Source organism: Bremerella sp. JC817, from assembly GCF_040718835.1.
In the GTDB taxonomy this organism is placed as follows: Bacteria; Planctomycetota; Planctomycetia; order Pirellulales; family Pirellulaceae; genus Bremerella.
Genome location: NZ_JBFEFG010000281.1, coordinates 749,731 through 807,153 on the forward strand (window position 1 = coordinate 749,731; position 57,423 = coordinate 807,153).

The following is a 57,423-nucleotide window of genomic DNA, read 5'->3' on the forward strand; positions in this document are numbered from 1 at the left end:
AAAGAAGGCCAGCTTTACCTGACCCTGGTCGAAATGCAGACCATTCAGAACTACTTCCAGGAACTGGGCCGCGATCCCACCGACATCGAGTTGGAAACGGTCGCTCAGACCTGGAGCGAACACTGCAGCCACAAAACACTGGCTGGCAAGATCGCCTATAAAGACGAAAAGCAAGAGCTTCGTTTCGACAACATGTTGAAGGAAACGATCTTCGCCGCCACGCAGCAGATCCGCAAAACGCTGGGCGAAGAAGACTGGTGCGTCAGCGTCTTCAAAGACAACGCCGGTATCGTCAAGTTTAACGACGAATACAACATCTGCTTCAAGGTCGAAACGCACAACCATCCAAGTGCCCTCGAACCTTACGGTGGTGCCAACACCGGCATCGGCGGCGTGATCCGCGACCCGATGGGCACCGGCATGGGTGCCAAGCCGATCTGCAATACTGACGTCTTCTGCTTCGCACCACCAGAAACCGACCCCGGTAGCCTGCCGCAAGGCGTCCTGCATCCGCGTCGCGTGATGAAGGGTGTTGTGAGCGGCGTCCGCGATTACGGCAACCGTATGGGGATCCCCACGGTTAATGGTGCCGTTTACTTCGATCAACGTTACCTGGGTAACCCGCTGGTTTACTGCGGCAACGTCGGTCTGATTCCGGTCGATATGTCGTTCAAAGAAGTTAAAGCGAACGACCTGATCGTCGCTGTTGGTGGACGTACCGGTCGCGATGGTATCCATGGTGCCACGTTCAGTTCGGCCGAGCTGACCAGCGAAAGCGAATCGCTCAGCGGTGGTGCCGTCCAGATCGGTAACGCGATCACTGAAAAGATGGTTCTCGACGTCCTGCTCGAAGCTCGCGACCGCAAGCTGTACAACGCGGTCACCGACTGCGGTGCCGGTGGTTTCTCGAGTGCCGTCGGCGAAATGGGTGAAGAACTGGGTGCGGAAGTGTGGCTCGAAAAGGCTCCGCTGAAGTACGAAGGTTTGTCCTATACGGAAATCTGGATCAGCGAAGCTCAGGAACGTATGGTCCTGGCCGTGCCAGAAGACAAATGGCCAGAGTTGGAAGCCCTCTTCGCGTCGGAAGGTAGCGAGGCGGTCGTGCTCGGCAAGTTCGTCCCGACTGGCAACCTGACGCTGACTTACAATGGCAATAAGGTTGGTGAGATCGACATGCGATTCCTGCATGACGGTCGCCCACCGATCGTTCGCGACGCCGTTTACACTCCGCCGACCCTGGCTCCCCTGGAAATCAATTCCGAAGCGGTCGACTCGGTGGGTGACGATCTGCGAAAGATCCTCAGTTCGCTCAATGTCGCCAGCAAGGAATGGATCATCCGCCAATACGACCACGAGGTCCAAGGTGGCAGCGTAATCAAGCCACTGGTCGGCGTGAAGAACGATGGCCCGAGCGACGCCGCCGTCGTTCGCCCAGTGCTCAACAGCCGTAAGGGTATCGTCCTGTCGTGCGGCATGAACCCGCATTTCGGTGACTTTGATACTTACGACATGGCTGCCAGCGCCATCGACGAAGCGATCCGCAACTGCGTGGCCGTGGGTGCCGATCCATCGCGGGTCGCCATTCTCGACAACTTCTGCTGGGGCTATACCGATCGTCCAGAAACGCTGGGCAGCCTGGTGCGTGCCGCCCTGGCCTGTCGCGATCTGGCGGTTGCTCTCGGAACGCCATTCATCAGCGGTAAAGACAGCCTCAACAACGAATTCAGCTACTTCGACGACCATGGCGATAAGAAAACGATCGCCATTCCGCCGACCTTGCTGATCAGTGCCATGGGGCAAGTCGACGACGTTTCGACCTGCGTGACGATGGACCTCAAGTCGCCGGGCAACCGGTTGTACATGGTCGGTCTGACCAAGGATGAAATGGGGGGATCGCACTGGTCGCTGGTCAACTGCAAGTCGGGTGGCCAGGTTCCGCAGGTCGACACCGATCTGGCGAAGACGGTCTTCAACGGTATTCACGCCGCGATCCAGGCCGGTACCGTTCGGGCATGTCACGACTTGTCGGAAGGTGGCCTGGCGATCGCTCTGGCGGAAATGGCTTTTGCTGGTGGCGTCGGTGCGAGCGTGTCGATCGATAAGATCCCACACCAACTCGACAATCCAACGGCGATCACGCTGCTTTACAGCGAATCGAATACCCGCTTCGTCTGTGAAGTACCGGAATCGTCGGCCGCTGAGTTTGAAGCCGCCCTGGCCGGTGCTCCATTCGCCCACATCGGTCAAGTCGCCGAGCACAAGGAACTGGTCGTCCAACAAGGCGAACTGACGTTGCTCGACGAGCCGATCGAATTGTTGAAACAGGCTTGGCAAGCTCCCCTGAATTGGTAAGTGACAAGGAAAGAATTCACCCGATGGCTCAGCCTAAAGCCTTGTTGATTCGCTCTCCCGGTACCAACTGCGACCTCGAAACGGCCTACGCCTTCGAGCAGTCGGGAGCCGTGGCCGATCGTATTCACCTCAATCGCATCCTCGAAAAGCCTGAGATCCTGAACGACTACCAGATCCTGGCGTTGTCAGGCGGGTTCAGCTATGGCGACGACATCTCGGCCGGCCGGATTGTCGGCAGCCTGTTTCGTCACCACTTGATGGATGCCGTCAAGCAATTCCACGACGACGGCAAGCTGATTCTGGGGATCTGCAACGGTTTCCAGATCCTGATCAAAACCGGTTTGCTTCTAGCCGACGACGAACGTGGCTTGCCTGCCAGTACGTTGGCCTGGAACGACTGCCAGATGTTCCAGGATCGCTGGGTGAACCTGAAGACCTCCGGCAGCAAGTGTGTCTTCCTGAAGGACATCGATCAGATGTACCTCCCGGTGGCTCACGCCGAAGGACGCTTCATGGCTCGCGACGAAGCGACCTTGGACGCCCTGGAAGCTGGTCAGCAGCTTTGCTTGACTTATACCGCAGATCGCGATGGGGAAGATTCGGTCTCGTTCCCCGACAATCCGAACGGTGCCCAGCGTCATGTTGCTGGCGTCTGCGACGAGACGGGTCGAATCTTCGGTCTGATGCCGCATCCTGAACGCTACATCGATCGCACGCATCATCCGCGTTGGACTCGCGGTGAAGGCAACAGCCCTGGCGACGGATTGAAGTTGTTTCAGAATGCGGTCGAGTACTTCGCCTAGAAGTTCATCTGCCAAGCTTTGCGGCTGGTTGAACCTGAACGTCAACTAGCCGCTGGCCGCTATCTCACTCGAAGCATTCGCTTCGCGTTTCCGCCGCCGGGCATCGACCACGCGGCGGATGATCTCGTCGGCGATCACCCCGACCAGGATCACCACGCCGATCACGGTACCTTCCAGTTCCGAGAACTCCAACGTTTCGATCGCCTGGTAAAGCTCTCGCAAGATCGCGGTTCCCAGCACCACGCCGAGAATCGATCCAGTACCGCCACGCAGACTACAACCACCCAGCACTGCCGCGGCGATGGCATACAGTTCGTAGAACGTCCCAGCTTCGTTCGGGCCGACACTGTTGAGGTCGATCGCGAACAAGATCGCCGAGATCCCTGCCATCAACGCACAGATCATGTAGGCCGAGATCGTGATCCAGTCGGTGTTGATCCCGCTGAACCGGGCCGCTTGTTCGTTGTTCCCCAGGGCTTTCAAATAGCGGCCGAACGTCGTCTTGTTCAGCACCAAAGACGACACAATCGCGATCACCGCCAGCATCACCAGGGGCAAAGGAATGCCGAGGTAAGGAATGTGCCAGTTGGTGAGATACGCGATGTCGGTTCCTCCTTCTGGCCGGACGAAGTTCGAGATCTTGTTGTCCTGGGCGAGAAAGCGAGCGAGGCTCCGCAAGACCAGCAAACCGCAAAGCGTGACCACGAACGGCTGCAGTTTCAGCTTGGTGATCAGTAGCCCGTAGCCTAAACCGATCAACATGGCACCGACCAAAACGATCACCATGGCCAGGTACGGATCCATGTTTTGATCGTTGATCAGAATGCCGAACTGCACGCCAACCAGGGCGACCATCGAGCCCATCGACAGGTCGATGCCGCCGGCAATGATCACGAATGCAGCGCCGATCGCCATGATGCCATACAGACCGGTCCACCGCGCCATGATGTCGAGGTTGTAGCCGCTGGCGAAGGTCGGAGCGTTGGCGGCCGTCACGCCGAAGATGGCGAAGATCAACAGGAAAAGAACGATATTCTTGAGCATTCAGTGCTTCTCTTTCAAACCGCCGTCAGCTTCTGTCCAGTTGCCAAATTCATGACCGACTCTTCACTGAGTTGGTCGCGGGTCAGTTCGCCGGCCAAGGCCCCTTCGTGCATCACCAGCACGCGATCGGCCATGCCCAGGATCTCTTCCATCTCGCTCGAAACAAACAGAATCGCCACCCCGTTCCGGGCCAACTCTTCCATCAGTTCATAGATCTCGTGCTTCGCCCCAACGTCGATCCCGCGGGTCGGTTCGTCCAGCAGAAGCACCTTGGGATGCATCGCCAGCCATTTGGCGATGACCACTTTCTGCTGATTGCCCCCGCTCAGATATTGAATGATCTGTCGCGAGCTGGGCGTCTTCACATGCATCCGCTTGATCATGTCGTCGATCAGGCGCTGTTCTTTGCCATGATCGATCCACGAGAGAAACGACAAGCGATGCAGCCCCGGCAGCGACGTGTTCTGGCCGACATCCATCGGCAAGACCAGCCCTTGGGCCTTGCGGTCTTCCGGGACGAGAAACACCTCGTGCCGAATCGCATCGCGTGGCGATCGAATCGCGACCGACTTGCCGGCGACCTCCACCGTTCCGCCAACGGGCGGGTGAACGCCAAACAGGGTCTCGAACAGTTCGGTCCGCCCTGCCCCGACCAAACCGGCCAGGCCAACGATCTCGCCAGCCTTCAACTGAAAACTGATCTCGTGAGCAGGATGGGCATGCGTTCGGAGCGACTTTGCTTGCAAAACGACATCGCCCGGCGTTTGTGATTGATGGGCATAGAACTGATCGAGCTCGCGCCCGACCATCAGTCGCACCATGTTGTCGTGCGAGATCTCTTCGCGGCTGAGCCCGCCGCTGTTCTGACCGTCACGCAGGGCGACGACACGATCGCAGACGCGATGCACTTCGCTCAAGCGGTGCGAGATGTAAACGATGCTGACGCCATCGGCCCGCAGCGACTGAATCACCTCAAACAAGCGCTCGACTTCCCGAGCCGAAAGGCTGGAGGTTGGTTCGTCCATAATCAGCAGGCGAGCGTTGCAAGACAACGCCTTGGCGATCTCCACCAGTTGCTGCTGTCCGATCGAAAGCTCGGCGAGCGGTTTGCGAGGATCGATATCGAGCCCCACTTGGTGCAGATACTTCCGCGAATTGGCATTTACCGCTGCCTGGTCGATCCAGCCGAACTTGCGTGGTTCGCGGCCGAGGTAAATGTTCGCCCCGACCGAAAGGTTATCGCAAAGGTTCAGCTCTTGATGGATCAAGGCGATCCCCAGCCGCTGGGCATCGGTAACGCCGCGGATCTCGACCGGTTTGCCATCGATCCGAATCGTGCCGCTATCGGGCTGCTGGATCCCCGCCAGGATCTTCATCAGCGTGCTCTTGCCGGCGCCGTTCTCGCCGATGACGGCAATCGATTCCCCGACGCCGACCTGAAGCGAGACCTCGGACAAGGCCTTCACCCCAGGGAATCGCTTCGAGACCTGGTCGACTTCCAGGAACGGAACCGGCGCGGCATTCATAGAACGAGACCTTAGCTTCCCGCTTCCGTTGCGGTGGCTTCGTCCGACTTCATCGGCGCTTCTTCCACGGCAGGCGCTTCGGCAGGTGTCTCTTCGGCTGGTTCTTCCTTGGGCATGTACTTGGCGATCTCAGGCGGGATCGGCTTGTCCATCAATTCGTCGATGACGCCCGCGCTGCGTTCCTGGGCGTTCAACTGCTCCATCATGCCAACGAAAATCATGACATCGCCACCATCGGGAATCGCTTCCTTCACCAGGCGTCCCACTTCGCGGCCAGCCAGGTAATTGTGCGTGCCAATGTAGAACTTGCGTTCGCTTTGCGGTGCGTCCGAGTCGTGACAGATCACGTTCCCCTCGAACGCATCGACGGCTTTATTGATCAGGCTGGTTTGACTGGCAGGCGAGCTAGGGCTCATCGCGAGACCAACGCAGCCATCCCCAATCTTGCGTTCGATGAAACGCTTCTGTTCTTCCTGGGTACCGTTTGGCGGATGATAGACTTCGCATTCCGCATTGAAGATCGGTTCGGCCACGCGAACGCCCTCTTCGGCATAGTTCCAGAATGGATCGACCGTGTTGGTAAGAAACGCGATCTTCACCTTCTTGCTGGTGTCGTAGTTGGGCTGATTGTTGGGTGGTGGCGTGCCGTTGCCTGCCTTGATGCGGTTGAGTTCAGCCTGAAGTTCGTCGACGTTGTCTTTTCGGATCGACTTAAACGGCACGAAGATCAAATTGCTTTCTGGGATGTCGAGATCTTGCCCGCGAGCCATTGCCGAAAGGAACTCGACCGACTTGTAGCCAAACACGAACGGCTGCTGCACGACCGTGCCGTAAACCTTGCCTTCTTGAATTCCTTTGAGCGTGACCGGATCTTCGTCGAAGCCAATGATCTCGATCTCACCAACCTTGCCGGCACCTTCAACGGCACTCAGGATCATGGGAGGATTGTAAGCCCACAGCCCCACCATCGCCTTCAAGTTCGGGTTATTGCCGATCGCGGACTCTGCGTTCTGCTTCGCTCGGGCATGGTCGGTGTTGTCGGTACGGATGCCGAGGATCCGGTACTTGCCTGCCTCGATGGGAAAGTCATAACCACCGCTGCCCGTCGTGGGGCTTTCGGTCTTGGCCCGACAACCGACCATGGCGGTCGCTACCAGCAAGACCAGCAACAAACTGGGAAGTCGTTTCACGGGTCGAATCCTTCGAGGAGATAACGCGAGGGGAAAACAACGAAAATAGACGAGAAAAACGCTATCTTAAGCCGCAAACAACCTCAAGGCAACTATCTCCGGCATTAATGAGCAACAGGGCGCAAGCTGTTTCCCATCGTTTCCTTACAGCCGACAGACTCAACGAAAGCGGTAGCCAGAAACCATTCCTGCCATCGGCGCAAAAAAAAGGACCAGCGATACCGAAGTCTCGCTGGTCCCGGGTTTCCTAGCAGGGGCAATCGATCTACCGTTGCCCCTTGATTCGACATCAATAGTGTCGTTAGTTGCCAGTCGGCAGCGGAATCGCGATGCCACCCTTCTGCAGAATCTCACGCACGTCCTGGTAACGCTCGTAGTCCGAGATGGTCACTGGGCCGGTGTAGATTTCGCTTTGCAGCTTGCGAGGTGGATGCTTCGCATAGGTCTTCATCAACTCGGCGACCGCCATGTTGAACCCGACCAGGGTCCACGTGCGTTCGGTGTAGTTGTTCATGAAGATGTCGTAGCGTTCCTGAGGATCTTGATACAGGTCGAAGATCTGCGGCACGCCGGCGACGTACTTCTCGGCCCCCTTCCAACCCAGGTTCGAGTCGACCGCCAGACCACCGGTAGCTTGACCATCGTCACCACGCAGATTGAAAACCGCCTTATAGTTGGCGACACGAATCGCACCTGGCGAGAGTTCATTCTCGGTGAAATAGAACCAAGCCTTGCGGGGCGATTCGCCGGTCCCGGTCAAGACCGGAATCATGTCGTGGCTATCGAACATCATTGGCTTATCTTCACGATCGTTCTTTGGCAGTTCGACGCCGGCAGCCGAAGCGAACGTCGCCATCAGGTCGAGACCACCAATGATGTCGTGATTACGCACGCCTGGCTTGATTTTTCCTGGCCAGATCGCGATGGCTGGCACTCGGTTACCACCTTCACGCACGGTACCCTTGGTACCACGGAACGGAGTGTAACCAGAGTCCGGATAAACGTCTTGCCAGGCACCATTGTCGGTGGTGTAGAAGACCAGCGTGTCTTCGGCCAGCCCCAGTTCTTCCAGCTTCTTCATCACGTTGCCGATACGCGTATCGAGTTCCACGACCGAGTCGGCATACTTCGTTTTCGAGAGCGACTTGTGCTTGAATTCTGGTGCTGGCAGGTTTGGCTGATGCACCTTCATGAAGTTGATATTGATGAAGAATGGCTGATCAGGATTCTTTGCGGCTTCTTCCAGGAATGCGATGCCTGACTGTTCGACATACTTGTCGAGGAAAGGAATCCCGACGATGCCTTCTTCCGGCTTATCAACGTATTCGCCATTCACCTTAAAATCTTCTTTAGGTGCTTCGCCAGCTTTGCCCGAGAGCGAACCCTTGGTCACCTTCTGGAACAACTCGCGCATCTTTTCTGGCATGTCCGGGAACCACTCTGGGTCGCCGTAGGTATACGCGTTGCAGTGATAGAGGAAGCAATGCTCCATCACGTCGTAGCCGTGTGCGTTCGGCAAAGCATAGTCCGATTCGCCCAAGTGCCATTTGCCGGTGAAGTAGGTGCGATATCCGCCGGTCTTCAGCACCGATGCCAACGTCCATTCGGCCTGGGGCAGACCGCCCCCTTGGCCTTGGAAGGCAACCGTCGTCATACCACTACGGTTGGGAATACGTCCGGTCTGCATGGCAGCGCGACCAGGCGTGCAGCTTGGCTGGGCATAGAACGAGAAAAAGGTCATCCCCTCGGCAGCCATCTTGTCGATATTCGGCGTTGGCATGCCACGTCCGACACCACCACCATAGGGACCAAGGTCGCCATAGCCGGTATCGTCCGAGACGATGAACAAGATGTTGGGCTTTTTAGCTTCAGCTTCCTTTGGCTGAGCCATGCCGAGCACGCCTACCAACAACAAAAAACATACGGATACTCCGTGGAATCGAAACGTACGCATCGCAACCTCACCTCGTGGGGCAATTTCAAAAATTCGATTTTAGGACGAAAACTGGCCAGTCATCGGGCGGTCCAAAGAACCGCGGCCTGGCTTCGGAATCGCCACTCCCAGCGGGAGTGCGAATCGGCGGCTTCGGGTTCATGGAACATTGTCCGCTTCAACATACCTCATACCTAACGGGGGTGCCGAAACATTTCCTGAGGACTAGGGGAAATAAGTAAAGGTGTCACATTCGCTTCACAGAAACTCGTTGCAACTTGTAGCTCAGGGGAGTTGGTACGGTTTATAATGCATCCCCTCTTAAGGACCGTCCCCGCCAACTTCAGGAAAGCCATCCATGTCCAGCCCCTCGATCCGCCCGCTGGCGATCTTTCTGCTGCTTTTCGCGCTCGCTCCCCTTCCCCTTCACGCCCAGGAATCGGACTCCCAGTTTTCGATTCCCCAAACCGATGACGGCTTGCCAGGCGAAGGTCCGATCCGCCGATACGACTGGTTTCGCAACTTGTGGCAAAACAAACGCAGCCAATGGTCAAAGCAAGTCGACGCAGACCAGGGTGCCGTTGTCTTCCTTGGTGATTCGATCACCCAGGGCTGGGGCGATAACCTCGGTGGCAGCTTCGGTGATTTGAAAGTTGCCAATCGCGGAATCAGTGGCGACACAACCCGCGGCATGCTGATTCGTCTCGAAGAAGACGTCCTGGCGTTGAACCCGAAAGCGGTCGTCATGTTGATGGGCACCAACGATCTAGAAGAAAAGGCCGAGCCAGAAACGATCGCCGCCAATATGAAGCTCATCGTGGCGAAGTTGAAAGAACACAATCCCGAGATGCCCATCATCTTGTGCAAGGTCTTCCCCAGTTCGGCCTCGAAGAGCCGCTCGGCTGAAAAGATCCAACGCGTCAACGAGTTGTATGCCGAAGGCGTGCAGGGCGATCCTCAGGTCATCGTGCTGGAAACCTGGTTGCCATTCGCTGATGAAAATGGCGATGCCAAGTCGGAAGAGTTCCCCGACCTGCTGCACCCGAATCAAAAGGGTTACGCCAAATGGGCCGCGGCGCTGCGCCCCGTGTTCGCGACGCTTGGTTTTCTGGAAACCGAGCCCGATGATTTTCAAGTCGAGCCAGGCTTCACCAGTCTTTTCAATGGCAAAGATCTGACTGGCTGGCAGTTCAAGGCGAACCCGGAACGTAAAGGAAAGAAGGTCGGCATTGCCTGGCCGATCATCGAAGAAGACATCGCTTTCGACGGCAAGACCGAAAGCAACGACGGTCGCTACGTCGCGATCAACGACCGGTTGGTGGTCACTACGCCTGCCGAGGGCCGACGTATTCAACAGCTTTGGACCACCCAAGAGTTCCCCGGCAACTTCGTTCTAAAGCTTGAGTTCCGCGCGACCCCGAATGCCGATAGTGGCGTGTTCATTCGAGCTCCTCAGCTTCAGTGCCGCGACTATCCTTTGGCTGGGCCTTATAAAGAGCTGAAGAACTACAAGCCTCAAGACTGGAACGAATTGGTCGTGACCGTCAAAGATGGCGTCGCCTATTGCACCTGCAACGGTGAAGTCCTGGAGGAAGCATTCCAGGTGCCAGAAACCGGCCCAATTGGCCTGGAAGGGGATCGCGGCCAAATGGAATATCGCCGCATCCGCATTCAAGAGCTGGACTAGTTACTGAAACCTGCGCAAACTTTTGCTGCAGGATCTGTCGCTAAGTCCAATATGCTCGCCATGAGATAACGAAAGGCGGCTGGTAGTTTACCAGCGGCCTTTCTTCGTACGTCGCCGTTTTCGATCAGGTTGGACAGTTTAGTCTTCCAACGTGACCGAGAGCGTGATGTTGGTATTGAGCACCTTCGAGACAGGGCAGCCTGCTTTGGCTTTGCCGGCCAGTTCTTCGAACTGTTCTTTGCTGCAGCCTGGTACTTTGCCGGATAGTGCCAAATCGATGCCGGTGATGGCGAAACCATCGTCCACTTTTTCAAGCGTACAGACAGCCGACGTTTCCATCTTTTCGGCAGTGAAGCCAGCTTCGCCCAAGATCTTCGATAGAGCCATCGTGAAACATCCGGCGTGAGCGGCAGCGATCAATTCTTCTGGGTTGCTGCCCTTCTGGCCTTCAAATCGACTGGCGAACCCGTATGGGTAGCTGCTGAGCGCACCACTCTCGGTGCTCAGTTCGCCTTTGCCATCTTTGATGCCACCTTGCCAGACAACCGAGCCGCTACGTTTGATCTTCATGGAATGCTCCGGGGGAGGTTTGATTTCGAGTAACGCCTTAATCATTTCCCGAAAGCAACCGTCATTCAATCACCGAGTTCAATCAGGTGCGCATAAAGAATGACCACCGGTAAGGACACGGTGGCCATTCTTCAAATTCAACTTGCGTATGGGGTATCCCCCACGTGCGAGACTCTTAGTGAGTCGTGTTCGACGTGGCGGTGCTGTTGTTGTTGGGGTTCGCAGTCGATGGGTTACCCTTTGGGGCACAACCCACGATAACGGTCGTCAGGGCCACCAGAACCAACAAGGATCCGAGCTTCTTCATTGCGAAAATCTACCTTTGTGAAGTGTTCAAAAACGTCTGGTTATGTAGCTATCTTACCGGATTTGAGCCAAATTTCCAAAGGGGGTGAGGTTCCCTGCCTATCATACCCAGGCGGTAAAACCGCTCTCGTCCCCATAACGTGAGAACTCGGCCCGCTATCGGAGTTTTCGGATGCGATGTCCGAATATTGAGTTTATTGAGGAGTCTTTTTGCCAAGGATTGGCGTAGAAAGTCACGTTTTGACCACCATCGGCACATCACCGCAGTTTGCTCAGCAGGTACGCCGTCGCTCGCCACGTTGCCTTTATGGCAGTTGGCAGGTTGGTCCCCAATTGGGTGAAGGAACGTACTATCGCGTCTTCCGTGCTCGGCCTAGTGAAGGATCGTTTCAGGGTTGGGACTTTGCCCTGAAAACCATTCGGCCCGAGTACAAGGGTGATCGGCTCCTCATCGAGCGACTGGTTCGCGAAGCCGAGGCAGGCAGCGAGATCACGTGTGCTCACGTCGTTCCGGTGATCGATTCTCGTAGCGGGTCGTTTGTCGTCATGCCGCGTGTCTGGGGTAAGACGCTGGCAGAAATCTTGGCGACCGGCCAACGCTTTCCTTTGGGAGTTGCCGTTTGGACAGCACGGCAACTGGCCCAAGGCCTGACGAACGTTCACCAGTCGAAGTGGATCCACGGTGATGTGAAGCCTGATAACGTCATGATTTCGACCAGCGGTCACGCCACGCTGATCGATCTCGGCTTCGCGCAGCGGATCGACTTGAGCCTGCCATGCAGCAGTCGCAAATGCGATCGTCAAGGAACGCTTCGCTATCTACCGCCTGAGATGCTGACAACCAGCATCCCAATCCTGCCTCAGGCCGACACCTACAGCCTAGGTGTCATCTTGTTCGAGCTGATTACAGGCCGTCAGCTGTACGATCAAACTTCGACGGAAGAGATCGTCAAAGCCCAACTGTCGCAGCGAGCCCCCAACGTACGGTCCCTGGTTCCGAACGTTCCGGGCTCGCTCGATCGGTTGGTCGCCCAGATGCTGGCCAAAGATCCGCTTCGTCGTCCTTCGCCAGACACCGAATTGGTGAAAGCGTTAGCCGCGGTCGAGGTCGAATTGCTCTCCCCCAACCCGAAGATGCATTTCGTCGCTTGATTCGGACGAAGCACGTGATTCGACGAGCGATTTGAACATCACCAGCGCGTCGACGAAGCCTTTCTGCGGATGCTGAAACGCCTGAGGCAACTCGATCCAGACGCGGTGAATTTCTTCGACCGACATGTCTCGCGGCAACGCATAGGTTTCCCCAGCACGAATCACCGGTACTAAGATCTGCAGGACCACTTCCCAGTCCGATGGTTGAACGGGACGCATCTGCACGTCAGGGTTGGCCTCGATACGGCTCTCTGCCTCTCGCTTGGCCACAATCGCAGAAGAAAGGGGACGCCCGTAGAGATCGACATTGCCGGCCGCCTTTTCGACGGAATCGACGTCGGCCGCTGGATGAACTCGGGGAAAGAAGTAATCCCTCAGCCTCCCACCATTCCAAATACCCGGGAAGTCGTAGTCGGCGTAGCTTCCGTCGCGGCGGCGAAGTCGATCCACCCGGTTCGGGTTATCCATAAGGCTATGCCGCATTTGCATGACTCCCCCAACGATCGCCACGACTGCCACAAAGATCAGCGCCAGAATTTCCATCACACGGGGTCGCCTCGTTGCAGGATCTAGTCTCCTCCATCGCCATCGAAGCCATCCAATCCATCGTCAGAGGAATCGATCACGATGTCGTTTTCGTCCGTTTCGACGTAGCCCAGACCGACTCGATAACTGGCGGACTCCGCTTTCGGGGGAGCCGATCCGACATCGAGATCGCGATGACTGTTGCTGCGGCTCTTACCCCAGCCAAATCGCGCACCGGCCTTCTGCTTGTCGTCAGACGACCGCCGGTTCAGCAATGCGATCAGCAGAAAGGCAATCACTACCCCGCCAAACAGTGCGAGCAATATCGGAAGCATTCGTTGTGCAACTAACCTACCTGCGTTGAAAGGCTGGATTGTCTTTCGCCACAGTCCTACTTTGGTATTGGCAAGAAAAAGCAAAGGGACGCAGCCTCAGATTAACGGAAGCGGCGTCCCCTGTTAAGTTAAATCGCGGCGATCGGCATTAAGTCACCGTCGCCGATTCGACGGAACTACTACCGATGGCCGACTTGCCGAACGTATAGCCAGTTCCGTCATAGCCAACCGTGATTCGGTCGCCATCCTTGAAGTCTCCCTTCAACAACAGCGTCGCCAACTGGTTTTGCAGGCGATTCTGAATCACTCGCTTCAGCGGTCGGGCACCATACAGCGGATCGAAACCTTCGTCCGCCAAGGCATCCTTGGCCGAATCGCTGACCACCAGTTCGATCCCCTGCTCTTCCAGTTGATGCGCCAGCCCACGCGTCTGGAAGTCGACAATCGATCGAATCTGTTCCTTCAACAGCGGCTTGAAGACAATGATGTCGTCAATTCGGTTGAGAAACTCTGGCAGGAACTTCGTTCGCAGGTTGGCCTGGGCGGCTTCGCGAATTTCTTCGTCGCTTCCACCTTCCTGGGCAATCTGCTGAATGGCCTGGCTACCGATGTTGCTCGTCATCACCACAATCGTGTTGGTGAAATCGACCGTGTGACCATGGTTGTCGGTCAGTCGGCCATCATCCAGCACCTGTAGCAAGATGTTGAACACATCGTGATGCGCCTTTTCGACTTCGTCGAGCAAGATCACGCTGTAAGGCCGCCGGCGAACTGCTTCGGTCAGCTTGCCACCTTCTTCGTAGCCGACATATCCGGGAGGAGCCCCGATCAGTCGACTCACCGCGTGACGTTCCATGTACTCGCTCATGTCGATACGCACCATGGCGTTCTCGTCGTCGAACAAAGCTTCGGCCAACGCCTTGCACAGTTCGGTCTTACCTACGCCTGTTGGGCCCAGGAAGATAAACGAACCGACCGGACGATTGGCAGCCTGAAGTCCGCTACGACTTCGACGCACCGCATTGGCCACGGCAACGACCGCTTCTTCCTGACCGACCACACGTTGATGCAATCGTTCTTCAAGGACCAGCAGCTTGGCTCGTTCCGTTTCCAACATCTTGGCAATCGGAACGCCTGTCCATTGGCTGACCACTTCGGCGATTTCATCCTCTGTGACCTGTTCTCGCAGGAGACGTCGTTCGTTCTTGGCGTCGTCCTTTTCGGCTTCTTGCTCGCTCTCAGCTTCCATTCGCGATACCAACGCGTCGTGCTTCTTTTGCAGCTCGAACAGCTTTTGGTAATCGCTTTCGGGAACGAGTTGCCCCATCGATTGAATCTCTTGAATCGATGCGTGCAGACGAGAATATTCCAGATCGGTCGCGGCCAGTTCCTCGCGGATTTGAGCGACGTCTCCCATTCCCATCTTCTCCGCTTCCCATTGTTCGCGAAGGCTGGCAAGTTGCCGTTTGACCTGTTCCATCTCGTCTTGAATTTCTTCACGACGCTGGATGGCGGTCTCTTCCGTTTCTTCGGCCAGTTGGCGATCGGCCAACTGCAGCTGCGTTAGACGTCGCTGCACCTGATCGATCTCAGCCGGAACGCTTTCCAGTTCGATCGCCAGACGACTCGAGGCTTCGTCCACCAGGTCGATGGCCTTGTCTGGCAGGAAACGATCGGTGATGTATCGATCCGATAGCTTCGCCGCCGCGACCAGGGCCGAGTCCTTGATCTTGATCCCATGATGCGCTTCGTACCGCGGCTTCAGACCACGCAGAATCGCGATGGTATCTTCGATCGAAGGTTCCCCAACGTAGACCGGTTGGAATCGACGTTCCAGCGCCGCGTCCTTCTCGATATACTGTCGGTACTCGTCGAGGGTCGTGGCACCGATACAACGCAGTTCGCCACGGGCCAACGCAGGCTTCAACAGGTTGGCCGCATCGGCCCCACCTTCTGCCTTGCCGGCACCGACGACCGTATGCAACTCGTCGATGAACAGCACGACGCTTCCCTGGGAATCTTGAACTTCCTTCAGCACCGCTTTCAGGCGTTCCTCGAATTCACCACGGAACTTCGCCCCCGCGACCAATGCCCCCATGTCGAGAGCGATCACGCGTTTGTTCTTCAAGCTTTGCGGTACGTCCCCTTGGACGATTCGCAATGCCAGACCTTCGGCGATGGCGGTCTTACCGACGCCTGGCTCGCCGATCAAAACGGGATTGTTCTTCGTACGACGTGACAACACTTGAACCGTTCGGCGAATTTCTTCGTCGCGTCCGATCACCGGATCGAGCTTCCCTTTTTCAGCTCGCTCGACGAGGTCGATGCCGTACTTCTTCAAGGCCTGGAAGGTGTCTTCCGGGCTTTGCGATGTCACGCGAGAACTTCCTCGCACTTCGCGGAGTGCCGACAGAATATCTTTCTCGGTGACCGCGTTGACCTGCAGGATATCCTTGGCCTTCGAGGGGACCTGGGCCAAGGCAAACATCAGATGCTCGGTCGAGACAAACTCGTCCTTCATGGTGTCGGCTTGCTTTTGCGCGGCCTGAAACACCTGGTCAAGTTCGCCCGACATCCGAAGTTGACCGTCGCCACCGGTCACGGTCGAAAGGCGACCGATTTCCGACTTCAACATCGACTCAAGCTGCCCACGATTCGCTCCGATCTTGTCGAGCAAAGGGCGAACAACGCCCCCGTTCTCGTTCAAAAGCGCAGCGAGCAAATGCAACGGAGTCAGCGAAGTATTGCGAGACTCAGTCGCCATCTGCTGAGCCAACTGAACGGCCTCTTGAGCTTTGATCGTGTACTTATCGAATCGTGGTGTCATAATGCGTTCCTTTTGAGTTTATATGAGTACAGGCGTGGCTTAATTCACTCCTGGTTATTTGAAATTGAGATTTTGGAATTGCCTCCTTGCTCGATTTAAACATGCGTGATCTCGTCATTCCATAAAAAGGGCCGGGCGCCTTGCGGCCCCAGCCCTTTGGGTTCACTCATGGTTCTGCATGATGCCCGGGCTTGTTGCCGGGCATCGTGGGTGCGAAGAACGTTAGTCCTTCTTCACCTCGAACTCGGCGTCGATGGCGTCGTCGTCACCACCATCCTTCGCTTCGCCAGCAGGGGATTCCCCAGCGGCGGCTTCCGGATTGTTGGCGGCGGCAGCTTCGTACAGGATCTTGCTGACCGCGTGCGAAGCAGCTTCCAGTTCGCTGATCGCGGACTTGATCGCTTCGACGTCTTCTCCCTTGGCAGCTTCGCGAGTCTTGTTGATCGCTGCTTCCAGAGGAGCCTTGTCGCTGTCCGAGATCTTTTCGCCAGCTTCCTTGATCAGCTTTTCAAGCTGGAAGCAACGCGATTCGGCTTCGTTGCGGGCTTCGGCCAGTTCACGCTTTCGCTTGTCTTCGGCGGCGTGTTCTTCGGCGTCCTTCTGCATCCGATCGATCTCTTCCTTCGACAAACCCGAGCTCTGCTTGATCTCGACCTTCATTTCCTTGCCGGTACCGAGGTCCTTGGCCGACACGTTGAGGATACCGTTCTGGTCGATGTCGAATTTGACTTCGATCTGTGGCATACCACGTGGAGCCGGTGCGATCCCGTCGAGGTTGAACTCGTCGAGCAAGCGGTTGTCGGCAGCCATTGGGCGTTCCCCTTGGAACACGCGAACGGTCACCGCACCCTGGTTGTCTTCGGCCGTGCTGAAGGTCTGCTTCTTTTCGGTCGGAATCGTCGTGTTGCGTTCGACCAGCTTGGTGAACACACCACCGAGAGTTTCGATACCGAGCGACAGCGGAGTCACGTCCAACAGCAGAACGTCTTTACGACCACCTTCGGCGAGCACGCTACCCTGGATCGCAGCACCAGCGGCGACCACTTCGTCTGGGTTCACGCCCTTGTGAGGATCTTTGCCGAAGATCTTCTTGACCATCTCCTGAACCTTCGGGATACGGGTCGAACCACCGACCAGCACGACTTCGTCGATATCGCTGGACGACAGACCGGCATCCTTCAGAGCCTTTTCGACCGGGATGCGGCAACGCTCGATGAGGTCGTCGGTCATCTGCTCGAACTGGCTACGGCTGATGGTCAGCTGCAAGTGCTTCGGACCGGAAGCATCCGCCGTGATGAACGGCAGATTGATGTCGGTCGAGGCCTGGCCGCTGAGTTCCTTCTTGGCCTTTTCACAGGCTTCCTGCAGACGCTGCAGAGCCATCTGATCTTTCCGCAAATCGATGCCGTGATCCTTCTGGAACTGTTCGGCAACGTAGTTGATCAGCTTTTCGTCGAAGTCGTCACCACCGAGGTGCGTGTCACCGTTGGTGCTGATCACTTCAAACACGGTTCGACCACCTTCGTCGCCATCTTCCGGTGGCGAGACTTCCAGAATCGAGATGTCGAAGGTACCACCACCCAAGTCGAACACGGCGATCTTCTCGGCCTTGTTCTTACCCAGACCGTAAGCCAAAGCGGCTGCGGTTGGTTCGTTGATGATACGAGCGACTTCCAGACCGGCGATTTGGCCGGCGTCTTTGGTAGCCTGACGCTGGGCGTCGTTGAAGTAGGCTGGAACCGTGATCACAGCCTTGCTGACCTTGTGCCCCAGGTAGCTTTCCGCGGCAGCCTTCAATTTTTGAAGGACCTTGGCGGAAATCTCCGGAGGCGTGAATTCGTTGTCGCCGATCTGAACTTTGACGTATTCGTCGGCGCTTCCGATCACTTTGTACGGAACCATCTTCTCTTCCGAGCCGACTTCGCTGTGACGACGACCCATGAAGCGTTTGATGGAGTAAACAGTTTTCGTCGGGTTGGTAACGGCCTGACGACGAGCTGGCTCGCCAACCAGGACTTCACCCTTATCGGTATAACCGACGACACTCGGGGTGAGTCGGCTACCTTCGGCGTTCGGAATCACCTTGGCTTCCGAACCTTCCATGACCGCGACCACCGAGTTCGTGGTACCGAGGTCGATCCCAATAATCACTTCGCCTTGTGCCATGATGGTTACCTCTTTCTTTCGTTAAATCCGCGCCGCCAGGGCGTCAGGGTGTTTTATAAAAGGAAGGCCGAGCTTGCACTCGACTTTGCTTGTCATGCTTGAATGGAACCTGCCGAGCCGGTTGCAGCTCGTGCAGTTGCTGTCGATGAATTGCAAGAGCTATGCCAAAACAAATTCCCAAGTGACCACTAGCACCACAAGTCTTGTAGCCATAAAGACTTAAAACAAAGGCGTTTTTTCCATCGCTAAATCACGGGCTTCTATCTCTGGATTTCTCTGCCAAAATGGCAGCGATCTCACCCAAACTATGGTGGGTCCTAGGTTTAAGGCGGCTGGGAATGAAGTATGATTCTGAAAATACCGATCGCATTCACCTTGGATGACGGTCGCAGCCACGCTGGTCGCTTTATGGCATCCTGCGAGACTGCCGCTGCTGCCCGTGATCCTTCAAGCAAAACATCCCACCATGGCCAAAGCTCCCCGCAAGACTTCCGCGACCGACCTGAAGAAGACGTTGGCCAAGATCGACCAGCAAATCCTTGACTTGCTCTCGAAACGGGTCGATGCCTGTCAGAAAATGGTCCAAGCCGACCCGGGCAAAACGATCGAACAGCAGCTCAGCTCGGAAGAAACCGAGCTGCAAAAGCTGCTTTCCAGCAACAAGACAACGCTGAAGAACGACTCGGTCTCGCCCGTGTTGCAGGAAGTGTTGAGCCTCTGCCGTGGTGCCTCGCGACGCCTTCGCGTGGCTTATCTCGGTCCGCAGTACAGCTATTCGCACCAGGCCGCCGTCGAAAAGTTCGGTTCCAATGCCGACTATTCACCCGTTGCGACGATCGCGGCTGTCTTCGAAGAAATCCAACGCAATCAGGCCGATTTTGGGCTCGTCCCGGTCGAGAACTCCAACGATGGACGCGTAACCGACACGCTCGAGATGTTCGCCAAGTTGCCGACCAAAATCTGCGGCGAAGTGAAACTCCACATCCATCATCAGCTTTTGGCGAAGTGCAACCGCGAGTCGATCAAAGAAGTCTTCAGTAAGCCTCAAGCCTTGTCGCAATGTCGCAATTGGCTGGCTAAGCATCTGCCGGCAGCTCGGCCGATTGAAATGGCCAGCACGGCAGCCGCCGCCCAATTGGCAGCCCAGAAAGAAGGTGCCGCTGCGATCGCAAGTCGTGCTGCTGGAATGAATTACAACCTGGAGACAATCGCCTCGAACATCGAGGACAACCCGAACAACATCACTCGGTTCGCGGTCATCTCGCACGACATGGGTCCCAAAACCGGGAACGACAAGACGGCCCTGCTCTTCCAAACCGAGCACAAGCCAGGGGCCTTGGCAGACGCGATGAACATCTTCAAGAAGAACCGGCTGAACCTGACCTGGATCGAGTCGTTCCCGGTTGCCAACTCCCCAGAAGAGTACCTTTTCTTCGTTGAGATGGAGGGGCACTGCTCGGAACTGAAGATCCGCCGGGCGGTCTCGGCCCTGGAAAAGAAATCGCTCCGCCTGGAAATTCTCGGCTCGTACCAGAAGACCGAACCGGTCAACTAGAGCGTGCGTTATCGGTGCCAGACCGTGAAAAACACGGCAAAAATTATGCCCCATTCTGGTGACAGGTGACCTCGACGACGATGCCAGCACTCTGCTATATTTACGGGTTTCATTCCAAAACCATGGCACGACTTAGGTTAAGCTGAGTCCCAATTTTTCAACGACCACTGGCGGTCCGAAGGAGAACGACGGGTGAGACGTCCTTTCATCGCAGGTAACTGGAAAATGAACACCACCAAAGCAGAAGGCGTGGCTTTGGTGAAAGGCGTTGCTGAAGGCAACACGGCAGGCGACGCGGTCGAAGTTGCCGTTTGTGCCCCGAGTGTTTACCTGGATGCGGTCGTCACCGCTGCCGGTGGCAAGGTTGGCGTGGGTGCTCAGAATTGCTACCACGAAGCTTCCGGCGCTTTCACCGGTGAGATCTCGGCTGCCATGGCGAAAGACGTCGGCTGCCAGTACGTGATCCTTGGTCACAGCGAACGTCGTCACATCTTCGGCGAATCGAACGCCGATGTCTGCAAGAAGGTTCATGCCGTTCTGGCCGCCGGCCTCGTGCCGATTGTTTGCGTTGGCGAACTGCTGGAAGAACGCGAATCGGGTAAGACCTCGGACGTTGTTGCCGAACAGATGTACGGTAGCCTCGCTGGGGTCACTGCCGAACAAATGAAGTCGGTCGTGATTGCTTACGAACCTGTCTGGGCGATTGGTACCGGCAAGGTTGCGACTCCCGAACAAGCCGAAGAAGTTCACGCCGGCATCCGCACCCTGATGACCGCCAAGTACGGCGAAGCGATCTCCGAAGGTGTTCGCATCCAGTACGGCGGTAGCGTGAAGCCTGACAACGCCGCCGAACTGCTTTCGCAGCCGAACATCGACGGTGCCTTGGTTGGTGGCGCATCGCTGAAGGCAGACAGCTTCCTTGGCATTATTGCCGGGGCAAACGCTTCCTAATTCGATTCACTCCCCTGGTTGGTCTCGCTTGCTGGCGATGCCTTTTCAAGAATCCTAACACGGACGTTTTCAGAAGTATCCAGTCATGACCAGTCCCATCCTTTTCGGGTTTCTTCAGTATATCCTTGGCCCGCTGATTTTCATGACCTCGGTCTTCCTCATCATGGTCGTGCTCGTGCAGCGTGGTCGTGGTGGCGGTCTGACCGGTGCCCTGGGTGGTGCTGGCGGTCAAAGCGCTTTTGGTGCCAAGGCTGGTGACGTCTTCACGAAGATCACCATCGTCGTGGCCGTTTTCTGGATTCTGCTCTGCATTCTGGCCACCATGAGCCTGCAAGACTCGGGTGCGAGCAAGCTGGGCTCTGGCGGCGGTGTTGCCCCAGCCGGTGGTGCTTCGGCAACGCCAGGCATGGAAGGTCCAGCATTGACCGTCCCATCGGACGAAGAAGGTACCCAGCCAGCGGACGAAGCCGCACCAGCTGACAAGCCTGCCGAGAATCTCGAACCACCTGCTGGCGAGTCGACCGAAGCCCCAGCCGCGGAAGCTGCCGCCCCAGCAACCGAAGAAGCTCCGATGACCGAAGAGAAGCCTGCTTCTTAGTGTTCTCGAGCCCAATCGAAGACGTTTTCTGCAAACTTCCCCGAGAACCTCTTGGGGAAGTTTTTATCGTTTCATTCGCCCCTTTCCCATCGCATCGCACTCAACTGGAGATCCCCCAACATGCTGCTTAGCATGACCGGCTATGGCGATGCCCACCTGCACACTGAAGGGGTTTCGGTATCGATCGAGATCCGCTCGGTCAATAACCGCTACTTCAAATTGGCGGTCCGCGGGAACGAGCTCTTCAGTGGGCTCGAATCGCAGATCGAAGCGGTAACCCGGAAGCATATCAATCGCGGCACCATCACGATCAACCTGCGTATCAAGCAGGACGTGACGGCCGACAAGTACCGCATCGATACCGAAGTGCTGGAAAGCTACATCCAACAAATCCACAAGCTTGGGTCGAAGGTCGGCATTACCGAGACGCCGCACATTGACTCGATCTTGCAGCTCCCTGGCGTGGTCCAGGAAAACAGCGACAGTGACGACGAACAATTCAACGCCTGGCCGGTGATCGAACAAGCCCTCAAGACGGCGCTTGAAAAGTTTGATTCGATGCGTCGCCACGAAGGGGAAGCCACGACGAAAGATCTGCGAGAAAACCTCGCCTTGATCGCGTCGCACCTCGAAGAAATCGAAGCCAAGTCGCCCGATGTTATCGCCGGCTATCGCGATCGCATGACCGACCGCGTGAACAAGGTCCTGGAGGAATTCGACGTTTCGGTCGATCCAGCAACACTCCTTCGCGAAGTCGCGATCTTCACCGATCGCGTCAACATCTCGGAAGAAGTCGTGCGACTGAAAAGCCACCTCGGGCAATTCGAGAACTTCCTGACCCAGAAAGAATCGACGGGCCGTAAGCTCGACTTCCTGACTCAGGAGTTGTTTCGTGAAACGAACACGATCGGCTCGAAAGCGAACGATGCCGAGATCGCCAAAGCGGTCGTGGAAATGAAGACTGCGATCGAAAAGATCCGCGAGCAAGTCCAGAACATCGAGTGAGCGAGTTCCGCCTGGAAGGCAGTCCTCGCCGAAACGTGAATCCCAGCAACCAGCAGAGCATGACGAATACCACGCCTGGCATTTTGGTCATCCTTTCCGGCCCCTCGGGCGTCGGCAAGTCGACCGTTGTGCGTAAACTGCTGGCCCTGGGAGATCCGGCCATCGAACTGAGCATCTCGGCGACGACTCGTTCGCCCCGAGATGGAGAGCAAAACGGCGTCGACTATCACTTCCTTTCCAAGGAAGAGTTCGAGAAACGAATCGATGAAGACCAGTTCCTGGAATTCGTCGAGGTTTTCCGAACAGGCCACCTGTATGGCACCTTGCGAAGCGAAGTCGAAGCCCGAATCGCCCAGGGGATTTCGGTCCTACTGGAGATCGACGTCGAAGGAGCCGCCAAGGTTCAAGACAAGTACCCTGATGCCGTGACGATTTTCCTCAGCCCCGACTCGAGCGAAGAATTGGAACGTCGACTTCGAGACCGGGGAACAGAAACAGAAGAAGCCATTCAACGTCGACTGGCAACGGCCCAACACGAGATGGAAAACTCGACCTGGTATCGCTACCGGGTAGTTAACGTGGCCGATGCTGCCGACGATGCCGTTACACAACTTGCGGACATTATCCGTCAGGAAAAGGAGGAGCGATGCTCGAAGAACTGAAAGAAGAATTCATCATCAAGAAGGTCGGTGGCCGATTCAAGCTTTCGACGCTGATCCAGAAGCGTCTGGTCGCATTGAATGCCGGTAGCCGTCCATTGGTCGACATGCAGTCGGACAACAAGATGGAAATCGTCCTGGAAGAGATCAAGCAGGATAAGATCTTCCTGGACACCTCGAACGAACTGCGCACCACCGCCGATAGCGACGTGATGATCAAGTCGTTCGACGCCATCATGAGCGACGAACTGTGAGCCCGGCAAAGGTCATCATTGGTGTCACCGGCGGAATCGCCGCGTACAAGACGCCTGCTCTGGTCAGCCAACTGGTCAAGTCAGATGTCGATGTCACCGTAGTGATGACCCGAGCTTCCCAGCAATTCGCAGGCGTGGCCACCTTGGCCGCGCTTTCCGGAAAGCGGGTTCATACGGAACTCTTTGACGATGCCATGCCCCTGGGCGCGCACATTGAACTTGCGCGTCGAGCGGCCCTTCTATGCATCGTGCCAGCCTCGGCGGACTTCATGGCCAAAGCTGCCCATGGGATGGCCGACGACCTGCTGAGCACGCTCTACCTGGCGTTCACAGGGCACGTGATGATGTGTCCGGCGATGAACAAAGAAATGTGGGCCCATCCTGCCGTCCAGCGAAACGTGGCAACACTGACCACGGACGGCGTTCAAATGATCGGCCCTGACTCTGGCTGGCAAAGCTGCCGCGTGGAAGGCACCGGCCGCATGACCGAGCCTGACGAGATCTTCGCGGCCATTCAAAGCCACTTCAGCAGCCAGTAAGAAATAACGAGCCGACTGCTCGCCCTTCCCCGCTACTGCATGCGCAGCAAAAAGGCGGCACCTAATGGATACCGCCTCTTCGTAGCTCATTGGGAACCGCGATCGCGGGCTGAAGGCTTACAGGCCCCAGCGTTCGATCAGTTCTTCAGCGGCCGGAGTCAGCTTGCGGAGCTTATCGGCGATCTTGCGACGTTCGTCATTCGTTGGGTTCTTCGCCAAGGTTGCCTTGAACTTGGCATAAACCTTCTTGCGATGACGACGACGTTTCAGCTCCTTGTGACGTTCGTTGATGACCGGCACGCGACAGTTCCTTTAAAGGGATTTCGGAATGTGATTGGGTAATCGACGTACAAGACGTCGGATTTCTTGATCTGGAAACCCAACAATGTAAGGAATGGGGCGAATTTCGTCAATCGGCCGTGCGGTTTTCGGCCGAGGAAGTCCAAGCTATGAGCCGCGGCCCTCCCTTAAAGGGCATTTAGGGCCCAGGGAATTGACGCACGCCCCTCATTCGCGGAGACTAGATGGCACGGCAAACCGTACACATTGCCAAACCTACCCCACCCGAATCATCACTGTCACACCTCCAGGAGATATGCGATGCGTTGTATTGCGTGCTTGATGCTTGCCTTCGCCTTTGCCATGCCGGCTTGGGCCGAAGACGTCGCCACCAAGGAACCGATTGAAGCCTTGAAGCCTGTGCCGCGGGATCAATGGTGGAAGACTCGTCACGAAGAAAAGCTGAAAGCGATCGAAAACGCCGACAAGATCGACGTCGTCTTCATTGGCGATTCGATTACCCACGGCTGGGAAAATGCCGGCAAAGAAGTCTGGAACGAAAACTTCGCCTCGATGCACCCGCTGAACATCGGCTACAGCGGCGACCGCACCGAACATGTCTTGTGGCGATTTGAACATGGCGAACTGGATGGCTATAAGCCGAAGGTCGCCGTCATCATGATCGGCACCAACAACACCGGCCATCGCAAAGAGAAGTCGGAAGACACCGCCGCTGGCGTCAACGCCATCGTCGAGAAGCTGCACGAAAAGCACCCAGAAACGAAGATCCTGCTGCTGGCGATCTTCCCGCGTGGTGCGACCACCGACGATCCGCTGCGCAAGCTGAACGACGGTGCAAATGAAATCATCGAGAAGGACATGAAGGACAAAGACTACGTCACCTTCCTGAACATCAACGATGTGTTCCTGACCGACGACGGTGTGCTGCCGAAGGAAGTCATGCCTGACCTGCTGCATCCACGTCAGGCCGGCTACAAGCTGTGGGCCGACGCCATCACTCCCAAAGTGAAAGAGCTTCTGGGCGAATAGTCGCCTTGAATCACTCGTGACATCAAAAAAGGCCAGGCAGAGCAATCTGTCCTGGTCTTTTTTCGTTCCAGGCCACAAATTCTCTTTGACGACTCACGAGCAACCCTTCATTATGTAGCTCCCACCTACAAGTTTCCCTCCGGAGTTGCCGCCGATGCGTTTTGCTTTTGCGACCCTGCTGGCCGTTACTTTCCTCTCCCCTGCCCTCGCCGAAGAGCCAAGCCCTGGCGACTTGATGGTCCACCAATACTTCGCCGATCAGACGGCGAAGCTGCAGGATCAACCGCTCGACGAGATCGATTCGCTCGAACAGTGGGAAGCCAGGCGGGATACGCTTCACAAGCAATATCGCGAGATGTTGGGCCTCGAACCTTGGCCCGAGAAAACCGACCTGAAAGCAACCACCACCGGCACGCTCGAGCGAGATAGGATCGTCGTCGAGAAGATCCATTTCCAATCGCGACCTGGCCTGTACGTTACCGCTAACCTGTATCGCCCGGCCAAAGTGGAAGGCAAACTGCCGGCGGTCTTGTACCTTTGTGGCCATGGACGCGTCGTGAAAGATGGCGTCAGCTACGGCAATAAATCGCACTATCAGCATCACGGTGCCTGGTTTGCCCGTAACGGCTTCGTCTGCTTGACGCTCGATTCGATTCAATTGGGCGAGATTCTCGGCAAGCATCGCGGAAGTTACGACGACTCTGGCCAATGGTGGACCAACCGCGGCTACACGCCGGCCGGGGTCGAAGCGTGGAACTGCGTTCGGGCCATCGACCTGCTGCAATCACGCGACGACGTCGATCCCAACAAAATCGGTGTCACCGGTCGCAGTGGTGGTGGTGCCTATAGCTGGTACATCGCCGCGCTCGACGATCGGATTCAAGCCGCCGTTCCCGTTGCCGGCATTACCGATCTGCAAGACCACGTCGTCACCGGCGTCGTTTCGGGACATTGCGACTGCATGTTCTGGGTGAACACCTACCAGTTCGATTACGCGATGCTGCCCGCCCTGATCGCACCTCGGCCGCTGATGATCGCCAACACCGATTACGACCCAATCTTCCCGGTCGAAGGGGTCGAACGCACGCACCTGGCCGCTCGCAAGATCTATTCGCTCTACGGGAAGGCCCCGAACCTCGCTCTGACGATCGTTCCAGGTCCGCATGCCGACATTCAGCCGCTGCAGATTCCGGCGTTCTATTGGCTGCAGAAGCATCTGCAGGGCGAAACGCCGCCAATCGCCGATGTCGCTGACAAGCGATTCACGGTTGAAGAATTGAAGGTGTTCGACAAGATTCCCGAAGACGAAATTGTCACGTCGATCGAAGAGTCGTTCGTGCCGATCGCCCCGGCACCGAAAGCCCCAGAGTCGCCCGCTGAGTGGGAAACAATGGCGGCCGAGTGGAAGCAGCTATTGCTCGAAAAGTCATTCAGCGGCTGGCCGCAAAAGGAGCTACCTCTCCCAATCGCCAATGGTAAAGCGAAGCCGGCCGGCAAGTGGCAAGTCGCTCAGCATACGCTAACAACGCAGAAGCATGTCGACCTGCCGCTGCTGCAGTTCACGAAATCAAAGGCGAATGAGGATCAGCCTTCGACGGCCAAGTTGATCGTCGTCGACGATGCTGGCTGGGAACAATGGTCGAAGCTCGCTTCCGATGATGGCAACGAGCCCCTGCCGATCGCCGACGCCGATCAATACGCCTCGGTGTTTGTTCTTGCCCCACGTGGTATCGGTCCAACGCAGTGGACACAAGAGAAGAAGGCCGAGATCCACACAAGACGCCGCTACCTGCTGATAGGGCAGTCGCTCGATGCCATGCGAATTTGGGACATTCGTCAGGCAGCAAAGGCTGCCAACAAGCTTTCCGGCAGTAAGCAAGTCGATATTGAAGCCGAGGGAATCTTGGCCGCCGACACGCTGTATGCCGCGATCTTCGAGCCGCAGATCGGTTCGCTGCACCTGATCGATCCGCCGGCCGATCACCGCGAAGGCCCCTACCTGCTGAACGTGCGCCGATTCATGAACCTGCCGGAGGCCGCCGCGATGGCCGCCAACGATCCGCAGGCACCACGCACGATCAAGACGGACAACGACGACCTGATGAGCTTTAGCGAGCAAGTCAAAGCGGTCGCCGGTTCGCCGGTGCAAACCACGGCGAAGCCCTGAAACGCTTGCCGTGGACTGTTGTCCACGAACGGGGCTTAGACGTAGCCTCGTTCGCCATCTTCCAGGAAGCGAACCTGGTACAGATCTTTCCGGCGGTCGTTCCAGTTCTGGACCGAGCCTTCCATCCGGTGCCGTCGCAGCATTTCGAGGTCGACGTCGTGAATCACGATCGTTTCGACATTCGGATTGCATTCCGCAGCGATGCCATCCCGAGCGAACTCAGCGTCGCAAGGCGTAAAGACACCTGATTGGGCGTAGTGGATGTCGGCGTTTTCCACGAATGGCAGGTTGCCGGTACAGCCAGAGATCGCGACGTAGACCTGGTTCTCGACGCAGCGGGCCTGAGCACAGGTCTTCACCCGCAAGTAACCATGCCGCGTGTCGGTGTTGTACGGCACGAAGATCATCTCGGCTCCCTTGCTGGTCGCAATGCGTGTCAGCTCAGGGAACTCGATGTCGTAGCAAATCTGAATCGCGACCCGGCCGCAGTCGGTGTCGAACACTTCGACTTTGTCGCCTGGTTCAATACCCCACCACTTCCGTTCGCTCGGCGTGATATGAATCTTGTACTGTTTCCCAATCGAACCGTCGCGGCCGAACAAGTACGAGATGTTATAGAGCGTGTCGTTCTCGAGCACGAAATGGCTTCCGCCGATGACGTTCACGTTGAACTTGATGGCCCGTTCCGAGAAGTACTCGAGATAGTCGGTCGTGAACTCTGCCAGACGCCGGGCAGCGAGACCTGGCCGCGTTGGTTCAACGCACGACAACAACTGCGTCGTAAACAACTCAGGAAAAAGAATAAAGTCTGACTTGTAATCAGAAGCGACGTCGAGGAAGAAATCGCACTGCTGCGCGAACTCCTCGAAGCTGCGGATGGCGCGCATCTCGTACTGAACGACCGTGATCCGGATCGGTTCCACCAGGTGATGGAATCGACGCTTGGCCCCTGCCTTGTAGTCGAGGTTGCGCCACTCGAGGAACGTGGCATATCCGCACGAGGCCTCGTCGCTCGGCAGATAGTTCGGGATCAGCCCTTGCAAGGCGAAACCGTTGGCGGTCTGAGCGGTGAGGACCGGGTCGAAATACGCTTTCGCCACCACGCGTTCGACGTATTCACGCGCCGAGACCTCATTGGCCACTTTGTGATACCCAGGGATTCGGCCGCCGATGATCATTCGTGCCAGGTTCATCTCGCGGCACAATTCCTTGCGGGCGTCGTACATACGACGGGAAAGCTTCAAGCCACGGTATTCGGGATGAACCATCATCTCGATCCCGTATAGCGTGTCCCCCTTCGGATTGTGGTTGCGGATATAGCCATTGTCGGAGATGGCTTTCCAGTTATGCCAGGCCATGTTCGGTTCGTACTGGACGATCATGCAGCCCGACGAAGCTGCCAATTGTCCGTCGATTTCAATAACAATCTGGCCCTTCGGGAACGTCTTGATCTGGCTTTCGATGTGTTCGCGAGTCCAGACCTCCATGCCTGGAAAGCAGGCCCGCTGCATCTCGATCAGCGCATCGTAATCCTCGATGCGAAGCTCGCGCAGGACAGTTTTCCACTCGTATTCCTTGTGATCAATCGGTTCCATCAAACCCACCTATGCCATAGACTGCCTAAATGTGTGCTGTTGCGCAGACGCGTCTCCGGCACACAGCGATCCTTCAATGATATACGAGGCCCACGCGTTCTTCGTATCCCAACTAACCAAGATTTCCAGGAGCCAATCCGAACATGGAGTCCGAGCCGCTTCAGTTTTTTGAGCGAATGTTGAACACGCCAAGTCCTTCCGGATACGAAGCCCCGGTTCAGGATCTGGTCCGGGAATATGCCGCTGGGTTTGCAGATAATGTCGATACGGACTTCCATGGCAACGTGATTGCTTCGGTAAATTCCGGGGGCAATGTTCGCGTAATGATGGCTGGTCATTGCGATCAGATCGGCCTGCTAGTGACGCAAATCGACGAAATGGGTTTCGTTCGCTGCCAAACGATTGGTGGTTGGGATCCCGTTCAGTTGGTTGGCCAGAAGATGACAATCTGGACCAAAGATGGCGAAGTCCCCGCGATCATCTCGCGAAAACCGATCCACTTGCTGACCGATTCGGAACGCAAAGCACCGATTCAGCTAAAAGACCTCTGGCTCGACATTGGCGCCAAAGATCAAGCCCAAGCCAAGAAGCTAGTTCGCATCGGCGATCCGGTCACGCTGCAACTGGGTATGCAGAAGATGCAGAACAACCTGGCGTTCGCCCCCAAGATGGACGACACCACCGGCTTGTGGGTTGTGATCGAAGCGGCCCGTCGCTATGGGCTGAAAGCAAAGCAGACCTGTGCCGCCTTCGCCGTTTCGACCGTTCAGGAAGAAATTGGCCTGCGAGGCGCCAAAACGAGCGCCCACGGGATCGATCCTCACATCGGGATCGCGGTCGACGTGACTCACGCTACCGACTGCCCCACCATCGACCGTGGTGAACGAGGCGAAGTTTACCTGGGACGTGGCCCGGTGATTTACCGTGGCCCGAACATGAACCCCAAGGTGGTCGATCGCTTGATCGAAGTGGCAGAGCAGCACGAGATTCCTTACCAGATGGCCGCTTTGGGCAAAGCCGCCCCGAACGACTCGAACGCGATCCAAACCACCCGCGCAGGCGTTGCCGCCGGCCTGGTCGCGATTCCGAACCGCTACATGCACAGCGCGGTCGAAACGATCTCGCTCGATGACATCGATCACGCCGCGAATCTGCTGGCCGAGTTCCTCCACAGCATCCAGGACGACGACGACTTCCGTCCTGGCATGTAAGCTCGGTTGCCGCGAAGGTCGCCCTGCCAATTTGGCAAACAAGCCTTCCCATCACGCCGAAAGATCTTTCACCATAAACGCAAGTCACTACCAGTTAGTGACTTGCGCTTCTCTTTTGGGTTATCGGCACGGCAGTTGCATCTATTAGCAGGCCTCAGAGAGAGTCTGCCAAAATCTGCACTCAGGGTGCATCCGGCCCTCGCTGAGACAACAAACGAAACAACGGTTACTAACCAAGTTATGGAATAAACCGGTCGCCCCACTCGCCCAAGAGAGGGAATCGCCCTCGACCGAGGCCGACCGAGTCAAACCAGTTCATCCCACAAGAGGAGGATTCCAGACGTGGCAAAACAGATGGTCTTTGGAGATGAAGCGCGACAACCGCTGCTGGCCGGCGTAACGAAGCTGGCCCGTGCTGTGAAAAGCACGTTGGGTCCGCGTGGACGCAATGCCGTGCTGGACAAAGGATGGGGTTCCCCCAAGATCACGAAGGACGGCGTGACGGTTGCCGAAGACATCGAGTTGGATGATGTCTACGAAAACCTCGCCTGCCAACTGGTCAAGGAAGCCGCCAGCAAGACGAACGACGTCGCTGGCGACGGTACCACCACCGCTACCGTGCTGGCCGAAGGTATCTTCCGCGAAGGTCTGAAGATGCTGGCCGCCGGGGCTGACGGCATGGCGCTGCAGCGTGGCATTCTGAAGGCCGCCGAAGCTGTCGGCGAAGCCATTCAGAAGTCGGCCACCAAGATCGACGAAAAGAGCAAGAAGCAGATCGAACAGATCGCTGCGATTGCCGGCAACAACGACTCGACCATCGGTAAGGTCTTGGCCGAAGCCTTCCTGAAGGTTGGTAAAGACGGCGTGATCACCGTGGAAGAAGGTCGCGGCAGCGAAACGACCGTCGACTTTGTCGAAGGGATGCAGTTCGATCGCGGTTTCCTCTCGCCACACTTCGTCACCGACGAAGACAAGCAGTTGGTCGAGCTGGAAGACTGCCTGATCCTGCTGTTTGAAGAAAAGATCTCGTCGGCCAAGAAGCTGGTTCCACTGCTGGAATCGATCAGCAAGGCCAACAAGCCACTTCTGATCATCGCCGAAGACGTCGACGGCGAAGCCCTGGCAACCTTGGTTGTCAACAAGATGCGTGGCATTCTGAATGTTGCCGCCGTCAAGGCTCCTGGCTACGGCGATCGTCGTAAGGCCATGCTCGGCGACATCGCGACTCTGACCGGTGGTACCGCGATCTTCAAGGATCTGGGTATCGAACTGGAAAGCGTCAAGAACTCGAACCTGGGTCGCGCCAAGAAGATCAAGATCTCGGCAACCGACACCGTCATCGTTGGTGGTGCTGGCAAGAAGGCTGACATCGAAGGTCGTGCCGCTCAGATTCGTGCTGAAATCGAAGCAACCGACAGCGAATACGATCGCGAAAAGCTGCAGGAACGCCTGGCCAAGCTGGCTGGTGGTGTGGCTCAGATTAACTGCGGCGCTGTGACCGAAACCGAAATGAAGGAACGCAAGGACCTGCTGGTCGACGCCAAGAGCGCCACCCAGGCTGCCCTTCAGGAAGGGATCGTCCCAGGTGGTGGTATCGCCCTGCTCCGAGCCGAAAAGGCTTTGAAGAAGCTGGCCGTCGAAGGAGACGAAAAGCTGGGTGCCGACATCGTCGCCAAGGTTCTGGAATACCCACTGCGTACGATCGCTGAAAACGCCGGTCTGGACGGTGGCGTTGTTGTGAACCGCGTTCGCCAGCAGAAGAAGGCTACCGAAGGCTTCAACGCCGACACCGGTACCTACGAAGACCTGGTCGAAGCTGGCGTCATCGACCCAGCCAAGGTGGTTCGCACCGCTCTACAAAATGCGGCGAGTGTCTCGGCCCTGCTGCTGACGACCGACTCGCTGGTCACCGAAATTCCATCGGAAGATGAAGGTGGCGACCACCACGACCACCATGACCACGGCGGCATGGGAGGAATGGGTGGCATGGGCGGCATGGGCGGCATGGGCATGCCCGGCATGATGTAAATCAGGCCTTTGCCCGAACCCCTTCTGTCTTCAATCACTGTTACAAAACATCAAACATACCCCTGAATAAGTTTTAAGGATAAACACCCATGGCGAAGAGTCTGAAGATTCGCACTTTGGATGACCGCATTGTCGTTCAGCCGCTGCAGGCGGAAGAAACCACCGCTGGTGGTATCGTCCTTCCAGATTCGGCTCAGGAAAAGCCACAGCGTGGTACCGTCCTGGCCGTCGGTCCTGGCAAGCTGCTCGATAGCGGCAGCCGCGCTGAACTGTCGGTTGCAATCGGCGACGAAGTCATCTACGGCAAGTACAGCGGTAGCGACATCGAAATCGATGGCGACGAGTACAAGATCCTTCGCGAGACGGAAATCCTGGCGAAAGTCGTCAACGACTAAGCGATTCGCTTCGTCGTGAAGATTTCCCCAAAACAGAATTCAGTCTTATTTACATAAGGATTTCTTAGCGTGGCAAAACAACTGCTTTTCGAGGATCATGCCCGAGCCAAGATGCTCAAGGGCATCGACAAGCTGGCCGACGCTGTCGCCGTCACGATGGGCCCAACCGGCCGTAACGTGATCATCAACAAGTCGTACGGCGGCCCAACGGTCACCAAAGACGGCGTGACCGTGGCCAAAGAAATCGAGCTGGAAGACCGGTTCGAAAACATGGGCGCCAAGCTGGTCAACGAAGTCGCCAGCAAGACTTCGGACGTCGCCGGTGATGGTACCACCACCGCAACCGTCCTGGCCCGTGCCATCTTCAAAGAAGGCATTCGCAACATTGTTGCCGGTAGCAACCCAACCGCGATTCGTCGTGGTATTGAAAAGGCTGTTGCCGCTGCCGAAGACTTCCTGCTGAACCTGGCCAAGCCAGTCAACAGCAAGGAAGACGTCGCCAACATCGGTTCGATCAGTGCGAACAACGATCGCACGATCGGTGAGCTGCTGGCCGAAGCCCTGCACCGCGTCGGTCAAGACGGCGTGATCACGGTCGAAGAAGGCAAGAGCCGCGAAACGACCGTCGAATACGTCGAAGGTATGCAGTTCGACAAGGGTTACATCTCGCCTTACTTCATCAACCGTCCAGCCGAAATGGACGTTGAGCTGGAAGACGCCTACATCCTGTACCACGAAAAGAAGATCAGCAACCTGCGTGAGCTGATTCCTCTGCTGGAACAAGTTGGCAACACCGGCAAGCCACTGTTGATCGTCGCCGAAGACATCGAAGGCGAAGCACTGACCGCCCTGGTCGTCAACCGTCTGCGTGGCGTGCTGAACATCGCTGCCGTCAAGGCTCCTGGTTTCGGCGATCGTCGCAAGTCGATGCTGGCCGACATGTCCATCCTGACCGGTGGTACTGTCATCAGCGACGACCTCGGCATTACGCTCGATAAGGTTCAACTGAGCCAGCTCGGCCGTGCCAAGAAGATCAACATCACCAAGGACAAGACGACCATTGTCGAAGGTGGTGGCGAGAAGAAGGCACTGGAATCGCGTATCGCTCAGCTGAAGCGTCAGATCGAAGAAACCGACAGCGAATACGATCGCGAAAAGTACCAGGAACGTCTGGCCAAGCTTTCCGGTGGTGTTGCGGTGATCTCGGTCGGTGCCGAAACCGAAGCCGAAATGAAGCAGACCAAGGCTCGCGTCGAAGACGCCCTGCACGCGACCCGTGCGGCGGTTGAAGAAGGCGTTCTGCCAGGTGGTGGTGTTGCCCTGGTTCGTGCGATCGAAGCCGTTGAAAAGGCTCGTTCGTCCGCTCGTGGCGACGAAAAGATCGGCGTCGACATCATCCTGAGGGCTCTACCAGCTCCGATGCGTCAGATCGCCGACAACTGCGGCATCGACGGCAACGTGGTTGTCGACGAAGTTCTGCAGAAGTCGACCAACTACGGTTACGACGCCTACAAGGGCGAATACGTTGACATGGTCAAAGCTGGCGTCATCGACCCAGCCAAGGTCGTGCGTACCGCTCTGAGCAACGCAGCCAGCATCGCCGGCCTGTTGCTGACCACCGAAGCCCTTGTCACCAACCTGGAAAAGGAAGATGGCAAGCGTGCGGCTGAAGGCGTGGTTCGCTAAGCCGAACCCTGGTTCAACGACGTAGGTGGCTGCTGACTTGTGGCGGCCACCTGGCACGAAAGAATTCAACGGGCTGCATCTCTTCCAGGGACCAGCCCGTTTTGTTTCTACCGCCGCCTACGTGAGGACACGATGGCAACGAAAGTCGACTATTACGAAGTCTTGGGAGTCGAGCGATCCGCCTCGAGCGGCGAGATCTCTAAGGCTTATCGCAAGCTGGCGATCAAGTATCACCCCGACTCCAATCCTGGCGACGAAGAAGCCGTCACGCGATTCAAAGCCGCGGCTGAAGCGTACGAAGTGTTGAGCGACTCGGAGAAACGGGCCCGCTACGACCAGTACGGACATGCCGGGGTCGATGGCAATCAACGCGCGAACTTCCACGATGTTGAAGACATCATGGAGGCTTTCGGTGACATCTTTGGCGGAGGGATCTTCAGCGACATCTTCGGCCGTGGCGGTGGTCGAGGCGGCCGCCGACGCGTGCGTAAAGGTGCCGACATCCAGGTTCGCGTCACGCTCGATCTGGAAGAAGCCGCCACTGGCGTCCAACGTCAAATTCAAGTCGATCGCCGTGTCGCGTGTGGAACCTGCAATGGAAGCGGAGCTAAGCCAGGCTCGCAGCCCGAGACCTGCAATCGCTGTGGTGGCGCCGGTCAGGTCGTGCAGCAAGCCGGCATTCTCCGCGTGCAGACCACCTGCCCTTCGTGCGGTGGCCAAGGCACAATCATCAGCGATCCTTGCCAGGATTGCCGCGGGAATGGCTTCAGCACGCAGCGGGTGAGCATGGATGTTTCGATTCCAGCAGGGGTCGACGACGGCATGCGAGTTCGCCTGACTGGGGAAGGCCAACCAAGCCCAGATGGTGGTCCTCCTGGCGATTGCTACTGCCATATTTCGATTCGCAAGCACAAGCTGTTTGAACGCGAAGGGGATCACCTGATCCTCAAAATGCCGATCACCTATACCCAGGCTGTCCTGGGGAGCGAGATCGAAGTTCCGACGCTCAATGGCCCTGCGACACTCACCATCCCGGCCGGCTCCGGTTCGTCCGAGGTGTTCAAGATGCGTGGAAAAGGGATGCCCGATCCTCACGGCCGCGGGCAAGGCGACCTGTACGTTCAGACGTACATCGAAGTGCCGAAGAAACTCGATCCTCGCCAAGAGGAACTCCTGCGAGAGTTGGCCGATCGCGAACACACCAACGTGACGCCGCACCGCAAGTCGTTTCTCGAATCGATCAAAGACTATTTGTTCTCGTCTTCCGAAGAACACGACACCAAGAAGAAAAGCTAGGTCAAGGAGCTTAAAAGCGTGTCTGCTGATAATCCCCAAAACGATCCATCGCAAGAATCGACGCAGCCGACCGGTGAGACGCAAGCCACCGAAGAAAATGTGTCGGCCGATGCCTACTTCAGCACCTCGGACGACCCGATCCAGCAGCTCAAGCAAGACTTGGTCGACGCCGAAAAACGCGTGCTGCTCGCTCAGGCCGATCTCGAAAACTTCCGCAAGCGGATGCGACGCGAACGCGAAGACGAATTGAAGTACGCTAACATGCCACTGCTGGCTGACTTGCTGCCGGTGGTCGACAACCTGCAGCGTGCCCTCGAATCGGCAGGCACCGGCGAACAAGCTGGCGGCATTGTCGAAGGGATCAAGATTGTCGAAAAGCAACTTGTTGAAGCGATGAAGAAGCGTGGCTGCGAGGCGATCGAAGCACAAGGCCAACCTTTCGATCCGAACCTGCACGAAGCGATCATGCAGCAGCCGAGCGCCGACGTCGAACCGAACACGGTTCTGCACGTCGCCCAGGTCGGCTACAAGATGTACGACCGCGTCGTTCGTCCGAGCCAGGTGATCGTTTCCAAGGCTGCCGAATAAATCGATCCCATCGCCTCTTTCACTCCCCAGAGGTTGGGGAGTGAAAAGTTCGGCAAGCCGTGACGGCGGCGGCTGAGTATAATGGCGTTAAGAAACCGTTTCCCAAGGCCCGTGTAAGGTTCTTCCGACCATGCCAACCTACGAATACCAGTGTGATGCTTGCGATCACAAGTTCGAGGAATTCCAGTCGATTTCGGCCGATCCACTGACCAAGTGCCCAGAGTGCAAGAAGAAGAAACTGCGTCGGCTGTTCAGCACCGGTGGTGGTCTGCTGTTCAAGGGCTCAGGCTTCTATATCACCGACTATCGCAGCGATTCGTACAAGAAGAGTGCCGACAAGGGCTCCAAGAGCAGCGATTCGTCAAAGTCGTCGTCATCCAAGAGCGACTCGAAGCCAAGCAGTTCGTCCTAGAACACGCTCGCGCGTTTTGAGAAGGAACCTCCAATGGCAACACTCCGCTGTCCCACGTGCGGCCATGGATTCGACAGTCAATTTACGCCGGCGATGCCCTTCTGTAGCGAGCGCTGCCGGCAGATCGATCTGGGACAATGGTTGGACGAAGAGCACTCGCTTCCGGTCGATATCGATAAACACCTCGAAGAACAGGCCAATCGTCCTCCGGAAGATCGCTTCGACGACGATGAAGATTCGTTGTAGTGACGTTTTACTGCAACTAATCTCCGCCTATAATTCTGGCTTGATATTTCCCGCAGGCCAAAGGAGTTAGCTGCATGTCGGAGGAGCGCGGTCTACTGCGAGCCATTTCTTGGCACGAATCGTTTCCTTGGTTGGTCCTCTTCCGGGCAGCCTTAATCGCCTTCTACCTGCGGGTCCTGTTTCTGGCCTACCTTGGCGTCTGCGTCTTGGGACTTGGCATTTGGATTGGAAGCCACCTGTTTGGTAGCTTTCCACCGGAAGCCGCTGATACGCTGGCCATTGAAGCCCCAACCGATATCTTCGGGGTCTTCCGATCGGGCCTCGTGTTTCACAATCCCTTTGGCGGCGTCTTCCCCGCTCACACATTCCGCGGGTTCGTGGCCTTCATCTTTTATGCCCTGTGGTATGTCGCCACGTTTGCGATCTTTGGCGGTGCGATTGCTCGCATCGCGGCGATGGAGTTTTCGGTCAACGATCGCTGTGGCATGAAATCGGCACTGAGCCATTCGCTGCGCAAATTCCTCGGCTACTTCCTTTCGCCGCTGTTCCCCCTGATCGGGGTGGCAATGCTGATGCTGATCATCTTGCTGTTCGGCCTGGTCAACTGGCTTGGTGCCTGGGCGGCGATTGTGACTGGCATTTTCGGTTTCATTGCCGTGATGGCTGCCTTCGGAGTTGCTCTGTTGTTGGTGCCTTTGATGCTGGGCTGGCCACTGATGTGGGGAGCGATCAGCACCGAGTGTTCCGACCACTTCGACGCCTTAAGCCGAAGCTACGCCTATGTCACCCAGCGTCCGTTCCATTATTTGTGGTATGTCTGCGTCGCGATTGTTGCTGGAATCGTCGGACATTTCGCCATCTGCTTGTTTGTCGGCGTCGCTTTGACCGCCCTGACGACGGGTCTGCACTGGGGGCAAGGCCTCGACCAAACCGTCGCCATCATGGATCACTCGGTCTCGGGACCGGTCTGGCGATTCTGGTTTCACTGCATGAATCGCCTGGTAGGTGCCTACGACTTCGGCTACTTCTTCGCCGTGTTCGCCGGGATTTACTTGCTTTTGCGGCGCGACGTCGATCAGGCGGAAATGGACGAGATCGTCCTGGATGAAGATCAGCCTCGTTTCGCCATGCCTGCCCTCAACAAAGATCTGGGGGAAGGCACCGAGGACGCTCCAGAAAGTTCGGACGAAAGCTAGTCCGGACGGTTCCGCTTACGAAGCAGGTTCGGCCAATTTCACCAGAACAGCGCCGACCTGCTGATGGAACTGACCATTGGTCATCACCTCGGCGCCTGCTTCTTTGGCGGCCGACAGCAAATCGACTTGCACATGCGGACCATGCACCAAGATGCGAAGGTCTGGATGGGAAGCTCGAACTTCTTCGATCGTGCTGATCGCATCGCGAGCCGGCGGATTCAAATCGACGATCAAAGCGGTTGTCTCGGCATCGATCGTTTCGAGAATACCCCGTTTCGAGGCAATCACACGGACCGGAATGCCTTGAGCTTTGGCAGGACCGGTGACGCGAGAGTTCGACATCAAGTCGGCAGTGAAATAGAGAATCAACGTATTACCTGCAAGTTCTTCTAAACAGCCGAAGGGCCACGTTCTTTGCCGCCGATCTGAATGACCTGTTCGATGGGAAGCACGAGAATCTTCCCATCGCCAATGTTCCCTTCCTGACCAGTTCGAGCCACGTTTTCAATGATGGCCAAGGTCTTTTCCAGGAAGTCGTCGTTCACGGCAACTTCGATGATCACCTTTCGCAGCAGATTCGTTTGGTATTCGATACCACGAAAGGTCGCCGTCTGACCACGTTGCCGCCCGTATCCTTCCGCATCAAAAACGGTCAGGCGTTCGACGGCCATCTCGGACAATGCCGTACGGACACTATCGAGCTTGGTTGGCTGAATCACGGCGACAATCAGTTTCACGCGGGGCTCCTTCTGAATCGAGGGATGGAGATACCCAACTTTCTACCAGAAGTGCCCGGCAGCCCGCCAGATGGCCGTTAGTTTGCGGTCTTTGTCACGTGGCGATCGGCGAAGTCCATGTAGCGTTGCCAATCGAGGGTGGTGACGTCGTGCTTGCCAGGGCGGATCACATACCCCAATCGGCTGAGAACGGGCTCGTTGACCGCAGGCATCTTCTCGACGCCCATCCCTTCAACACCAAGCAGCTCGTAAACCGGGCTCGCGTAGTGTCCCGAGAGGAACTCGCCATGCGGATCGGCCCAGCGATCTTCCTCGGCACTGCAAATCAGGCAAGGGCGTGGCGCGATCAAGGCAATCAGCTCGTGCTGATCAACCGGACAGGCATCTTCATTGTGGTTGTACTGCACGAAGTTATCGCAGAACCAATGGGGAAACGACGTGTTGATCCGCTGAACCGATTCGCCAAATCGACGACGCGACAGTGCCGCGCCGCCACAGCCCGAGTTGTTCGAGATGACCGCGGCAAAACGAGGATCGGTAGCACCGGCCCATAAGGCCGTCTTGCCGAGACGCGAATGCCCCAGCGAGATCACTTTCTCGCCGTCGACTTCCTCACTTTCTTGCAGATAGTCGAGTGCTCGGCTCATTCCCCACGACCATGCAGCGATGCTCCCCCACTGGTCCGCCTTCGGCTTGGTTTGCCCCTCGGCGTTGAAGTAAGGATGAATGCCGTTCTGAAATCCGTCGTCGAAGTCAGGATCGATGTCGCCATAGTAAGCGGTTGCCACCCCGTAGCCACGTTCCAGAATCGTTTCGATCGGCCAACGCCCGCTGCTCGTGCCACGCATCTTTTCCGAGGCTTTGTGCCCAGAAATACCTTTGTCTTTGTTGTCGCGTAGCCAACTGGTTGGCAGCATCACCGCGGGGTCGTCGGTAACCGTCGCGTTGCCATAGAAGCTGAGCATCAAGAACATCGGCACTGGCTTGTCGGTCTTTGGCAGGTAGACCAACAGGTTCAGCACCGGCCCCTCGGGATCGTTGGTCAATTGAATGGCAACCTGACGGCGGCGAGCCTTACCACCGAAGGCTTCGTCCGACGATTCGGTCACCTTGTACGAGATCTTCTCTGGGGCGGCCGGCGCCTTGCCGTAAACATGGGTCTCGAACAATTGAATCAGGTAAGGCCGCTGCGTGGAGTTCCATGCTTCGGCAGTCTCAATCTTTTCGCCATTAGGACCCACCAACGGATCAGGCAACGTGAACGGCGGAACCTTGGCTTCATCGTAAATGACGACTTCTTGCTGGGCAGGCAACATCGAGGTGACCGTCGTAACCAGAAACAGGCAGAAGAGGGGCGCGGAAACTCGCGGATAGCATCGCATGGGCAGGGCTCTAATCGAGGAGGAAATCAGCATGGTAGGAGGAATCGATCGCCCTATTCTAGCCACTCGATTGCCCCACCCCCAGCGGATTCCATTTGAAATGTGAACCCATCCCCACAAAATGGCTCTATTCAAGCAGGCAATGAAAAGGTGGAAATGCGAGTGAATGGGGCACAAAAACGCCGGTAACTACTGACAGCTTATCGACATTTTTCGTGCGAATTACCAAACCCTTCGTACCCCCTTAACAGAACTTACCTACAGTTCCGTTGCCCACCCAGATCCGGCGATAGGAATGCCCGTGAAATGTTGGCGTTGATGGTCGGAACTGTGTTATGTTGAAAGGCTTACTCGCCGGAACACCCGACGCGACCGCGGAAGGTGCATCCAGCGCACGCCCTTCCTAGCCCCATTGATCACATCAATTGCTAATCGTTACGCGGTAGCCGTGGCTCGGTGGTACGAGTTCTTTCTGCTTCAGCAGAAAGAGTTTTCGGTTCGAATCCGATCGGCTGCCTTCCAAACGAGGGAGAAATCAGATTCATGTCGGCCCTATTGGAGCGGCCCACGCTAGTTCTCAACCGTAACTGGCAGCCTGTCGGTGTCGCGTCGGTGGCTCGATCGTTGACGCAGGTCTTCTGCGGAACCGCTCGTGTTGTTGATCCACACAGCTACCAGCTGTTGACGTGGGAGGACTGGTCGCGTTTGGCCCCTGGCAAGGACGAGCCCTTCATCTCTTCCCAGTTGCTGAAGATCCGAATTCCGGAAGTCGTTTCGCTGGTGAACTACGATCGCATCCCGCGGAACACGGTGACGTTCAGTCGTCGCAACGTGTTCAAGCGAGATCAGTACACCTGTCAGTACTGCGGCTCGCGTCCTGGTAGCGAATACCTGACGATCGATCACGTCATTCCACGCAGTAAGGGAGGCGAATCTTCCTGGGAAAACTGCGTGTTGGCTTGCGTCGATTGCAATCATCGCAAGGCGAATCGTACGCCCGCCGAGGCTCATATGCCGATGCGGAAGGATCCGATTCGTCCGAAGTGGACGCCTGTCTACGCGGCCAGACGTGTAAGGATCGAGTCTTGGAGTAAGTTCGTCAGCGAAGCTTACTGGGAGACCGAACTCGAAAGTTAACAGGCCTGGATGACATCTCGTTATCGAGGCCTGTTTCTTTAGAGCCGCGCGCCACTAGTTACCCTTCCGCTCTGGAAATCCGTTGAATCCGATTTCCGGGGCGAACGGTCGCTGCGCGCTGCACGCTGGCAAAGAAACCGAGGTGCTCGTTCACGTTCGGCTGCGTTCGCCCTGTTTTGGCATCTTTGGCGTGGCACGGTTTCCACCGTTTTTCGAGGCGGATTTCTGCCGTGCCGACCATTAACATGTCGCCCACTTCCAGCGTGGCCAGGTCGATTCCCTCGACCGAGAGGTTTTCGCCCACGCTGCCAGCCAGAAAAGGCTCGGTGGCAGGCTCGAACCGCTGCAAGATCTCGAAATTGAACAGCGTAACCGCGCGTTTTGGCGCGAAGTGCTCGTCGTAACGGTGCCCATCCCCAACAAAGCCGTATGGGGTCAGCTCGGCCGATTCGACCGGCAGGCGTGGGATTCCGCCCGAAGACAGGCAGACGGCGACGACATGCCCCTCAGATATTTTCATGGGTAATCACCGTAAATGCTTCCAGCACCAATGTTTTCGCCCCAGCGGTGGTTGACGAAATGGGGGTCTGGCTTTTCTAATTTCAGGATTCGGTTCCCGCTCTGCGAGCTCCCTGTAACGAAGCCCCTGGCACTCACGAAAACGCCCGAAGGTTACCAATGCCCGAAGAACTCCTCGAATTGCCTCTGACGTCCGCCGGCTATCCTTTGGGTTTCGCCGACAGCATTGTAGCCACGGACGACGAGTACGACGAAGACGCGGAAGAGGATTTCGACGAAGACGACTTCGATGACGATTTTGACGAAGACTTCGAGGAATTCGACGACGAAGCCCCTTCAGACGATGATTCGTTCGACGAAGACCTGATCGACGACGAAGACGAGGACGAAGATCTGGAAGGCGAATTCTTCGAAGATGACGAGGAAAGCGAAGACGACGAAGAAGAAGGTGACGGCAAAGAGGAAGAAGAAGGCGACGACGACTAGTCGCCGGTGGTGAACCCAGGCCAGCCGGATGGCGTCTGGCCTGGAGATGCCTGGTTCTTCGCTGGGAACAAAATCGCTTGGATTTATTGAGGGAGCATCTGGCTCCCTCGTTCATGAATCGCTCGAGGAAGATGAGATTCGATGTTTGAAAGCATCCCGCAGAATGTTTCTTTTCCGGACATGGAAACCAAGGTCCTCGAGTATTGGCAACAGAACCAGATTTACGAGAAGTCGCTCGACGCTCGTAAGGGAAGCCAGCCGTTCGTCTTTTACGAAGGGCCACCAACCGCCAACGGCATGCCTCATCCTGGCCACTGCCTGACGCGTGCCATCAAAGACGTCTTCCCACGCTACCGCACCATGCGGGGCTATTACTGCGAACGCAAAGCAGGCTGGGACACGCATGGTCTGCCGGTCGAAGTCGAAGTCTGCAAAGAGCTCGGCATTCACTCCAAGGAAGAGATCGAAAACTACGGCGTCGAACCGTTCATCCACAAGTGCCAGGCCAGCGTCTGGCGTTACATGCAAGAGTGGGAACGCCTGACGCAGCGTCTCGGTTTCTGGGTCAACCTGGAAGAAGCGTACGTTACCTACCACAAGAGTTTTGTTGAAAGCGTCTGGTGGTCGCTCAAAAACTTGTACGATCGCGGCCTGCTTTACCAGGGTCACAAGATCGTCTGGTGGTGGGCTCAAGGTGGAACCGCGTTGAGCAGCGGCGAAGTAGGCCAAGGCTATCGCAAAGTCGCCGACCCGAGCGTGTTCGTACGTTTCCCGCTTCTCGACGAAGAAAACATCGCACTGCTGGTTTGGACGACGACACCTTGGACGCTGCCAAGCAATCAGTTCGCCGCCGTTCATCCCGATCTGACCTACGCCACGGTCGAAGACGAGGAGTCGGGCGAAAAGCTGATCGTCGCGGAAGCTCTTGTGGAAACACTCGCCGAGAAAGCGAAGTGCAAATGGAAAGTTGTCTCGACCACCAAGGGTAGCCAGCTGCTGGGCAAGCGTTATCAACCGCCGTTCGACTACTACTACAAATCGCTCGGCGATACCGAAGGGTCGCTCAAGGCTGGTGGCAAGCAGCATGTCGCCTGGCGTGTCGTGGCCGCCGACTTCGTAACAACCGACAGCGGTACCGGCGTCGTCCATCAGGCGCCTGCGTTCGGTGAAGTCGACTACGAAGTTCTGGCCAACGAACGGGCACGCTTCGAAGAGGGGGAAGGCCCGTCGCTGATCTGTGCGGTCGGTCCTGACGGCAAGTTCACCGACGAAGCTCCCGACTACAAGGGACGCTGGGTCAAAGAAGCCGACAAAGACATCTCGCGCGAACTGAAAGAACGGGGCGTCTTGTTCCTGCTCGATCAGTATCTCCACGATTATCCCTTCTGCTGGCGAGCCGAAGAGGATCCGCTGATCCAGTATCCGCGTGAAAGCTGGTTCATCCGCACCACCAAATTCAAAGACCAGATGCTGGCCAACAACCAGCAGATCAACTGGCTGCCAGACCACATCCGCGATGGTCGTTTCGGCAACTTCCTGGAAAGCAACGTCGACTGGGCACTGTCTCGCGAACGTTACTGGGGCACGCCACTGCCGATCTGGGTTTGCGATGAAACCGGCAAAGCCGAAGCGATCGCCAGCTACGCCGAACTGGAAGCCAAGCCAGGTGCCGCTGGTTTCGACGTCTGGGAAAAAGCCAAGGCTGACAATCCCGACCTGGTCGAAGACCTGAAGATCCACAAGCCGTACATCGACGAGATCACCTACGACTCGCCGTTCGCCGAAGGTGCGCGAATGAAGCGTGTTCCGGAAGTAATCGACTGCTGGTACGACTCCGGTGCGATGCCATTCGCACAGTGGGGCTATCCGCACCAAGGGGAAAAGCACTTCGATGCCCAGTTCCCAGCCGACTTCATCAGCGAAGCAATCGACCAGACCCGTGGTTGGTTCTATAGCCAGCTGGCGATCAGCACCCTGCTGTTCGGCCAGGACGAAGAAGGCAAGACCGAGCCGCACGTCTATCCACATCCATTCAAGAACTGCATCGTCCTTGGGCTGATGCTGGGCGAAGATGGTACGAAGATGTCGAAGAGCAAGCGAAACTATCGCGAGCCGAACGAGATCTTCGACAAATACGGTGCCGATGCGTTGCGCTGGTATCTGTATGCCAACCAGCCGCCATGGACGTCGATCCGCTACAACGAACAGTCGATCAAAGACAGCATCCCTGAGTTCCTGCTGCGACTCTGGAATGTGTTCAGCTTCTTCGTGATCTACGCGAACATCGACGGTTTCGAGCCAGAAACCTCGGTCAGCGATCTCGACAAGGCACTCGCCGGCCATTTCGTTGGTGCCAAGGGCGCCCGTCCCGTCGAAGAGCGAGGCGAACTCGATCGCTGGATCCTGGGCGAATTGAACCGCACGATCCAAACCGTGACCGATCGGATGGACGCGTACGATAACTACAACGCTTGTGCCGCGATCAATCAGTTCGTGGATGGTCTGTCGAACTGGTACGTTCGCCGCAGCCGTGATCGTTTCTGGAGCAAAGACAAGGAATCGGCCGACAAGCTGGATGCCTACTGGACGCTGTACGAATGCTTGCTGACCACCTGCCAGGTGATCGCTCCGTTCGTGCCATTCCTCTCGGAAACGCTGTGGCAGAATCTGGCCAGCGTCTTTGGCGACAAGGCGAAGACCAGCGTTCACCTGTGCGACTTCCCCGCAGTCGACGAATCGGTCATCGATACGCAGCTCTCGCAGCGAATGGAGCTGCTGCGCGAGATCGCTTCGCTCGGCCGCCAGGCGCGCATGAACGAAAAGCTGAAGGTGCGTCAGCCTTTGAGCAAGGTAGAAGTCGTCCTCGCCGACGACACCCACGCCGAATGGCTCAAGTCGCACAACTCGATCTTGTGCGAAGAGTTGAACGTCAAAAAGATCGACTTCACCAAGGAAGCCGACGAGTACATCAACTACCAGATCCAGCCGAACTTCAAGCGTTTAGGCCCACGTGTCGGCAAGCTGATGCCTTCGGTCAAGAAGGTTCTCGGCCAGACCGACGCGGCGGCATTGCTGAATGCCCTGCAATCGGAAGGTGCGTTCACGCTGACGATCGAAGGCGAAGCCCTGACATTCGACAACGAAGACATCCAGGTTCGTCTGTCGGCCAAAGAAGGCTGGGCTGCCGCTCAAGGCAAGCTGTGCGTGGTCGTGCTAAACACTGAGCTCACCCCAGAGCTGATCCAGGAAGGCTACGTCAAAGACATCGTTCGCATGGTGCAAGACAAGCGGAAAGAGCTTGATCTGGAATACACCGCCAAGATCGAAGTTGCCGTGGTGACGTCGTCCGACGACGTGCAAGCCGCGGTCAAAGGTCATGCCGAGTACATCGAAGGCGAAACCTTGGCGACCTCGGTCGGCCTGGCGGCGATCGCCGGCGTCGAACCAAGTTCCACGACCATCGCTGACAGCGACGTCCAAATCTACGTGAAGCCTGTATGACGAAGCCTGCCACGACCTGGTCGAAGCACACGCCTGACAATCCACTGAAGATCGCCGTTCTGATCTCGGGTGGCGGCACGACGCTCCGCAACTTGCTCGATGCGATCGAGCAGGACAACCTTCCGCTGCAAGTCGTTCAGGTCATCTCCAGTAGCCACAAGGCGAAAGGGATGGCCTACGCCGAGCAAGGCAACATTCCGTACCAGGTGGTCACCGTGCAAGACCATCCTGAGATCGCCGACTTTTCGTCGGTGATTTTCGAGACCTGTCGCCAGGCAGGCGTCGAGCTGGTGGTGATGGGTGGTTTCTTGAAGCAGATCGCGGTGCCGGCCGACTTCGAGAACCGCGTCATCAACATCCATCCCTCGCTGATCCCTTCGTTCTGTGGTGCCGGATATTACGGAATTCGAGTTCATACGGCCGTCTTGGAATACGGCGCGAAGGTAAGTGGCTGCACGGCTCACTTTGTCGACGATCACTACGATCATGGGCCGATCATTGCCCAAAGCGTCGTCGACGTTCTCACGGACGACCGTCCTGAAGATCTGGCGGCTCGGGTCTTTGAGGCGGAATGTCGCCTTTACCCGAAAACGATCGCCGCCATTGCGGAAGGTCGCGTCACGGTCTCAGGCCGGACAGTCTCGGTTCAGGCTTCCAACTAACCGCTAGCAATGCCAAGGGTTACGCCTGCGCAGACCCTTTTGCTATCACTGCCGGTCCGTTAAACTCTACGCATTCGCCCTAGTCACCCGGCGAAAACAGATGGAGGGTTTCTTTCACCTAGTGACGAAATTCTTTCATCTTGACCAATTTTGAGCAGATGCGAGCGGTACTTCCTGTAAGGTTTATCCTAGTCCTACCTGAAATGGGGCATTTTTGTGTTTTAGGGAGCCTCTTTCGTTTCGTCCTGGCTGTGCCGAATGAAATTTGAAAGAATTATGCCACCATCTGATTGATTACTGGCAATGAGGGATGCATAATCTAGGTGTTTTAACTCCGTTGAGTTAGCCCCACCCCTCCCAAGACCCCAAGCCTCCCCCTTTCATGCAAGCGGACGTCCGACGAACGCGACTTCTCGATCTGGTGCGAGCCCGTGGTTTCGCGTCGTTGCCAGAGCTTGCGCAGGAATTGGAAGTTTCCGAATCGACGGTTCGTCGTGACGTGGAACTCCTGGAAGAAGCCGGGTCGGCGCGCAGGACACACGGGGGCGTTTTTTATACGGGTCCTTCTCCGAACCTGCCCCACTTCGAACTTCGCCACGAAATGCAGTGGAGCAAGAAGCGGCAGATCGCGAAGGCCGCGGCCCAACTGATCGAAGATGGCGACACCGTCATCCTCGACGGTGGCAGCACAACCTACGAACTTGCCCAGATGCTGGTCGGCAGAACGCTGCAGATCGTGACCAACTCGTTGCCGGTGGCCAACCTGTTTATGGCCAGCACGACGACCGAGTTGATCTTGCTGGGTGGTTACGTCCACAGTGCGACCGGCGTTTCGCTGGGGCCTTATGCCAATGAAATGATCTCGCGACTGAGTGCTCGGCGTGCCGTGCTTTCTGTCGCTGGGATTACCCAACACGGTTTGTACAACAGCAACTTGCTGCTGGTCGAAACCGAACGAGCCATGATGAAGGCTGGCGGCGAAGTGATCATCGTTGCCGACAGCACCAAGTTTGGCCGCCAAAGCCTTGCCCAGATGTGCGAACTTTCAGAGGTCGACAAGCTTGTCGTCGATCACGAGATCTCGCCTGCCTGGCAAAAACAGGTCGAAGATGCCGGCGTCGATTTGATCGTCGCCCCTGCCGAGATGGCCATCATCGATCGCCCCGTTTCCCATAAAGCCAGTTAACCCCTGATAGGGTTCGATACGCAATGAGTTCCACGCTGAATCTCGATCATTCCACGATTGAACGAATCGTTCGTCAGATCGTCCTTTCGCAAGGTGGTGTTGCTCCGGCAGCCCCGGCTCCGGCTTCCACTGCCGAACCGAACCTGGTGGTCAGTATTTCGGCCCGTCATATCCACCTGACCGACGCGCACGTCGAAACGCTGTTCGGTCCTGGCCACGTGCTGACCCCGATGAAGGATCTGTACCAAGACGGATTCTACGCGGCGGAAGAAACCGTGATGGTTGTTGGCCCGCGTCGCCGGATGCTGGAAAAGGTCCGCGTGCTGGGTCCGACCCGCGACTACAGCCAGGTCGAACTTGCCTTCACCGACGCGATCTCGCTGGGGATCGAAGCCCCGGTTCGAGCCAGCGGCAAAATCGATGGCACGCCAGGCTGCGTGCTGGTCGGTCCAAAGGGTGCCGTTCAACTCGATCAAGGTGTGATCCGAGCCGAACGTCACGTCCACATGAACAATCGCGACGCCGATTACTACGGCGTGAAGAATGGCGACCGCATGAACCTGCGAATCACTTCCGCAGGCTGCACGACCATGTTTGAAGACTTGCTGGTCCGTGCCGACGGTGTCAGCAAGCTGGAAGTTCATATCGATACCGACGAAGGCAACGCGTGCAACCTGGACGCGGCCTCGAAGATCGAACTGCTGAAGCAGGAACCCTGCGGCTGCAAGACGAAGCATTAAATCGAATTACGCTTTCGTTGGCCTCCCCATGATTTGCCACTGTGAGTCCTCCGAGTGGGGCCAGCGAGAGCGTTTTTCACCCCCTGTGTTTGAAGACATCGTTTCTGGTTTTCAGAAGCGAATTGAAGTAACGGTTTCCTTTTTTTGTTCGGGAGATAAAACCCCATGGCGAAAGTAATGGAAGCGTTGGGCATGATCGAAACCAAGGGCTTTGTGACCTTGGTGGAAGCCACCGACGCAATGTTGAAGGCTGCCAACGTGACGTTCGTTGGCTGGGACAAAGTTGGCAGCGGTTTGGTTTCCGCTTTCATCACCGGCGACGTCGCCGCTGTGAAGGCCGCCACCGATGCAGGTGCCGCCGCGGCTGGCCGTCTGGGCGAAGTCGTCAGCGTGCAGGTCATTCCACGTCCGCATGAAGACATCGGCATCGTTCTGCCACCACCGATCAAGACGATCGTTTCGGCCGACTAGTCCCTGCTCTACACACAAATCATCCCACAAGGAAAACTATCCATGCAAAGTGCAATTGGTTTGATTGAAACCAAGGGTTTGGTTGGCCTGGTCGAAGCGACCGACGCCATGGCCAAAGCCGCTAACGTCAAGATCGTAAAACGCGTCAACATCGGCGGTGGCCTGGTCACCACGGTTGTCAGCGGTGACGTCGGTAGCGTTCGCGCTGCAGTCGAAGCTGGTGCCAACGCCGCTTCGCAGGTTGGTGAACTGGCTGGTAGCCACGTTCTGCCACGTCCGGCCGAAGGTCTGGTCGACGTTTACTTCAGCTAAACCGTCCCCTTAGAGAACCGCTTCATCGCGGTGCATCCCCAGAGCGAAAGGAGTCCGTAGGCATGAAGGTTCTGGTAGCAAATCTCGGTTCGACCAGTTTCAAGTATCGCTTGTTCGATATGGACAGCGAAACGCAACTGGCTCGGGGTGGGATTGATCGGATCGGCTCTCCAGAGAGTTCCTGCAGCGTTCAGATTGGTGACTGGAAAGAGGAAGTCACGGCACACGTCCCAGACCATGCCGTGGCAGTCCGCAAATGCCTGTCGCAACTGACCGACCCGGATCACGGGTGCCTGAAGGATGCTGCCGAGGTATCGGCCATTGGGTTCAAAGCGGTTCACGGCGGACGAGTTTCAGGCGTACAGCGGGTCAACAACGACGTTCTCGAGGCGATGGCCGAGATGAACGATGTTGCTCCGGCCCACAACCCGCCTTACATCGCCGCCATGCGTTTACTTTCGGAGCAACTGCCGGAGATTCCGCTAGTTGCCGCCTTTGAAACGGGCTTCCATGCGACGATTCCCGATCGGAATCGCTACTACGGAATTCCCAAGTCCTGGTCGGACGAGTTCCAGATCAAGAAGTGGGGCTTCCATGGTGCGAGCCATCGTTACATCGCCACGCGAAGTGCCGAACTGCTCGGACGCGACGATTTGCGAGTCATCTCGTGCCACCTCGGTGGAAGCAGCAGCTTGTGTGCGATCAATCATCGCCAAAGCGTTGCCGTCACCATGGGCATGAGTCCGCAAACCGGCTTGCCGCAGAACAACCGGGTCGGGGATTTCGATCCCTACGCCCTTCCCCTGCTGATGCAACGGACCGGCAAAAGCCTGACCGAAGTTCTCGCTTATATCGGGAATCACGGTGGGTTGCTGGGCCTAAGCAACGGCTTGAGCGGAGACATGCGAGACCTGGAAGAAGCTGCCGCTCAAGGGAATTCGGACGCGAAGCTTGCCTTGGACATGTACACCAGCGAAGTCCGCCGCTACCTGGGCGGGATGCTGGTTGAACTGGGCGGGGCCGACGCGATCGTCTTCACCGGTGGCATCGGCGAAAACGGCAAGCAGTTGCGAAAAGACGTATGTGCCAACTTGCAAGAGTTGGGAATCGAACTGGACGAAGCAAAGAACGATTCCGCCAAGGGAGAGGCTTCGTTCCATTCGGACAACAGCAAAACGCAGCTATGGGTGATCCCGACCAACGAAGAAATCATCGTTGCCCGGCAGACCCGTCAGTTGCTGGAGTCGACCTAAGATGTTTATCGCCAAAGTGACCGGCTCGGTCATTTCCACGCAGAAAGTCGACACGATGGTCGGCCACAAATTATTGGTGGTCGAACCTTATCGATTGGAATCGAAAGATCGCCAGTCGCTGGTGACCACCGGTCGCACATTTGTGGCCGTCGACATGCTCGGCAGCGGCGTCGGCGACTTCGTGCTGATTACTCAAGGTTCCAGTGCCCGGCTTACCCCGGAAACGAAGTCGCTTCCGATTGACTGTGTGGTGATCGGCATTGTCGATCGTGCCCACATCGAAAGCATCTGCGTTTACGACCGAGACGAAGAGTCCGCCGCTCCGGCCAAGGTGGAAACCAAGGCCAAGCCTGCCCCGGCCCCCAAGGTCGAGCCCAAGCCGCCAGCGGAGGTGAAGAAACCGGAACCGAAGCCCGAGCCACCTCCGGCCCCGGCTCCTGAACCGGAACCATCGCCTGAAGAAGACTCGGATAGCTAAGGCCCGCTCAAAACATTCACGCGCTGACGCGAGGATATAATCATCATGCAATTCGACGAATCCATCATTCGCAACGTAGTGGCCCAGGTACTGGCCGAAGTTGGCAAGGCACCTCCTGCCACGTCGGGCTTCAGTGGCCGTTACGGTATCTTCGACTGTGCCGACGAAGCGGTTCGTGCCGCTCGCGAAGCGTTCGAGAAACTCTCGGAACGCACCATCGAAGATCGCAAGCGAATCATCGATCACATCCGTCGCATCTCGATCGACCAGAAGGTCGAACTGGGCACGATGGAAATGAACGAGACCAAGATTGGTCGTCTGGCACACAAGATCGAAAAGCTGGAACTGCTGGGCCGCAAGACGCCTGGCGTCGAGTTCCTTCGCAGCGAGATCTTCAGCGGTGACCATGGCCTGGCCGTGATCGAACACGCCCCGTTCGGCGTCATCGGCTGTATCACCCCCGTGACGCACTCGCTGCCGACGATCACCGGCAACGCCGTGAACATGATCGCTGGCGGTAACACGCTGGTCGTCAACCCGCATCCAAGTGGCAAGAAGGTTGCCGCCGAAGGCGTTCGTCGCTTCAACAAAGCGATCTACGACGATCTCGGCATCGACAACCTAATCTGCGTGATCGCCGAACCAACGCTGGAATCGGCCGACATTATTTTCCATCACCGCGACGTCGCCATGATCTGCGTCACCGGTGGTCCGGCTGTCGCTCGTGCCGCACTCAACAGTGGCAAGCGTGCTGTCGTCGCTGGTCCTGGCAACCCGCCCGTGGTCGTCGACGAAACCGCCGACCTGGATCGTGCCGCTCGCTGCATCATCCAAGGTGGTGCTTACGACAACAACCTGCTGTGCATCGCCGAGAAGGAAGTGTTCGTCGTGAACTCGGTCTTCGACGAAATGATGCGAGCCATGGAACGTGCTGGCGCCGTTCGCCTGAACTCGAGCGAGATCGATCGCCTGACCTCGGTGGCGATCACTGAAGTGGGCGAACCAGGCAAGACCAAGCAAGTTGCCGCCAAGGAATTCATCGGCCAAGACGCCGCTGTCCTGGCCCGTGCCGCTGGCAAGAATATTCCACAGAACGTCGAGTTGGTGTTTGGCGAAACGGACGAGCATAACCCGTTCGTCCCCGTCGAACAGATGATGCCGTTTATTCCTTTCGTTCGCGTCCACGATGTGGACGAAGCGATCGAAAAGGCGAAGTACTACGAACATGGTTTCCGCCACACGGCCATCATCCACAGCAACAACGTTCGCAACATGACCAAGATGGGCCGAGTGATGGACACGACGCTGTTCGTCAAGAATGGTCCTTGTGCATCGGCCCTAGGTGTCGGAGGCGAAGGTTACATTTCGTTCTCGATCGCCACCCCAACCGGTGAAGGCGTCACCACTCCGCTGACATTCACGCGGGAACGACGCTGCTCGTTGATTGACGATTTGTGCATCCTGGGCCATCCGTCGAAAGGTTAACCCTTAATGCAAGCGGCACGCGTGGTCGGAACAGCGACCAGCACGGTTCGACATGCGTCGATGCGAGGCTGGAAGCTCTTAGTGGTGCAACCGATGCAGGTCGATGGCATCACGCCGGATGGGCATCCGCTTGTCGCGGTCGACGCTGTGAATGCCGGGCCAGGCGATCTGGTGATGATCACCAGCGATGGCAAATCGACTTCCGAACTTTTGAAATACGACCGAACGCCAGTCCGCTGGACGGTAATCGGCATTGTTGACGAATAAACGTGCAGTCCACCTACAGTAGCCAAGACATCGATCGAATCGTTCGCCTGGTCGTTCAACGACTGCTGGCGGAACGCTCCGCTTCGAGTGCCTCGCCGGTCCAGTCTCAACCATCCAGCGAACTTCGCCTGGATACGAAGCTGGTCACCACCGAGTCGCTGAAGGGGAAGTTGAATGAATCGATCACAGCCCTGTGCGTTCCGGCCAAAGCGGTCGTTACGCCGGCGGTCAAAGACGAACTGAAACAGCGTGGCGTGCAGTTGCGTCGACTCGATGCGAACAACTGCGGTCCGACGCCCAGCACACCGGTCGTCAACGCCGCCAAGCAGACGGTTTCAGCCGCCTGGCAGCCGAACGAACAAGTTGGCAGCCTGAACAAGGCGGTCGAACGAGCCAGCTCGCTGGCCAAGAGTGAACAGATGGTGGTGCTGCTTTCGGAACAACCGGAAGTCGCTTCCGCCGCGGCGAACCGTCAGCCAGGCGTGCGAGCCATGGTCGCTTGCAGCAGCCATGACTGGCAGGCTTCGGCCAAGAGCCTCGGAGCGAACCTGGTGGTTTGCCATCCGGGACAATGGCAGGACTCGGACGTCCCGCGACTGTTGGCAACCTTGTGGAGCCTTCGTGGCACCGCCGGGCCGAACTGGATCAAGTAACGAGACAAACCATGCGTATCGCAAAAGTCATTGGCAAAGTCACGCTCAGCCGAGCGGTTCCTGAATTTCAGGGTGCCGTGCTGAAATTGGCCGTACCTATGATGCTGAGCGATATCGAAGACGAAACCACACCGCTGGATGACCTGCTGGTCGTTTACGACGAGCTCGGCGCCGGGCACCACAACTTCATCGCCTTGAGCGAAGGGGGCGAAGCGGCTCAGCCGTTTTACCCTGATATGAAGCCTGTCGATGCCTACAACGCGGCCATTTTGGACACGGTCGATATTCGCTATCGCCCTTCCAAATAACCAGGGACTTTTGCCCGAAGCTAACACCTTCCCTTGGCGAAGCCCGAACCTAACAAATCAACGACATCAAAAACCCTTGATTGCGAGATACGAATCGGCATGACGAACGTTCACAAGATCAAACAAGACATGTGCGATATTGGTCGGCGAATCTATGCCAAAGGCTTCGCTGCTGCGAACGATGGCAATATCACCGTCCGCATCAGCGATAACGAAGTCCTCTGCACCCCGACGATGCACTGCAAGGGTTTCCTGAAGCCAGAAGACATTTCGACGATCGACATGACCGGCAAGCAGATCGCCGGTGCCAAGCCACGATCGAGCGAAGCCCTCTTGCACTTGGAAATCTACAAGCAGCGTCCCGACATCAAGAGTGTCGTGCACTGCCATCCGCCCCATGCGACCGCTTTCGCGATCGCTCGTGAACCAATCCCGCAGTGCGTTCTGCCGGAAGTCGAAGTCTTCCTGGGCGACGTGCCGATCACCGCTTACGAAACTCCGGGCGGTCAGGCATTCGCCGACACGATCATCCCGTTTGTCGATCGCACCAACATCATCCTGCTGGCCAACCACGGCACGGTGAGCTACGGCGAAACGGTCGAACGAGCGTACTGGTGGACCGAGATCCTGGATGCCTACTGCCGCATGCTGATCCTGGCCAAGCAGTTGGGGCACGTCGAGTTCTTCAATGAAAAGAAAGAACGCGAACTGCTCGAGCTGAAGGACAAGTGGGGCTGGAGCGATCCACGCAACACCGATGACTACAAAGATTGCGATATCTGTGCGAACGATATCTTCCGCGATAGCTGGAAGGACTCGAAGGTTCAGCGTCGTGCCTTCCCTGCCCCAGAGCCAATGGGCCCAAAAGTGGCTGCCAAGCCGGCTGCCGGTGGATCGTCCGATCAGGAAGCCCTGATTCAGATGATCACCCAGCGTGTGATGGCCGAACTGTCGAAGCACGCCTAAGCACCACGCTCTTCGTTCGTCGCCCACATTCCCCTCGAACTGGTTCGGGGGGAATCACACCTCGCGACGCAGCCTTCCGCAACTCACCCTTCATCCCAGCAAAGAGTAACGAACCATGAAAGTAAGCATCATCGGTGGCGGCGGTCTGGTCGGTTCGTGTGCCGCGTTCGCCCTGCAATGCAGTGGTATCGTCCGCGAGATCGCCCTGCTTGATGTCAACGCCGACCTGGCCGGCGGTCAGGCTCTCGACCTGCTGCATGGCAGCCCAAGCACGGCGGATCAAATCATCTCGAGTGGCAGCTACGAACACATTCCTGATTCGGATGTGATCTGCATCACGGCTGGTCTGCGTCGCAAGCCAGACGAAAGCCGCTTGGACCTGATCAATCGCAACGTCGACCTGTTCCTGACGATCCTCGACTCGATCAAGAAGGTTGGCTACAAGAAGGACGCGATCGTTTTCGTCGTCTCGAATCCGGTCGACATTCTCACCTACCTGGCTTCGACTCGCCTCGACCTGCCAACCAACCGCGTCATTGGTTTGGGTACGCAGCTCGATACGATCCGCTTCCGAGCTTTGATCGCCGAACACTGCAAGCTGCCTCCAACTCAGGTCAAAGCCTTGATTCTGGGCGAACATGGCGACAGCATGGTGCCGATCTGGTCGTCCGCTTCGGTCAACGGTCTGCCGCTGGAAAAGTTCCCTGGCTGGAATCCGAACGCCGCCAACGAACTGTTTACCCGAACCAAGGGTTCCGGTGCGGAAGTGATCAAGAAGAAGGGTGGCGCTGGCTTCGCTGTCGGTATCGCCATTCGCGATGTGATCGACGCGATCGCTCTCGATAGCCACCAGATCCTGCCGATCTCCAGCATCCAGAATGGCTGCTACGACATCCGCGACGTGGCCCTCAGCGTGCCAACCGTCGTCGGACGGAATGGTGTCGAATCGACGATTCAGCTAGACCTGTGGCCGAAAGAAATTCAGGCCCTGCGTCGCAGCGGCACGGTGCTTCGCGAAACGCTGGCTACGGTCCTTAATCGCGTCGGCCGCAAATAAACGGCCGCCGATGTTCTCCGCGCATAAAAAAAGCCTCGCAATATTTTTTGCGAGGCTTTTTTGTTGTTCCAGGCTTAGCTGGCCAAGACCGAAGCTGACTTCGCTTTACTGCGGATCGTTGGTCCGGTAAGCAAGCATTGCATCAGTTCGTCCGGTTCGCCGTTGTGCGGTTCACGTTTTTTCCAGGCCTGCAGCACTTCACGAGCAGCACTGCTTTCGTTTAATGCGGCCAATGTGGTCGCATACCAGCGAAGGCAAAGCGGTTCCCGCGATTCCTGACGGTAGGCCGTTTCCAGGTAAGGTCGAGCGGCAACCCAGTTCTGCTGAGATGCGAGTACAGCACCACGGACCGCACTGCGGAACGAGTCCAGTTTCGGATAGTCGGCCGGAAGCAGATCGAGTTCGTCTAAGGCTTCGTTGCGACGACCATGCTTCACGTGCATGTCGATTACCTGGCGACGCAATCGGATCGAATGCGGGCAATCGCTCAAGGCTTCCAGCAGAATGCGTTCGGCATCTTCGTGTTTGCCAGCAGCATGGGTCGAAATTGCCAGGCACGAAGCAGCGATCTCGTCGATGTCGTCGATGTGCCAGGTTTCGAGATTGATCTGACCATGCTTGTAGGCGGTCTCGAACGAGCGGCGTGCCAGCTCTTGATGCCCCTTCGTTCGCAGATAACCACCAATTGCACACAGCAATTGAGCATCCAGAGGGAAGATCTCCAGCGCGGTCATGCAGGTCTGGATCTGCGTGTCCAAGCCATCGGGGCGGCTATCGAGTGCCGTCAGGATTCCGTAAAACGCTTCCAACATTTCTGCCGAGCCATGTTCTGAAAGGCGGCAGGCCTGCTCGAAGAACATGAGGGCGTTGGCCTGATCGTTCAGCGTTTGAACCGCTTCGGCCATGCAGATCATCAGGCGAGCGTTCGGGCCCGATTCGTTGATTTCACGTTCGACCAGCTTGGCGTCGCGACTGGCTCGGCTGACTTTCCAGGCCTGGTCGGTTTCGACGACGTTCCGCTGCAGCAGGAACGGAACCGCTTCGATCGACATGCCACATTCGGCCAGCGATTGATTCAGGTTCTCGCGGACACGGCCTTCAAAGCGAATGCCGGGATGATTTGGATGCAGTCGGATCTGGCCGATTTGTTCGCTGCCGATGTTGCCCGGTGCCTGGGGAGCACGGACCAGCAGGACGTAAGCGGTCATGATGTCGACTTGTGTATTGACGAACTCACGCAGGGTCGCGGCATGATCGGCCTGGATGGTTTCGCCCGGATCGAGCCACAAGATCCACTCGCCCGTCACATGGGCCAGGGCCGCGTTGCGTGCTTCGCCGAATGACTCTTGCCACGAGTGGGCGACGACGCGGGCTTGATATTCTTTGGCGATCGACGAAATCGCATCCGTGTTGCCCGTGTTGAGCAAGACAATCTCGTCGACGATCTGCCGGACGCTATTGAGCGTTTCGCGGATCAGATCCGTTTCCTCGTTGACCACGATTACAGCGGTCAGTTTGCGGTTACGAGCTTCCTTGGTCATTGCAGACGAATACCTCAGGGACATAACGGTAGCGTAGACGTGCGATGCTGATGGGAGAGGGACAAGGGAAAATCGACTTCCCTGGCAACGACCCTATTTCAGGTCGTGGCGAGAGTGTATCGATACCTGCTCGATGCGCAAAGGCGTATTTATGCT

At 56.9% G+C, this 57,423-nt stretch carries 55 protein-coding genes and 1 tRNA gene (1 of these 56 only partly in view); 39 read left to right on the top strand and 17 right to left on the bottom strand.

Features of this window, described 5'->3' with window-relative positions; all coding sequences use genetic code 11:
* Positions 1-2,352, top strand: partial view of a phosphoribosylformylglycinamidine synthase subunit PurL gene (purL, locus tag AB1L30_RS25985; RefSeq protein WP_367017397.1) — the 3' portion only. Its footprint begins 573 nt before the window's first position; the window shows 2,352 of its 2,925 coding nt (coding positions 574-2,925); its start codon lies off the left edge, out of view; it ends in the stop codon at positions 2,350-2,352.
* 23 nt (positions 2,353-2,375) lie between these two features.
* Positions 2,376-3,155 (top strand): phosphoribosylformylglycinamidine synthase I, encoded by a 780-nt coding sequence (purQ, locus tag AB1L30_RS25990; protein WP_367017399.1) that lies wholly within the window; start codon positions 2,376-2,378, stop codon positions 3,153-3,155.
* A gap of 45 nt (positions 3,156-3,200) precedes the next feature.
* Here purQ and AB1L30_RS25995 read toward each other — a convergent pair whose 3' ends face one another.
* The 4 genes from AB1L30_RS25995 to AB1L30_RS26010 form a co-directional block, all read right to left on the bottom strand.
* Positions 3,201-4,199 (bottom strand): ABC transporter permease, encoded by a 999-nt coding sequence (locus AB1L30_RS25995; RefSeq protein WP_367017401.1) that lies wholly within the window; start codon positions 4,197-4,199, stop codon positions 3,201-3,203.
* A gap of 14 nt (positions 4,200-4,213) precedes the next feature.
* On the bottom strand, positions 4,214-5,725 hold the full coding sequence (locus AB1L30_RS26000) for a sugar ABC transporter ATP-binding protein (protein WP_367017403.1): 1,512 nt from the start codon (positions 5,723-5,725) through the stop codon (positions 4,214-4,216).
* A gap of 11 nt (positions 5,726-5,736) precedes the next feature.
* Entirely contained in the window at positions 5,737-6,915 is a 1,179-nt protein-coding gene (locus AB1L30_RS26005) for a substrate-binding domain-containing protein (RefSeq protein WP_367017405.1), read from the bottom strand.
* Between the two features lie 301 nt (positions 6,916-7,216).
* Complete coding sequence (locus AB1L30_RS26010) at positions 7,217-8,806, bottom strand: arylsulfatase (RefSeq protein ID WP_367017407.1); 1,590 nt, start codon at positions 8,804-8,806, stop codon at positions 7,217-7,219.
* Positions 8,807-9,206: 400 nt separating this feature from the next.
* On the opposite strand from AB1L30_RS26010, the gene AB1L30_RS26015 reads away from it, so the two are divergent.
* Positions 9,207-10,535 (top strand): GDSL-type esterase/lipase family protein, encoded by a 1,329-nt coding sequence (locus AB1L30_RS26015; RefSeq protein WP_367017409.1) that lies wholly within the window; start codon positions 9,207-9,209, stop codon positions 10,533-10,535.
* Between the two features lie 138 nt (positions 10,536-10,673).
* Here the strand turns inward: AB1L30_RS26015 and AB1L30_RS26020 are convergent, their stop codons facing one another.
* Complete coding sequence (locus tag AB1L30_RS26020; RefSeq protein ID WP_367017411.1) at positions 10,674-11,105, bottom strand: OsmC family protein; 432 nt, start codon at positions 11,103-11,105, stop codon at positions 10,674-10,676.
* 175 nt (positions 11,106-11,280) lie between these two features.
* Positions 11,281-11,412: a hypothetical protein gene (locus AB1L30_RS26025; RefSeq protein ID WP_367017413.1), complete on the bottom strand. Its 132-nt coding sequence runs from the start codon at positions 11,410-11,412 to the stop codon at positions 11,281-11,283.
* Between the two features lie 239 nt (positions 11,413-11,651).
* Here AB1L30_RS26025 and AB1L30_RS26030 point away from each other — a divergent pair, with 239 nt between their 5' ends.
* The gene (locus AB1L30_RS26030; protein WP_367017415.1) at positions 11,652-12,563 is read left to right on the top strand and encodes a serine/threonine-protein kinase; all 912 of its coding nucleotides are present in this window, start codon (positions 11,652-11,654) and stop codon (positions 12,561-12,563) included.
* Here the strand turns inward: AB1L30_RS26030 and AB1L30_RS26035 are convergent.
* From AB1L30_RS26035 to dnaK, 4 genes are all read right to left on the bottom strand, one after another.
* Entirely contained in the window at positions 12,504-13,109 is a 606-nt protein-coding gene (locus AB1L30_RS26035; protein WP_367017417.1) for a hypothetical protein, read from the bottom strand. The two genes, AB1L30_RS26030 and AB1L30_RS26035, sit on opposite strands and share 60 nt — an antisense overlap.
* Before the next feature lie 23 nt (positions 13,110-13,132).
* A complete protein-coding gene (locus AB1L30_RS26040) occupies positions 13,133-13,411 on the bottom strand; it encodes a hypothetical protein (RefSeq protein WP_367017419.1) in 279 nt (92 codons plus the stop codon).
* Between the two features lie 160 nt (positions 13,412-13,571).
* Positions 13,572-16,250 (bottom strand): ATP-dependent chaperone ClpB, encoded by a 2,679-nt coding sequence (clpB, locus tag AB1L30_RS26045; RefSeq protein WP_367017420.1) that lies wholly within the window; start codon positions 16,248-16,250, stop codon positions 13,572-13,574.
* A gap of 222 nt (positions 16,251-16,472) precedes the next feature.
* A complete protein-coding gene (dnaK, locus tag AB1L30_RS26050) occupies positions 16,473-18,416 on the bottom strand; it encodes a molecular chaperone DnaK (RefSeq protein ID WP_367017422.1) in 1,944 nt (647 codons plus the stop codon).
* A gap of 466 nt (positions 18,417-18,882) precedes the next feature.
* On the opposite strand from dnaK, the gene pheA reads away from it, so the two are divergent.
* The 7 genes from pheA (at position 18,883) to AB1L30_RS26085 (ending at position 23,977) form a co-directional block, all read left to right on the top strand.
* A complete protein-coding gene (gene pheA / locus AB1L30_RS26055; RefSeq protein ID WP_367017424.1) occupies positions 18,883-19,971 on the top strand; it encodes a prephenate dehydratase in 1,089 nt (362 codons plus the stop codon).
* Positions 19,972-20,163: 192 nt separating this feature from the next.
* Entirely contained in the window at positions 20,164-20,922 is a 759-nt protein-coding gene (gene tpiA / locus AB1L30_RS26060) for a triose-phosphate isomerase (protein ID WP_367017426.1), read from the top strand.
* Between the two features lie 85 nt (positions 20,923-21,007).
* On the top strand, positions 21,008-21,520 hold the full coding sequence (gene secG / locus AB1L30_RS26065; RefSeq protein ID WP_367017428.1) for a preprotein translocase subunit SecG: 513 nt from the start codon (positions 21,008-21,010) through the stop codon (positions 21,518-21,520).
* A gap of 120 nt (positions 21,521-21,640) precedes the next feature.
* Complete coding sequence (locus AB1L30_RS26070; protein ID WP_367017429.1) at positions 21,641-22,525, top strand: YicC/YloC family endoribonuclease; 885 nt, start codon at positions 21,641-21,643, stop codon at positions 22,523-22,525.
* Between the two features lie 59 nt (positions 22,526-22,584).
* Positions 22,585-23,187 (top strand): guanylate kinase, encoded by a 603-nt coding sequence (gene gmk, locus AB1L30_RS26075; protein WP_367017887.1) that lies wholly within the window; start codon positions 22,585-22,587, stop codon positions 23,185-23,187.
* The gene (locus tag AB1L30_RS26080; protein ID WP_367017431.1) at positions 23,172-23,438 is read left to right on the top strand and encodes a DNA-directed RNA polymerase subunit omega; all 267 of its coding nucleotides are present in this window, start codon (positions 23,172-23,174) and stop codon (positions 23,436-23,438) included. The genes gmk and AB1L30_RS26080 overlap by 16 nt, the downstream gene beginning before the upstream one ends.
* Complete coding sequence (locus AB1L30_RS26085; RefSeq protein WP_367017432.1) at positions 23,435-23,977, top strand: flavoprotein; 543 nt, start codon at positions 23,435-23,437, stop codon at positions 23,975-23,977. The genes AB1L30_RS26080 and AB1L30_RS26085 overlap by 4 nt, the downstream gene beginning before the upstream one ends.
* A 117-nt stretch (positions 23,978-24,094) precedes the next feature.
* Here AB1L30_RS26085 and AB1L30_RS26090 read toward each other — a convergent pair whose 3' ends face one another.
* Positions 24,095-24,277, bottom strand: a complete 183-nt coding sequence (locus tag AB1L30_RS26090; RefSeq protein ID WP_345094210.1) for a DUF6800 family protein — start codon at positions 24,275-24,277, stop codon at positions 24,095-24,097.
* A gap of 300 nt (positions 24,278-24,577) precedes the next feature.
* Here AB1L30_RS26090 and AB1L30_RS26095 point away from each other — a divergent pair, with 300 nt between their 5' ends.
* Positions 24,578-25,306: a platelet-activating factor acetylhydrolase IB subunit gene (locus AB1L30_RS26095; protein WP_367017434.1), complete on the top strand. Its 729-nt coding sequence runs from the start codon at positions 24,578-24,580 to the stop codon at positions 25,304-25,306.
* Positions 25,307-25,460: 154 nt separating this feature from the next.
* Complete coding sequence (locus tag AB1L30_RS26100; protein ID WP_367017436.1) at positions 25,461-27,473, top strand: acetylxylan esterase; 2,013 nt, start codon at positions 25,461-25,463, stop codon at positions 27,471-27,473.
* Positions 27,474-27,508: 35 nt separating this feature from the next.
* Here the strand turns inward: AB1L30_RS26100 and AB1L30_RS26105 are convergent, their stop codons facing one another.
* A complete protein-coding gene (locus AB1L30_RS26105) occupies positions 27,509-29,068 on the bottom strand; it encodes a GNAT family N-acetyltransferase (protein WP_367017437.1) in 1,560 nt (519 codons plus the stop codon).
* A 143-nt stretch (positions 29,069-29,211) separates the two neighbouring features.
* Between AB1L30_RS26105 and AB1L30_RS26110 the strand changes: the two genes are divergently transcribed.
* The 9 genes from AB1L30_RS26110 (at position 29,212) to AB1L30_RS26150 (ending at position 38,126) form a co-directional block, all read left to right on the top strand.
* Positions 29,212-30,279 (top strand): M42 family metallopeptidase, encoded by a 1,068-nt coding sequence (locus AB1L30_RS26110; RefSeq protein ID WP_367017439.1) that lies wholly within the window; start codon positions 29,212-29,214, stop codon positions 30,277-30,279.
* 354 nt (positions 30,280-30,633) lie between these two features.
* Positions 30,634-32,307, top strand: a complete 1,674-nt coding sequence (gene groL, locus AB1L30_RS26115) for a chaperonin GroEL (RefSeq protein WP_367017889.1) — start codon at positions 30,634-30,636, stop codon at positions 32,305-32,307.
* Positions 32,308-32,396: 89 nt separating this feature from the next.
* Positions 32,397-32,702 (top strand): co-chaperone GroES, encoded by a 306-nt coding sequence (locus AB1L30_RS26120; RefSeq protein WP_345094218.1) that lies wholly within the window; start codon positions 32,397-32,399, stop codon positions 32,700-32,702.
* Positions 32,703-32,813: 111 nt separating this feature from the next.
* Positions 32,814-34,388, top strand: a complete 1,575-nt coding sequence (groL, locus tag AB1L30_RS26125; protein WP_367017891.1) for a chaperonin GroEL — start codon at positions 32,814-32,816, stop codon at positions 34,386-34,388.
* A 132-nt stretch (positions 34,389-34,520) separates the two neighbouring features.
* Positions 34,521-35,684: a molecular chaperone DnaJ gene (gene dnaJ / locus AB1L30_RS26130; RefSeq protein WP_367017441.1), complete on the top strand. Its 1,164-nt coding sequence runs from the start codon at positions 34,521-34,523 to the stop codon at positions 35,682-35,684.
* Positions 35,685-35,702: 18 nt separating this feature from the next.
* On the top strand, positions 35,703-36,272 hold the full coding sequence (gene grpE / locus AB1L30_RS26135) for a nucleotide exchange factor GrpE (protein WP_367017443.1): 570 nt from the start codon (positions 35,703-35,705) through the stop codon (positions 36,270-36,272).
* A gap of 130 nt (positions 36,273-36,402) precedes the next feature.
* The gene (locus AB1L30_RS26140) at positions 36,403-36,684 is read left to right on the top strand and encodes a zinc ribbon domain-containing protein (protein WP_345094225.1); all 282 of its coding nucleotides are present in this window, start codon (positions 36,403-36,405) and stop codon (positions 36,682-36,684) included.
* 33 nt (positions 36,685-36,717) lie between these two features.
* Entirely contained in the window at positions 36,718-36,930 is a 213-nt protein-coding gene (gene yacG / locus AB1L30_RS26145; RefSeq protein ID WP_367017444.1) for a DNA gyrase inhibitor YacG, read from the top strand.
* A 74-nt stretch (positions 36,931-37,004) separates the two neighbouring features.
* Positions 37,005-38,126: a hypothetical protein gene (locus AB1L30_RS26150; RefSeq protein WP_367017446.1), complete on the top strand. Its 1,122-nt coding sequence runs from the start codon at positions 37,005-37,007 to the stop codon at positions 38,124-38,126.
* 15 nt (positions 38,127-38,141) lie between these two features.
* Here AB1L30_RS26150 and AB1L30_RS26155 read toward each other — a convergent pair whose 3' ends face one another.
* From AB1L30_RS26155 to AB1L30_RS26165, 3 genes are all read right to left on the bottom strand, one after another.
* A complete protein-coding gene (locus AB1L30_RS26155; RefSeq protein ID WP_367017448.1) occupies positions 38,142-38,495 on the bottom strand; it encodes a hypothetical protein in 354 nt (117 codons plus the stop codon).
* A gap of 20 nt (positions 38,496-38,515) precedes the next feature.
* On the bottom strand, positions 38,516-38,863 hold the full coding sequence (locus AB1L30_RS26160) for a P-II family nitrogen regulator (protein WP_367017450.1): 348 nt from the start codon (positions 38,861-38,863) through the stop codon (positions 38,516-38,518).
* A 77-nt stretch (positions 38,864-38,940) separates the two neighbouring features.
* On the bottom strand, positions 38,941-40,245 hold the full coding sequence (locus AB1L30_RS26165) for an acetylxylan esterase (protein ID WP_367017452.1): 1,305 nt from the start codon (positions 40,243-40,245) through the stop codon (positions 38,941-38,943).
* A gap of 442 nt (positions 40,246-40,687) precedes the next feature.
* On the opposite strand from AB1L30_RS26165, the gene AB1L30_RS26170 reads away from it, so the two are divergent.
* Positions 40,688-40,762, top strand: a tRNA-OTHER gene (locus AB1L30_RS26170).
* A 26-nt stretch (positions 40,763-40,788) separates the two neighbouring features.
* Positions 40,789-41,382 (top strand): HNH endonuclease, encoded by a 594-nt coding sequence (locus tag AB1L30_RS26175; protein ID WP_345094237.1) that lies wholly within the window; start codon positions 40,789-40,791, stop codon positions 41,380-41,382.
* A gap of 58 nt (positions 41,383-41,440) precedes the next feature.
* Here AB1L30_RS26175 and AB1L30_RS26180 read toward each other — a convergent pair whose 3' ends face one another.
* Entirely contained in the window at positions 41,441-41,902 is a 462-nt protein-coding gene (locus tag AB1L30_RS26180) for an MOSC domain-containing protein (protein ID WP_367017454.1), read from the bottom strand.
* A gap of 158 nt (positions 41,903-42,060) precedes the next feature.
* Between AB1L30_RS26180 and AB1L30_RS26185 the strand changes: the two genes are divergently transcribed.
* The 15 genes from AB1L30_RS26185 (at position 42,061) to AB1L30_RS26255 (ending at position 55,726) form a co-directional block, all read left to right on the top strand.
* Positions 42,061-42,387 carry a hypothetical protein gene (locus AB1L30_RS26185; protein ID WP_367017456.1) on the top strand — a complete coding sequence of 109 codons (327 nt, stop codon included), beginning with the start codon at positions 42,061-42,063 and terminating at the stop codon, positions 42,385-42,387.
* A 141-nt stretch (positions 42,388-42,528) separates the two neighbouring features.
* On the top strand, positions 42,529-45,888 hold the full coding sequence (ileS, locus tag AB1L30_RS26190; RefSeq protein ID WP_367017457.1) for an isoleucine--tRNA ligase: 3,360 nt from the start codon (positions 42,529-42,531) through the stop codon (positions 45,886-45,888).
* Positions 45,885-46,550 (top strand): phosphoribosylglycinamide formyltransferase, encoded by a 666-nt coding sequence (purN, locus tag AB1L30_RS26195; RefSeq protein ID WP_367017459.1) that lies wholly within the window; start codon positions 45,885-45,887, stop codon positions 46,548-46,550. Before ileS ends, purN begins: the two co-directional genes overlap by 4 nt.
* 382 nt (positions 46,551-46,932) lie before the next feature.
* Entirely contained in the window at positions 46,933-47,736 is an 804-nt protein-coding gene (locus AB1L30_RS26200; RefSeq protein ID WP_367017460.1) for a DeoR/GlpR family DNA-binding transcription regulator, read from the top strand.
* 23 nt (positions 47,737-47,759) lie between these two features.
* On the top strand, positions 47,760-48,476 hold the full coding sequence (locus AB1L30_RS26205; RefSeq protein ID WP_367017461.1) for a phosphate propanoyltransferase: 717 nt from the start codon (positions 47,760-47,762) through the stop codon (positions 48,474-48,476).
* 165 nt (positions 48,477-48,641) lie between these two features.
* A complete protein-coding gene (locus AB1L30_RS26210; protein WP_345094250.1) occupies positions 48,642-48,947 on the top strand; it encodes a BMC domain-containing protein in 306 nt (101 codons plus the stop codon).
* Positions 48,948-48,989: 42 nt separating this feature from the next.
* Complete coding sequence (locus tag AB1L30_RS26215; RefSeq protein WP_345094252.1) at positions 48,990-49,259, top strand: BMC domain-containing protein; 270 nt, start codon at positions 48,990-48,992, stop codon at positions 49,257-49,259.
* Between the two features lie 62 nt (positions 49,260-49,321).
* A complete protein-coding gene (locus AB1L30_RS26220; protein WP_367017464.1) occupies positions 49,322-50,512 on the top strand; it encodes an acetate/propionate family kinase in 1,191 nt (396 codons plus the stop codon).
* Position 50,513: 1 nt separating this feature from the next.
* Positions 50,514-50,990 carry a EutN/CcmL family microcompartment protein gene (locus tag AB1L30_RS26225; protein ID WP_367017465.1) on the top strand — a complete coding sequence of 159 codons (477 nt, stop codon included), beginning with the start codon at positions 50,514-50,516 and terminating at the stop codon, positions 50,988-50,990.
* Positions 50,991-51,035: 45 nt separating this feature from the next.
* Positions 51,036-52,475: an aldehyde dehydrogenase family protein gene (locus AB1L30_RS26230; RefSeq protein WP_345094258.1), complete on the top strand. Its 1,440-nt coding sequence runs from the start codon at positions 51,036-51,038 to the stop codon at positions 52,473-52,475.
* A 6-nt stretch (positions 52,476-52,481) separates the two neighbouring features.
* Positions 52,482-52,742: a EutN/CcmL family microcompartment protein gene (locus AB1L30_RS26235; RefSeq protein ID WP_345094260.1), complete on the top strand. Its 261-nt coding sequence runs from the start codon at positions 52,482-52,484 to the stop codon at positions 52,740-52,742.
* A gap of 2 nt (positions 52,743-52,744) precedes the next feature.
* Positions 52,745-53,395, top strand: coding sequence for a hypothetical protein (locus AB1L30_RS26240; protein WP_367017468.1), 651 nt, complete (start codon positions 52,745-52,747; stop codon positions 53,393-53,395).
* A gap of 11 nt (positions 53,396-53,406) precedes the next feature.
* Positions 53,407-53,703, top strand: coding sequence for a EutN/CcmL family microcompartment protein (locus tag AB1L30_RS26245; RefSeq protein WP_367017469.1), 297 nt, complete (start codon positions 53,407-53,409; stop codon positions 53,701-53,703).
* Between the two features lie 99 nt (positions 53,704-53,802).
* The gene (locus AB1L30_RS26250; protein WP_367017471.1) at positions 53,803-54,669 is read left to right on the top strand and encodes a class II aldolase/adducin family protein; all 867 of its coding nucleotides are present in this window, start codon (positions 53,803-53,805) and stop codon (positions 54,667-54,669) included.
* A gap of 115 nt (positions 54,670-54,784) precedes the next feature.
* A complete protein-coding gene (locus tag AB1L30_RS26255; protein WP_345094268.1) occupies positions 54,785-55,726 on the top strand; it encodes a lactate/malate dehydrogenase family protein in 942 nt (313 codons plus the stop codon).
* A 74-nt stretch (positions 55,727-55,800) separates the two neighbouring features.
* Here AB1L30_RS26255 and AB1L30_RS26260 read toward each other — a convergent pair whose 3' ends face one another.
* Positions 55,801-57,267, bottom strand: a complete 1,467-nt coding sequence (locus AB1L30_RS26260; RefSeq protein ID WP_367017472.1) for a glycosyltransferase — start codon at positions 57,265-57,267, stop codon at positions 55,801-55,803.
* Between the last annotated feature and the right edge of the window lie 156 nt (positions 57,268-57,423).

Excerpts from the sequence above, each read along its gene's own strand:
- purQ (WP_367017399.1), top strand. The coding sequence starts at position 2,376 with ATGGCTCAGCCTAAAGCCTTGTTGATTCGCTCTCCCGGTACCAACTGC.
- AB1L30_RS26105 (WP_367017437.1), bottom strand. The coding sequence starts at position 29,068 with ATGGAACCGATTGATCACAAGGAATACGAGTGGAAAACTGTCCTGCGC.
- AB1L30_RS26180 (WP_367017454.1), bottom strand. The coding sequence starts at position 41,902 with ATGAAAATATCTGAGGGGCATGTCGTCGCCGTCTGCCTGTCTTCGGGC.
- AB1L30_RS26100 (WP_367017436.1), top strand. The coding sequence starts at position 25,461 with ATGCGTTTTGCTTTTGCGACCCTGCTGGCCGTTACTTTCCTCTCCCCT.
- AB1L30_RS26250 (WP_367017471.1), top strand. The coding sequence starts at position 53,803 with ATGACGAACGTTCACAAGATCAAACAAGACATGTGCGATATTGGTCGG.
- AB1L30_RS26205 (WP_367017461.1), top strand. The coding sequence starts at position 47,760 with ATGAGTTCCACGCTGAATCTCGATCATTCCACGATTGAACGAATCGTT.
- AB1L30_RS26225 (WP_367017465.1), top strand. The coding sequence starts at position 50,514 with ATGTTTATCGCCAAAGTGACCGGCTCGGTCATTTCCACGCAGAAAGTC.
- dnaK (WP_367017422.1), bottom strand. The coding sequence starts at position 18,416 with ATGGCACAAGGCGAAGTGATTATTGGGATCGACCTCGGTACCACGAAC.
- AB1L30_RS26235 (WP_345094260.1), top strand. The coding sequence starts at position 52,482 with ATGCAAGCGGCACGCGTGGTCGGAACAGCGACCAGCACGGTTCGACAT.
- purN (WP_367017459.1), top strand. The coding sequence starts at position 45,885 with ATGACGAAGCCTGCCACGACCTGGTCGAAGCACACGCCTGACAATCCA.
- AB1L30_RS26255 (WP_345094268.1), top strand. The coding sequence starts at position 54,785 with ATGAAAGTAAGCATCATCGGTGGCGGCGGTCTGGTCGGTTCGTGTGCC.
- AB1L30_RS25995 (WP_367017401.1), bottom strand. The coding sequence starts at position 4,199 with ATGCTCAAGAATATCGTTCTTTTCCTGTTGATCTTCGCCATCTTCGGC.
- AB1L30_RS26220 (WP_367017464.1), top strand. The coding sequence starts at position 49,322 with ATGAAGGTTCTGGTAGCAAATCTCGGTTCGACCAGTTTCAAGTATCGC.
- AB1L30_RS26110 (WP_367017439.1), top strand. The coding sequence starts at position 29,212 with ATGGAGTCCGAGCCGCTTCAGTTTTTTGAGCGAATGTTGAACACGCCA.
- pheA (WP_367017424.1), top strand. The coding sequence starts at position 18,883 with ATGGCCAAAGCTCCCCGCAAGACTTCCGCGACCGACCTGAAGAAGACG.
- groL (WP_367017889.1), top strand. The coding sequence starts at position 30,634 with ATGGTCTTTGGAGATGAAGCGCGACAACCGCTGCTGGCCGGCGTAACG.
- AB1L30_RS26070 (WP_367017429.1), top strand. The coding sequence starts at position 21,641 with ATGCTGCTTAGCATGACCGGCTATGGCGATGCCCACCTGCACACTGAA.
- AB1L30_RS26000 (WP_367017403.1), bottom strand. The coding sequence starts at position 5,725 with ATGAATGCCGCGCCGGTTCCGTTCCTGGAAGTCGACCAGGTCTCGAAG.
- AB1L30_RS26020 (WP_367017411.1), bottom strand. The coding sequence starts at position 11,105 with ATGAAGATCAAACGTAGCGGCTCGGTTGTCTGGCAAGGTGGCATCAAA.
- AB1L30_RS26080 (WP_367017431.1), top strand. The coding sequence starts at position 23,172 with ATGCTCGAAGAACTGAAAGAAGAATTCATCATCAAGAAGGTCGGTGGC.
- AB1L30_RS26200 (WP_367017460.1), top strand. The coding sequence starts at position 46,933 with ATGCAAGCGGACGTCCGACGAACGCGACTTCTCGATCTGGTGCGAGCC.
- AB1L30_RS26245 (WP_367017469.1), top strand. The coding sequence starts at position 53,407 with ATGCGTATCGCAAAAGTCATTGGCAAAGTCACGCTCAGCCGAGCGGTT.
- AB1L30_RS26175 (WP_345094237.1), top strand. The coding sequence starts at position 40,789 with ATGTCGGCCCTATTGGAGCGGCCCACGCTAGTTCTCAACCGTAACTGG.
- AB1L30_RS26150 (WP_367017446.1), top strand. The coding sequence starts at position 37,005 with ATGTCGGAGGAGCGCGGTCTACTGCGAGCCATTTCTTGGCACGAATCG.
- AB1L30_RS26210 (WP_345094250.1), top strand. The coding sequence starts at position 48,642 with ATGGCGAAAGTAATGGAAGCGTTGGGCATGATCGAAACCAAGGGCTTT.
- secG (WP_367017428.1), top strand. The coding sequence starts at position 21,008 with ATGACCAGTCCCATCCTTTTCGGGTTTCTTCAGTATATCCTTGGCCCG.
- dnaJ (WP_367017441.1), top strand. The coding sequence starts at position 34,521 with ATGGCAACGAAAGTCGACTATTACGAAGTCTTGGGAGTCGAGCGATCC.
- AB1L30_RS26185 (WP_367017456.1), top strand. The coding sequence starts at position 42,061 with ATGCCCGAAGAACTCCTCGAATTGCCTCTGACGTCCGCCGGCTATCCT.
- AB1L30_RS26230 (WP_345094258.1), top strand. The coding sequence starts at position 51,036 with ATGCAATTCGACGAATCCATCATTCGCAACGTAGTGGCCCAGGTACTG.
- ileS (WP_367017457.1), top strand. The coding sequence starts at position 42,529 with ATGTTTGAAAGCATCCCGCAGAATGTTTCTTTTCCGGACATGGAAACC.
- groL (WP_367017891.1), top strand. The coding sequence starts at position 32,814 with ATGCTCAAGGGCATCGACAAGCTGGCCGACGCTGTCGCCGTCACGATG.
- gmk (WP_367017887.1), top strand. The coding sequence starts at position 22,585 with ATGACGAATACCACGCCTGGCATTTTGGTCATCCTTTCCGGCCCCTCG.
- AB1L30_RS26140 (WP_345094225.1), top strand. The coding sequence starts at position 36,403 with ATGCCAACCTACGAATACCAGTGTGATGCTTGCGATCACAAGTTCGAG.
- AB1L30_RS26095 (WP_367017434.1), top strand. The coding sequence starts at position 24,578 with ATGCGTTGTATTGCGTGCTTGATGCTTGCCTTCGCCTTTGCCATGCCG.
- AB1L30_RS26215 (WP_345094252.1), top strand. The coding sequence starts at position 48,990 with ATGCAAAGTGCAATTGGTTTGATTGAAACCAAGGGTTTGGTTGGCCTG.
- AB1L30_RS26120 (WP_345094218.1), top strand. The coding sequence starts at position 32,397 with ATGGCGAAGAGTCTGAAGATTCGCACTTTGGATGACCGCATTGTCGTT.
- AB1L30_RS26010 (WP_367017407.1), bottom strand. The coding sequence starts at position 8,806 with ATGGCTCAGCCAAAGGAAGCTGAAGCTAAAAAGCCCAACATCTTGTTC.
- yacG (WP_367017444.1), top strand. The coding sequence starts at position 36,718 with ATGGCAACACTCCGCTGTCCCACGTGCGGCCATGGATTCGACAGTCAA.
- AB1L30_RS26165 (WP_367017452.1), bottom strand. The coding sequence starts at position 40,245 with ATGCGATGCTATCCGCGAGTTTCCGCGCCCCTCTTCTGCCTGTTTCTG.
- AB1L30_RS26015 (WP_367017409.1), top strand. The coding sequence starts at position 9,207 with ATGTCCAGCCCCTCGATCCGCCCGCTGGCGATCTTTCTGCTGCTTTTC.
- AB1L30_RS26025 (WP_367017413.1), bottom strand. The coding sequence starts at position 11,412 with ATGAAGAAGCTCGGATCCTTGTTGGTTCTGGTGGCCCTGACGACCGTT.
- AB1L30_RS26260 (WP_367017472.1), bottom strand. The coding sequence starts at position 57,267 with ATGACCAAGGAAGCTCGTAACCGCAAACTGACCGCTGTAATCGTGGTC.
- clpB (WP_367017420.1), bottom strand. The coding sequence starts at position 16,250 with ATGACACCACGATTCGATAAGTACACGATCAAAGCTCAAGAGGCCGTT.